This is a genomic window from Mesorhizobium sp. WSM4822 (assembly GCF_055811155.1).
Genome location: NZ_JBVVQM010000004.1, coordinates 404,396 through 459,645 on the forward strand (window position 1 = coordinate 404,396; position 55,250 = coordinate 459,645).

General features: G+C 63.4%; 57 protein-coding genes (2 of these 57 running past the window's edge). 22 read left to right on the forward strand and 35 right to left on the reverse strand.

Features of this window, described 5'->3' with window-relative positions:
- The 3 genes from AC0L3E_RS12590 to ygfZ all read right to left on the reverse strand — a co-directional run.
- Window positions 1-575, reverse strand: the 5' portion of a protein-coding gene (locus tag AC0L3E_RS12590) for a putative bifunctional diguanylate cyclase/phosphodiesterase (protein WP_128307434.1). 1,567 nt of this gene lie to the left of the window's left edge; the window shows 575 of its 2,142 coding nt (coding positions 1-575); the start codon lies at window positions 573-575; its stop codon lies off the left edge, out of view.
- A gap of 166 nt (window positions 576-741) precedes the next feature.
- Window positions 742-1,377 (reverse strand): HD domain-containing protein, encoded by a 636-nt coding sequence (locus tag AC0L3E_RS12595; RefSeq protein WP_127322742.1) that lies wholly within the window; start codon window positions 1,375-1,377, stop codon window positions 742-744.
- A complete protein-coding gene (ygfZ, locus tag AC0L3E_RS12600) occupies window positions 1,377-2,237 on the reverse strand; it encodes a CAF17-like 4Fe-4S cluster assembly/insertion protein YgfZ (RefSeq protein WP_128307433.1) in 861 nt (286 codons plus the stop codon). Before ygfZ ends, AC0L3E_RS12595 begins: the two co-directional genes overlap by 1 nt.
- Before the next feature lie 75 nt (window positions 2,238-2,312).
- On the opposite strand from ygfZ, the gene AC0L3E_RS12605 reads away from it, so the two are divergent.
- Window positions 2,313-3,644: a dihydroorotase gene (locus tag AC0L3E_RS12605; protein WP_164898498.1), complete on the forward strand. Its 1,332-nt coding sequence runs from the start codon at window positions 2,313-2,315 to the stop codon at window positions 3,642-3,644.
- Between the two features lie 35 nt (window positions 3,645-3,679).
- On the opposite strand, the gene AC0L3E_RS12610 is transcribed toward AC0L3E_RS12605, so the two are convergent.
- The 4 genes from AC0L3E_RS12610 to AC0L3E_RS12625 all read right to left on the reverse strand — a co-directional run bounded on the left by AC0L3E_RS12610 (window position 3,680) and on the right by AC0L3E_RS12625 (window position 6,048).
- Window positions 3,680-4,468: a hypothetical protein gene (locus AC0L3E_RS12610; RefSeq protein WP_164761968.1), complete on the reverse strand. Its 789-nt coding sequence runs from the start codon at window positions 4,466-4,468 to the stop codon at window positions 3,680-3,682.
- 70 nt (window positions 4,469-4,538) lie between these two features.
- Window positions 4,539-4,796, reverse strand: coding sequence for a hypothetical protein (locus AC0L3E_RS12615; protein WP_008874920.1), 258 nt, complete (start codon window positions 4,794-4,796; stop codon window positions 4,539-4,541).
- Between the two features lie 356 nt (window positions 4,797-5,152).
- Window positions 5,153-5,530, reverse strand: a complete 378-nt coding sequence (locus AC0L3E_RS12620; protein WP_127270900.1) for a TIGR02301 family protein — start codon at window positions 5,528-5,530, stop codon at window positions 5,153-5,155.
- 83 nt (window positions 5,531-5,613) lie between these two features.
- Window positions 5,614-6,048, reverse strand: a complete 435-nt coding sequence (locus tag AC0L3E_RS12625; protein ID WP_128307431.1) for an NUDIX hydrolase — start codon at window positions 6,046-6,048, stop codon at window positions 5,614-5,616.
- Between the two features lie 129 nt (window positions 6,049-6,177).
- Between AC0L3E_RS12625 and AC0L3E_RS12630 the strand changes: the two genes are divergently transcribed.
- Window positions 6,178-6,939, forward strand: a complete 762-nt coding sequence (locus AC0L3E_RS12630) for an SOS response-associated peptidase (protein WP_473604880.1) — start codon at window positions 6,178-6,180, stop codon at window positions 6,937-6,939.
- 71 nt (window positions 6,940-7,010) lie between these two features.
- Here the strand turns inward: AC0L3E_RS12630 and AC0L3E_RS12635 are convergent, their stop codons facing one another.
- Window positions 7,011-7,166 carry a hypothetical protein gene (locus tag AC0L3E_RS12635; protein WP_081738801.1) on the reverse strand — a complete coding sequence of 52 codons (156 nt, stop codon included), beginning with the start codon at window positions 7,164-7,166 and terminating at the stop codon, window positions 7,011-7,013.
- 391 nt (window positions 7,167-7,557) lie between these two features.
- Here AC0L3E_RS12635 and cysS point away from each other — a divergent pair, with 391 nt between their 5' ends.
- From cysS to AC0L3E_RS12675, 8 genes are all read left to right on the forward strand, one after another.
- The gene (gene cysS / locus AC0L3E_RS12640) at window positions 7,558-8,994 is read left to right on the forward strand and encodes a cysteine--tRNA ligase (protein WP_127810878.1); all 1,437 of its coding nucleotides are present in this window, start codon (window positions 7,558-7,560) and stop codon (window positions 8,992-8,994) included.
- Window positions 8,991-9,377, forward strand: coding sequence for a VOC family protein (locus AC0L3E_RS12645; protein WP_473604881.1), 387 nt, complete (start codon window positions 8,991-8,993; stop codon window positions 9,375-9,377). The genes cysS and AC0L3E_RS12645 overlap by 4 nt, the downstream gene beginning before the upstream one ends.
- A gap of 6 nt (window positions 9,378-9,383) precedes the next feature.
- The gene (locus tag AC0L3E_RS12650) at window positions 9,384-9,875 is read left to right on the forward strand and encodes a GFA family protein (RefSeq protein WP_127268543.1); all 492 of its coding nucleotides are present in this window, start codon (window positions 9,384-9,386) and stop codon (window positions 9,873-9,875) included.
- Window positions 9,872-10,348 (forward strand): GFA family protein, encoded by a 477-nt coding sequence (locus AC0L3E_RS12655; protein ID WP_473604882.1) that lies wholly within the window; start codon window positions 9,872-9,874, stop codon window positions 10,346-10,348. The genes AC0L3E_RS12650 and AC0L3E_RS12655 overlap by 4 nt, the downstream gene beginning before the upstream one ends.
- Window positions 10,345-11,301 carry a prolyl aminopeptidase gene (pip, locus tag AC0L3E_RS12660; RefSeq protein ID WP_473604883.1) on the forward strand — a complete coding sequence of 319 codons (957 nt, stop codon included), beginning with the start codon at window positions 10,345-10,347 and terminating at the stop codon, window positions 11,299-11,301. The genes AC0L3E_RS12655 and pip overlap by 4 nt, the downstream gene beginning before the upstream one ends.
- A complete protein-coding gene (gene cimA, locus AC0L3E_RS12665) occupies window positions 11,298-12,920 on the forward strand; it encodes a citramalate synthase (RefSeq protein ID WP_473604884.1) in 1,623 nt (540 codons plus the stop codon). The genes pip and cimA overlap by 4 nt, the downstream gene beginning before the upstream one ends.
- An 83-nt stretch (window positions 12,921-13,003) precedes the next feature.
- A complete protein-coding gene (rarD, locus tag AC0L3E_RS12670) occupies window positions 13,004-13,933 on the forward strand; it encodes an EamA family transporter RarD (protein WP_352584896.1) in 930 nt (309 codons plus the stop codon).
- A 9-nt stretch (window positions 13,934-13,942) separates the two neighbouring features.
- The gene (locus AC0L3E_RS12675) at window positions 13,943-14,629 is read left to right on the forward strand and encodes a glutathione S-transferase family protein (RefSeq protein ID WP_473604885.1); all 687 of its coding nucleotides are present in this window, start codon (window positions 13,943-13,945) and stop codon (window positions 14,627-14,629) included.
- A 17-nt stretch (window positions 14,630-14,646) separates the two neighbouring features.
- Here the strand turns inward: AC0L3E_RS12675 and AC0L3E_RS12680 are convergent, their stop codons facing one another.
- Both AC0L3E_RS12680 and AC0L3E_RS12685 read right to left on the reverse strand, forming a co-directional pair.
- The gene (locus tag AC0L3E_RS12680) at window positions 14,647-15,645 is read right to left on the reverse strand and encodes a transporter (RefSeq protein ID WP_128310068.1); all 999 of its coding nucleotides are present in this window, start codon (window positions 15,643-15,645) and stop codon (window positions 14,647-14,649) included.
- Window positions 15,646-15,823: 178 nt separating this feature from the next.
- Window positions 15,824-16,114 carry a muconolactone Delta-isomerase family protein gene (locus AC0L3E_RS12685; protein WP_128310069.1) on the reverse strand — a complete coding sequence of 97 codons (291 nt, stop codon included), beginning with the start codon at window positions 16,112-16,114 and terminating at the stop codon, window positions 15,824-15,826.
- A 108-nt stretch (window positions 16,115-16,222) separates the two neighbouring features.
- Here AC0L3E_RS12685 and AC0L3E_RS12690 point away from each other — a divergent pair, with 108 nt between their 5' ends.
- Entirely contained in the window at window positions 16,223-17,131 is a 909-nt protein-coding gene (locus AC0L3E_RS12690; protein ID WP_473604886.1) for a LysR substrate-binding domain-containing protein, read from the forward strand.
- Between the two features lie 104 nt (window positions 17,132-17,235).
- Here the strand turns inward: AC0L3E_RS12690 and AC0L3E_RS12695 are convergent, their stop codons facing one another.
- Window positions 17,236-17,847 (reverse strand): LOG family protein, encoded by a 612-nt coding sequence (locus AC0L3E_RS12695; RefSeq protein WP_127332138.1) that lies wholly within the window; start codon window positions 17,845-17,847, stop codon window positions 17,236-17,238.
- A 126-nt stretch (window positions 17,848-17,973) separates the two neighbouring features.
- Here AC0L3E_RS12695 and AC0L3E_RS12700 point away from each other — a divergent pair, with 126 nt between their 5' ends.
- From AC0L3E_RS12700 to AC0L3E_RS12725, 6 genes are all read left to right on the forward strand, one after another.
- On the forward strand, window positions 17,974-19,443 hold the full coding sequence (locus AC0L3E_RS12700) for a LysM peptidoglycan-binding domain-containing protein (RefSeq protein ID WP_473604887.1): 1,470 nt from the start codon (window positions 17,974-17,976) through the stop codon (window positions 19,441-19,443).
- Window positions 19,444-19,669: 226 nt separating this feature from the next.
- Window positions 19,670-20,002 (forward strand): ArsR/SmtB family transcription factor, encoded by a 333-nt coding sequence (locus AC0L3E_RS12705; RefSeq protein ID WP_127323175.1) that lies wholly within the window; start codon window positions 19,670-19,672, stop codon window positions 20,000-20,002.
- Window positions 20,003-20,024: 22 nt separating this feature from the next.
- Entirely contained in the window at window positions 20,025-21,905 is a 1,881-nt protein-coding gene (locus AC0L3E_RS12710; RefSeq protein ID WP_127268239.1) for an ABCB family ABC transporter ATP-binding protein/permease, read from the forward strand.
- A gap of 108 nt (window positions 21,906-22,013) precedes the next feature.
- Entirely contained in the window at window positions 22,014-22,361 is a 348-nt protein-coding gene (locus AC0L3E_RS12715; RefSeq protein ID WP_292457620.1) for an antibiotic biosynthesis monooxygenase family protein, read from the forward strand.
- 284 nt (window positions 22,362-22,645) lie between these two features.
- Window positions 22,646-23,344, forward strand: a complete 699-nt coding sequence (locus AC0L3E_RS12720; RefSeq protein WP_127268237.1) for a phosphatidylserine decarboxylase — start codon at window positions 22,646-22,648, stop codon at window positions 23,342-23,344.
- Window positions 23,345-23,347: 3 nt separating this feature from the next.
- Window positions 23,348-24,166: a CDP-alcohol phosphatidyltransferase family protein gene (locus tag AC0L3E_RS12725; protein ID WP_127268236.1), complete on the forward strand. Its 819-nt coding sequence runs from the start codon at window positions 23,348-23,350 to the stop codon at window positions 24,164-24,166.
- A 27-nt stretch (window positions 24,167-24,193) separates the two neighbouring features.
- On the opposite strand, the gene AC0L3E_RS12730 is transcribed toward AC0L3E_RS12725, so the two are convergent.
- Together AC0L3E_RS12730 and AC0L3E_RS12735 are read right to left on the reverse strand one after the other, a co-directional pair.
- Window positions 24,194-26,416 carry an AMP-binding protein gene (locus tag AC0L3E_RS12730; RefSeq protein ID WP_473604888.1) on the reverse strand — a complete coding sequence of 741 codons (2,223 nt, stop codon included), beginning with the start codon at window positions 26,414-26,416 and terminating at the stop codon, window positions 24,194-24,196.
- A gap of 124 nt (window positions 26,417-26,540) precedes the next feature.
- On the reverse strand, window positions 26,541-26,948 hold the full coding sequence (locus tag AC0L3E_RS12735; protein ID WP_127323288.1) for a tautomerase family protein: 408 nt from the start codon (window positions 26,946-26,948) through the stop codon (window positions 26,541-26,543).
- Between the two features lie 113 nt (window positions 26,949-27,061).
- Between AC0L3E_RS12735 and AC0L3E_RS12740 the strand changes: the two genes are divergently transcribed.
- Complete coding sequence (locus AC0L3E_RS12740; RefSeq protein WP_473604889.1) at window positions 27,062-27,916, forward strand: LysR substrate-binding domain-containing protein; 855 nt, start codon at window positions 27,062-27,064, stop codon at window positions 27,914-27,916.
- Window positions 27,917-28,049: 133 nt separating this feature from the next.
- Here AC0L3E_RS12740 and AC0L3E_RS12745 read toward each other — a convergent pair whose 3' ends face one another.
- The 3 genes from AC0L3E_RS12745 to AC0L3E_RS12755 all read right to left on the reverse strand — a co-directional run bounded on the left by AC0L3E_RS12745 (window position 28,050) and on the right by AC0L3E_RS12755 (window position 31,617).
- Window positions 28,050-28,976, reverse strand: coding sequence for a DMT family transporter (locus AC0L3E_RS12745; RefSeq protein ID WP_127272333.1), 927 nt, complete (start codon window positions 28,974-28,976; stop codon window positions 28,050-28,052).
- A gap of 60 nt (window positions 28,977-29,036) precedes the next feature.
- Complete coding sequence (locus AC0L3E_RS12750) at window positions 29,037-29,924, reverse strand: DMT family transporter (RefSeq protein ID WP_127321134.1); 888 nt, start codon at window positions 29,922-29,924, stop codon at window positions 29,037-29,039.
- A gap of 175 nt (window positions 29,925-30,099) precedes the next feature.
- A complete protein-coding gene (locus AC0L3E_RS12755; protein ID WP_128309058.1) occupies window positions 30,100-31,617 on the reverse strand; it encodes a S10 family peptidase in 1,518 nt (505 codons plus the stop codon).
- A 105-nt stretch (window positions 31,618-31,722) separates the two neighbouring features.
- Between AC0L3E_RS12755 and AC0L3E_RS12760 the strand changes: the two genes are divergently transcribed.
- Complete coding sequence (locus AC0L3E_RS12760) at window positions 31,723-32,472, forward strand: helix-turn-helix transcriptional regulator (RefSeq protein ID WP_128309059.1); 750 nt, start codon at window positions 31,723-31,725, stop codon at window positions 32,470-32,472.
- 21 nt (window positions 32,473-32,493) lie between these two features.
- On the opposite strand, the gene AC0L3E_RS12765 is transcribed toward AC0L3E_RS12760, so the two are convergent.
- On the reverse strand, window positions 32,494-33,588 hold the full coding sequence (locus tag AC0L3E_RS12765; RefSeq protein WP_473604890.1) for a polyamine ABC transporter substrate-binding protein: 1,095 nt from the start codon (window positions 33,586-33,588) through the stop codon (window positions 32,494-32,496).
- Between the two features lie 45 nt (window positions 33,589-33,633).
- Entirely contained in the window at window positions 33,634-34,740 is a 1,107-nt protein-coding gene (aguA, locus tag AC0L3E_RS12770) for an agmatine deiminase (protein WP_128309060.1), read from the reverse strand.
- A 204-nt stretch (window positions 34,741-34,944) separates the two neighbouring features.
- On the opposite strand from aguA, the gene AC0L3E_RS12775 reads away from it, so the two are divergent.
- A complete protein-coding gene (locus AC0L3E_RS12775) occupies window positions 34,945-35,451 on the forward strand; it encodes an OsmC family protein (RefSeq protein WP_127269953.1) in 507 nt (168 codons plus the stop codon).
- 3 nt (window positions 35,452-35,454) lie between these two features.
- Here AC0L3E_RS12775 and AC0L3E_RS12780 read toward each other — a convergent pair whose 3' ends face one another.
- From AC0L3E_RS12780 to rpsF, 16 genes are all read right to left on the reverse strand, one after another.
- On the reverse strand, window positions 35,455-35,676 hold the full coding sequence (locus AC0L3E_RS12780) for a hypothetical protein (RefSeq protein WP_013532531.1): 222 nt from the start codon (window positions 35,674-35,676) through the stop codon (window positions 35,455-35,457).
- Window positions 35,677-35,843: 167 nt separating this feature from the next.
- Window positions 35,844-36,473, reverse strand: a complete 630-nt coding sequence (locus AC0L3E_RS12785) for a hypothetical protein (RefSeq protein ID WP_128309061.1) — start codon at window positions 36,471-36,473, stop codon at window positions 35,844-35,846.
- A 136-nt stretch (window positions 36,474-36,609) separates the two neighbouring features.
- Window positions 36,610-37,350, reverse strand: a complete 741-nt coding sequence (locus AC0L3E_RS12790) for an SDR family NAD(P)-dependent oxidoreductase (protein ID WP_127397307.1) — start codon at window positions 37,348-37,350, stop codon at window positions 36,610-36,612.
- 44 nt (window positions 37,351-37,394) lie between these two features.
- Window positions 37,395-38,864 (reverse strand): amidophosphoribosyltransferase, encoded by a 1,470-nt coding sequence (purF, locus tag AC0L3E_RS12795; RefSeq protein WP_013532528.1) that lies wholly within the window; start codon window positions 38,862-38,864, stop codon window positions 37,395-37,397.
- A gap of 104 nt (window positions 38,865-38,968) precedes the next feature.
- Window positions 38,969-39,628 (reverse strand): CvpA family protein, encoded by a 660-nt coding sequence (locus AC0L3E_RS12800; protein ID WP_127332160.1) that lies wholly within the window; start codon window positions 39,626-39,628, stop codon window positions 38,969-38,971.
- Window positions 39,629-39,691: 63 nt separating this feature from the next.
- Window positions 39,692-41,095: a DNA repair protein RadA gene (gene radA, locus AC0L3E_RS12805; RefSeq protein ID WP_013532526.1), complete on the reverse strand. Its 1,404-nt coding sequence runs from the start codon at window positions 41,093-41,095 to the stop codon at window positions 39,692-39,694.
- Between the two features lie 222 nt (window positions 41,096-41,317).
- Entirely contained in the window at window positions 41,318-42,808 is a 1,491-nt protein-coding gene (locus AC0L3E_RS12810) for a replicative DNA helicase (protein WP_127261333.1), read from the reverse strand.
- Window positions 42,809-43,034: 226 nt separating this feature from the next.
- Entirely contained in the window at window positions 43,035-44,264 is a 1,230-nt protein-coding gene (locus tag AC0L3E_RS12815; protein WP_473604891.1) for an RNA polymerase sigma factor, read from the reverse strand.
- Window positions 44,261-44,626, reverse strand: a complete 366-nt coding sequence (locus tag AC0L3E_RS12820) for a YciI family protein (protein WP_027037981.1) — start codon at window positions 44,624-44,626, stop codon at window positions 44,261-44,263. Before AC0L3E_RS12820 ends, AC0L3E_RS12815 begins: the two co-directional genes overlap by 4 nt.
- 46 nt (window positions 44,627-44,672) lie before the next feature.
- Window positions 44,673-45,386, reverse strand: a complete 714-nt coding sequence (locus AC0L3E_RS12825) for a DUF1428 domain-containing protein (RefSeq protein WP_127267849.1) — start codon at window positions 45,384-45,386, stop codon at window positions 44,673-44,675.
- A gap of 141 nt (window positions 45,387-45,527) precedes the next feature.
- On the reverse strand, window positions 45,528-46,499 hold the full coding sequence (locus AC0L3E_RS12830) for a small ribosomal subunit Rsm22 family protein (protein ID WP_128308597.1): 972 nt from the start codon (window positions 46,497-46,499) through the stop codon (window positions 45,528-45,530).
- A 1-nt stretch (window position 46,500) separates the two neighbouring features.
- On the reverse strand, window positions 46,501-46,824 hold the full coding sequence (locus AC0L3E_RS12835; RefSeq protein WP_127322260.1) for a YnfA family protein: 324 nt from the start codon (window positions 46,822-46,824) through the stop codon (window positions 46,501-46,503).
- A 69-nt stretch (window positions 46,825-46,893) separates the two neighbouring features.
- Entirely contained in the window at window positions 46,894-48,198 is a 1,305-nt protein-coding gene (locus AC0L3E_RS12840) for an SAM-dependent methyltransferase (protein WP_127272489.1), read from the reverse strand.
- Between the two features lie 300 nt (window positions 48,199-48,498).
- On the reverse strand, window positions 48,499-49,083 hold the full coding sequence (gene rplI / locus AC0L3E_RS12845) for a 50S ribosomal protein L9 (protein ID WP_023813757.1): 585 nt from the start codon (window positions 49,081-49,083) through the stop codon (window positions 48,499-48,501).
- Between the two features lie 218 nt (window positions 49,084-49,301).
- Window positions 49,302-49,550: a 30S ribosomal protein S18 gene (rpsR, locus tag AC0L3E_RS12850; protein WP_006203718.1), complete on the reverse strand. Its 249-nt coding sequence runs from the start codon at window positions 49,548-49,550 to the stop codon at window positions 49,302-49,304.
- On the reverse strand, window positions 49,550-50,050 hold the full coding sequence (gene rpsF / locus AC0L3E_RS12855) for a 30S ribosomal protein S6 (RefSeq protein WP_013532520.1): 501 nt from the start codon (window positions 50,048-50,050) through the stop codon (window positions 49,550-49,552). The genes rpsR and rpsF overlap by 1 nt, the downstream gene beginning before the upstream one ends.
- Window positions 50,051-50,503: 453 nt before the next feature.
- Here rpsF and AC0L3E_RS12860 point away from each other — a divergent pair, with 453 nt between their 5' ends.
- Window positions 50,504-52,162: a pilus assembly protein TadG-related protein gene (locus AC0L3E_RS12860; protein WP_473604892.1), complete on the forward strand. Its 1,659-nt coding sequence runs from the start codon at window positions 50,504-50,506 to the stop codon at window positions 52,160-52,162.
- Between the two features lie 41 nt (window positions 52,163-52,203).
- Here AC0L3E_RS12860 and AC0L3E_RS12865 read toward each other — a convergent pair whose 3' ends face one another.
- Window positions 52,204-54,162, reverse strand: coding sequence for an LTA synthase family protein (locus tag AC0L3E_RS12865; RefSeq protein WP_127331793.1), 1,959 nt, complete (start codon window positions 54,160-54,162; stop codon window positions 52,204-52,206).
- A gap of 252 nt (window positions 54,163-54,414) precedes the next feature.
- Here AC0L3E_RS12865 and fabD point away from each other — a divergent pair, with 252 nt between their 5' ends.
- Window positions 54,415-55,250, forward strand: the 5' portion of a protein-coding gene (gene fabD, locus AC0L3E_RS12870; RefSeq protein ID WP_473604893.1) for an ACP S-malonyltransferase. Its footprint extends 106 nt past the window's final position; 836 of the gene's 942 nt are visible here — the first part of the coding sequence; the start codon lies at window positions 54,415-54,417; its stop codon lies off the right edge, out of view.

Sequence of the window (55,250 nt, forward strand, 5' to 3'; positions counted from 1 at the left end):
TCAAGAAAACGCCGGTTGCGCACGATCATCTTGCCGTCGGCGCCGTACATCAGCAGGCCTTGCGACATGTTGGCAAGCGCTGCGTCGAAGCGGCGGTGCTGCTCCTTGAGATCCTCTTGCGCGCGGCGCTGCTCGGTGATGTCCTCGTAGATCGAGACCCAGCCGCCCAGAGCCAGAGGGCGGTGCGAGATGCTGACGATGCGGCCGTCCGACAGTGTTTCTTCGTAGGTCGAGGGCTTTGCCTGATCGATATAGGGCTTGCGGATGGCGTAGAGTTCGTCGGCGGTTTGCGAGGCGATGCCGATATCGACGCTGTGGCGCAGAATGTCGAGGAACCGGATGCCGGGCCTTATGACGCTGGCTTCGAGGCAAAAGATGTTCAGGTAGTTGCCGTTGCAGATGATCATCCGCTCGTCGGCGTCGAACATGCACAGGCCGTGCGACATGTTCTCGACCGCAGCCGAAAAGCGTTGGTTCTGCTCGCGCAGTTCGTCTTCCATGTGGCGGGAGCGGTCCATGCCTTCGGCCTCCCGTTTCGGGATGGTCGGACCATCCTTGGCATCAGCGACGGGCATGAGCGCGCCTGCGGACCGTGATCGAACGCGCTATTGTGGCCGCCGCCGGTTAATTTAGCGTTTTAATGCATGTCGCCCAAAAGTGACCTCGGTTTTGGGGGAAACGACATGCATAAAAACAAAGACCTAAAGCGCGGCGCATGAATCCGTTTCAGCGCGACGCGCTTTAGCCGATTGCGGTTGCCGAAACCTGGTGCCGCGACGTCTCGATCGCGGAAAACCGCTTCAGGAACGCATTTTGCGCCCAGGTCACCGAGCGTGGCGTGAAATCGAAGCGGTCGGCATTGAAGCCGCGCGGACGGCCGAAGAACTCGGTCGCCTCGGCGGTCGAAAAGCCGGCAAGCAGCGTTGCCTCGAAATAGGCGGCGATCTGGTCGGCGCGCTTGATCTCTTTGCGCAGCGCAGCACTTGGCTCCGGCGGCAGCGAGAAGCGCAGATGGATGGCGCGCTGCAGCCGTAACTCACAATCCTTGTAGCTGCCGCCCATCACCGATTTGAACGGCGAGATCATGTCGCCGATGACATATTCGGGGGCGTCGTGCAGCAGGGCCGCCAACCGGGCGTCGGCCGAAGCCTCGGGTACCAGGTCGCGGAACAGCGCTTCGACCAGCAGCGAGTGCTGGGCAACCGAAAAAGCATGCTCGCCGCTGGTCTGGCCGTTCCAGCGGGCAACGCGGGCGAGCCCGTGCGCAATGTCTGAAATTTCGATGTCGAGCGGCGAGGGGTCGAGCAGGTCGAGCCGGCGGCCCGACAGCATGCGCTGCCAGGCGCGTGCCGGCGCGCCGACGCGGTCGGCCGCCATCAGGCCTCCTCCGCGCTGACGGCTTCCTGCGGGAAGGCGAATTTTGCCCAGCGGGGAATGGCTAGTGTAACCGGAATGTTCGCCGCCATGATCGGCAGGTCGGCGTCGAGCGCCGCCTTGATCCGGTCGATGCGCGCAATCGCCAGACCGATCGTGCCGGCGGTCGAGCCGAGCGTGCCAACCGGCCTGCCTTCGACGGTCAGTTCGGTGCCGGGCGCGGGCAGGGACCCGTCAGCCGACACAATCAGCACGCGCCGTCTGGCGGTGCCGCGATGCTGCATGCGCGAGACGACCTCCTGGCCGACATAGCAGCCCTTCTTGAAGCCGACGCCACCGGTTTCGTCCAGCAGCACGTCGTGAGGGAAGGCGTCTCCGAGTTGGTAGTCGCTGCCGCTTTCGGCAATGCCGCCGGCAATGCGGAAGGCTTGCCACGCGGCAAGATCGCTGCGCTCATCTGTTTCGCCGTAGGAACGCGTGACGGCACCCTTCGGAAAGCGCGTGTCGGCTGCCGCCGTTGAATCGAATTGCGAGGGTGTTGATTCATGTCCCCATGCGACGGTGACAAATGCCTGATCGGATTTGGCAATCTCGACCTTGGCGCGCAGTTTGTAGAGCGTCAGCCGGCGTATGAAATCGCCTGAGATGTCGGCACGGCATTCGAGCCGGAATGCATTCTCGCCGGTGCGGGAGATCAGGAAATCGAACAGGATCTTGCCTTGCGGCGTCAGCAGCGCACCGGGCCTGGCTTCGCCGGGAGCCAGGATGTCTAGATCGGTGGTCAGGATGTTCTGCAAAAAATGCTCGGCATCCGGACCTGAGACGGAAATGAGGGCGCGGTCTTTGAGCTGGGCAAAGGGCATGGGCGGAAAAGCAACCTGATCTTGCAAAACGGTCGGCCTTTACGTAAGCCGCTGGCACTCCCCCCGCAAGAGAGCATGGCCATGATCTACGACCTCATCCTGACAGGCGGCACCGTGGTCAACCACGACGGCGAAGGGGCTCGCGACATCGGCGTGAAGGGCGGGCGCATCGCCGCCATCGGCGATCTCCGCCAGGCCTCGGCGGGCGAGACGATCGATTGCCGCGGCCTGCATATCCTGCCGGGCGTCATCGACAGCCAGGTGCACTTTCGTGAGCCGGGATTGGAGCACAAGGAAGATTTGGAAACGGGTTCGCGCGCGGCCGTGCTTGGCGGCGTTACCGCCGTGTTCGAGATGCCCAACACCAATCCTTTGACCACCAGCGAGGCAGCGCTTGCCGACAAGGTTCGGCGCGGCACGGATCGCATGCATTGCGATTTTGCCTTCTGGGTCGGCGGCACCCGCGAAAACGCTGGGGATGTCGGAGAGCTGGAGCGGTTGCCGGGCGCTGCCGGGATCAAGGTGTTCATGGGTTCGTCCACCGGCGACCTGCTGGTCGAGGACGACGAAGGTGTCGCCTCGATCCTGAGAAACACGCGCCGCCGTGCCGCCTTTCATTCGGAAGACGAGTTCCGGCTGCGCGAGCGCCTTGGCGAACGCATCGAAGGCGACCCGGCATCGCACCCTGTCTGGCGCGATGAAATCGCCGCCTTGCGCTGCACCGAACGGCTTGTGCGCATCGCTCGGCAAGCGCGCGCCCGCATCCATGTCCTGCACATCTCGACGGCCGAGGAGATTGTGTTCCTCGAACAGCACAAGGATGTCGCGACCTGCGAGGCGACGCCGCATCATTTGACGCTGAGCGCCGACGACTATCTCAGGCTTGGCACGCTGATCCAGATGAACCCACCGGTGCGCGCCGCGCGCCACCGCGACGGCGTCTGGCATGGCATTGCGCAAGGCATTGTCGATGTGCTCGGCTCCGACCACGCGCCGCACACGCTGGCCGAGAAGGCAAAACCCTATCCGGCCTCACCGTCGGGGATGACCGGCGTGCAGACGCTGGTGCCGATCATGCTCGACCACGTCAATGCCGGCCGGCTGACCTTGCAGCGCTTCGTCGACCTGTCTAGTCATGGCCCGCAGCGGATCTTCGGCATGGCCAGGAAAGGCCGCATCGTCGCCGGCTATGACGCCGACTTCACCATCGTCGACATGATGCGGCGCGAGATAATCACCAATGCGCAGGCCGGCTCGAAAGCCGGCTGGACGCCTTATGATGGCAGGGAAGTGACGGGTTGGCCGGTCGGCACCGTCATTCGAGGCCGACGTGTCATGTGGGAGGGCGAAATCGTCACGCCAGGCCAGGGCAAAGCGGTGGAGTTTTCCGAGGCATTGCCCGTCTAGGCTCCCGGATCTTTGCAAGGGCAGAGGCAGAAAGCTCAATCCCCGGCGACGAAGAACGACCACTGTCCGGCAGGCGTGATGCCGACACGGTAGAAAATATAAGCGCCGAACTGCTTCATGTCATTGAAGTCGCCGGCGGTGACGATCTTGAAGAGCTCGACCCGCTGCTTGGCGTCCAGCTTGTCCAACGGCAGGGCGAAGAAATACGGCCACACATAGAGTTCTTGTGGCGTGCCGGCATCGAGGTGGACGTAGCCGGCATTAAGCACCTCCTCCAGGATGGCCAGAATCTCCTGACCGTCTGGGTCGCCGGAGAGGCCCTTGAGGAAGGCGATGGCGTCGCCGTCTATGTCGGTCAGCGATATCTGTGTCATGCTCTCGCCCGTGCCGATCAACGGCCGCAGCTTTTCGATATCGCCGCCCTTGCAGGCTTCGACGATCAGATCGTGCATGCGCCGCACCGGTTCCGGCAGCTTGCCGAGATCGTAGACGACCTCAGGCACCGGCGTTTCCGGATCGACACGCGGTCTGGTCACGCCGCCATCCGCCGGACTGTCCGGCTCGGCTTCGGCAGGAGCAGTCGGCTGGCTGGCCGGCGGCGGTGTTCCGACCGGATTGGGCATTGGCACGGCGCTTCCGGGGGGCGACATGTCGTCGTCGGCCGGCGGCGTGACTGTCGGGGGGAGCTCTTCGCGCTTGATTTCGCTCAGTGCATACACGGGGCTGCTCGCGAGACACACAAGCAGGGGAATCGCGGCACAGCAAGCGGCGAAGGAGATGCGAAGGACCAAGCCACACGGCTTGCCTGACATCGAAAAACTCACTGCCCGTTTCTCCCTGCTTCCGGGCATGACGCCCGAGCGGCATGTTGCCGTCAAAGAACCGGACGTCGGTTCAGTGCCGCAGCCGTTCAGGTTCGAAGGCGCCAGCAATCACCTTTTCACGCATACGGTCGAGCAGGGCAAGGGCCGAGGTCTCGCCATTGGCACGCAACATCTCGCCGAAGGCTGTTTCGAGCGCTGCTTCGGCAATGATCTCGGGCTCTATCCCGGCGGAGAGACCTTCCGCCCAGGCCTCGCTGTGGCTTTCCACGGCGGTCAGGCGTTTTTCTTCCCTGACCAGCGCGTCGATGTCGTTGACACCATGTTCCATAAGCGAATGTCCACCCTTTCAAGCTGCGATCCGTCGATGTGGATCAGGCCTGATCTGTTCATTTCACACGCAGGGACAATTAAGTATTTGTAAATACGACATTTTTTTGATCGTCTTTTACAAAGCCCAATTGCCTTGTGCGAAGCTGCGTTCAGTCCGAGTCAAACTTAGCCGATTGGGGCGGCCTGCGGGGCGAAAACCTTCAGTTTGAGTTAATTCCGCTTTCGTGCGGTAAGGTTTCGTTAATACTGTTGCAGAAGTGCAACATGAGGATTGCACCAAGAGATCGCCCGGCACAAGCCGATATATCGGCTAATGCCCAGCAATGATCCGGATAGTTGTTGATGAGCGAGTGCCTAGTTGCCGTAACGCGAGGCGATATCGCGAGACAGCGTCTCGCCTTCCTTCATGTAGCGGCTGATAGCTTCGGTCGCCGAGGACGTACACCTCGTATAGGTGCCGCCGAAGGAGCGGTAGCCGCGATTGAAGCTGGCAATGAAGCGGGCGCGCCGCTCGGCGTCCGGATTTTCCGAATCGAGCAGTTTTGTCATTTCGACACGCCACTGGTCGCCTTTCTCGCCGCACAGATTGCGCAGGAAATGCAGCGAGCCCAGAACCTCCGCCAGCCGCATCAACCCAGGCTCGAACGGCGATTCGGCGCTGAGCGCGGGCCGTATCGAAACGGTCGCGACGACCGCAAGACACGCGGCGAGGAGCATGGACGGACGGTTCATAAGCCTTCTCTACCCAACGGCGTGGCTCTGCCAAACAGGATAAGTCTTTGTGGCGAAACAATTTGTCGCCTGCAAGGCTGTTTTCAGGGCTTCGGCCCGTCGTCTCCGCGGGGGGCCAACAACTCCTCGGCCACGGCGAACACCGAGCCGGCGAGCGGCAATGCCGCCATCTCGCTGAGTGTATAGAAGGCCGCCGTCTCTGCGTCGTCGCTGGCTACCGCCTCGCCGCCGGCATAGGCCGCGCCGAAGACCGTGAGGAGGTAATCGACCGGGTGGCTGTCATCCCTGCCGTCAATGTGGATTTCCCGTAGCGGGCGATAATTTGTGGCGCGCAAACCGGTTTCTTCCTGAAGTTCGCGCTCTGCCGCTGCCTCCAGCGTCTCGCCGGGTTCGACCTTGCCGCCCGGAAAGGCATAGAGCCCTTGCGAGGGTTGCCGGGCTCGCTTGACCAGAAGCACGGTGTCTGCACGCACGACGGCGACCGAGACTGCCGGAAGTGTCTTGCGCGCTTCGTTCATGGGTTCCCGATCAGGCGTGTAGGCAGGTCTGTTGTGGACCGCCCAGCATGGGCAAGCTTTAGCGGTTGCGCAATGCCGGTTGCACCGGCACCTTCAGGAACCGAACCTTTCAAAGGGCGCCAATCGACCATGTGCGGACGTTTTGCCTTGACCGCGACGCCGGACCAGACTGCCGCCTTGCTAGGCTTGGCGGAACTGGAGGATTTCCAGGCGCGCTACAACATCGCACCAACCCAGCCGATCCTGATGGCGGTCGCCGGCCCCCCGCGGGCGCCGGGCTCCAATTTGCCCGACCGGCAGCCAATGCTGGTGCGCTGGGGGCTGATCCCGACCTGGGTCAAGGATACCAGGGAGTTTCCGCTGCTGTTCAACGCGCGCTCCGAGGGTGCCGCCGAAAAGGCGTCGTTCAAGGCCGCCATGCGCCATCGCCGCGCCTTGGTGCCGGCCTCCGGCTTTTATGAATGGCGGCAAACCGGCGGCAAGAAAGGCCAGCCTTACTGGATACGCCCAAGGCATGGCGGGCTGGTCGCCTTCGCCGGACTGATCGAGACCTATGCCGAGCCGGGCGGTTCGGAAATGGACACCGGTGCCATCCTGACTATCAACGCCAATGCCGATATCGCGCATATCCACGACCGCATGCCTGTGGTGATCGACCCCAGGGATTTCGCCCGTTGGCTGGATTGCCGCACGCTCGAACCGCGTGATGTCGCCGATCTGTTGCGGCCGGCTCAACTCGATTTCTTCGAGGCCATTCCCGTCTCCGGCCTGGTCAACAAGGTCGCCAACACCGGACCGGAGATTCAGGAGCGGGGCGAGATCGGGCCGGAGCCCGAAAAGGTCAAGCGCCAGAAGCCCGGCGCGGACGACAATCAGATGACGTTGTTCTAGCTGAACTGTTCTTCAGCGACGTATGTCTGCGCCATTTGCCAGGCGCCCTTGGCGCCGGGCCGCACACCACTTCAGGCGGCGCGGGGCGACACGATCTTCTGTACCGGCTTTTTCTTCTTCGCGGTGTGAAGGAGGGCGGCGACGATCGCGGCCGGGCCGATCGCGCGGTAGTGGTTGGCCAGTGCCGGCTGCTTGGCTCGGTTGGCTTCCTGCTTGGTTCGGGGCATGTCTCTCTTCCCAGGTAACATTTTCGTGTCTGCGTTTGATGGCCGATTCTGACCAAATCGTGACGCCTGCTGATCTAGCCGGCGAATGTTTCATGACTGTGCCGACATGTTTAATAAAATGTTTCAGTGCATCATTACCTGTGATCCAGCGACGTTTTTGCCGAAACTTGCGACTTGACGGCAACACATGCCAAGGCGATAAAGCCGCCCATGAAAACGTCTTTCGCCATTTGTGGCATTTGCATTATTGGCTAGCCTCGCGCTGGTCCGGACGTTTTCGCCTCATCTTTCCCCAGATTGGACAAACGCCCCGGCCAGCAGGCTGGAGCCTGATTTGCGTTTCGCGCAGGGCTGGCTTCGTCAAATTGAGTTCTGAACCGGGAAGGCACGAATGTCCGACGCATCGCAGGGCCTGCGCCTCTACAACACGCTGACGCGGACGAAAGAGGATTTCGTCCCGATCGATCCAGACAATGTGCGCATGTATGTCTGCGGCCCGACCGTCTACGACTTTGCCCATATCGGCAATGCCAGGCCGGTGATCGTCTTTGACGTGCTTTTCCGCTTGCTGCGTCACGTCTATGGGCAGGCGCACGTCACCTATGTGCGCAACATCACCGACGTCGACGACAAGATCAACGCGCGCGCTCTGCGCGACTTCGGCGGCGAGATCGCTTCCGGAACACTTTCGCTCAACGAGGCGATCAGGCGGGTCACCGAAAAGACCGCCGATCAGTTCCATCGGGACGTGGCGGTTCTCGGCTGCCTGGAGCCGACGGTCGAGCCGCGCGCCACCGAATTCGTCGAGCCCCGCGCCGACGGCAAAGTCGACATGATCACCTTGATTCAAAGCCTGATCGAACGCGGCCATGCCTATGTTGCCGCGGGCGAAGTCCTGTTCGACACCGCGTCGATGCCGGACTACGGCCAGCTGTCGAAGCGCAATCTCGACGAGCAACAGGCCGGTGCTCGCATCGCCGTCGACGCGCACAAGAAAAATCCCGGCGATTTTGTGCTGTGGAAGCTGTCGTCGCCGGAGGAGCCTGGCTGGAATTCGCCATGGGGCAGGGGTCGGCCGGGCTGGCACATCGAATGCTCGGCAATGTCGGCCGCCTATCTCGGCGAGGTGTTCGACATCCATGGCGGCGGCCTCGACCTGATCTTCCCACACCATGAGAACGAAATCGCCCAATCGCGCTGCGCCCATGGCACGGACGTGATGGCCAACATCTGGATGCACAACGGCTTCCTGCAGGTCGAAGGTCAGAAAATGTCGAAAAGCGTCGGCAATTTCTATTCGATCAACGAACTGCTCGAGACCGAGACGTTCGGCGGCCGCAAATGGCCGGGCGAGGTGCTGCGGCTGGCAATGCTGATGACGCACTATCGCGAACCGATCGACTTTTCCGTGCGCAAGCTGGAAGAGGCCGAGAACACGCTGCGCAAATGGAAGCGGGCGGCCGACCTTGCGCCGGCCGCCGCAGGACTGCTGCCCGTGCAGGTCATCGATGCCTTGTCGGACGATCTCGCAACCTATGCCGCCTTCCAGGTCTTGACGCAGCTGGCTGGCGAGGCAGCGGACGGCAACGATGCGGCGGCTGCGCTGAAGGCGTCGCTGCTGTTCCTCGGCTTCGATGTCGCGTCGGCGACGGTTGATGAAGACCACGTCGCCAAGGCAATCGCCAAGCGTCTCGCATTCATCGCCGCCAAGAACTGGGCCGAGGCCGACCGCATCCGCGACGAACTGCTGGCGCAAGGTGTACAGTTGAAGGACGGCAAGGATCCGGTCACTGGCGAGCGCATCACCACCTGGGAGGTAAAAAGATGATCGACCATCTCGGCATCACCGTTGCCGATTTCGACGCTTCGAAGGCTTTCTATGACAAGGCGATGGCCCCGCTTGGTGCGGCGCTGCTTTACATGGTGCCGCTGGAATATACCGGGGGTGCCAAGGTCGGCGGCTATGGCCGTGACCGGCCGGTGTTCTGGCTGAGTACCGGCAAGGACAAGCCCAGGGATCATCAGCACGTTGCCTTCACCGCGCGCAGCCGCGCCGAGGTCGAAGCCTTCCATGCCGCAGCCCTTGCCGCCGGCGGCAAGGACAATGGCGGGCCGGGTTTGCGCCCGCACTATCATCCGGACTACTACGCCGCCTTCGTCCTCGATCCCGACGGCAACAATGTCGAAGCCGTCTGCCATGCCCCGGAGTGAACAGCGATGAGCCTCGACAACCGGCCGGTCTATACCGGCGGCTGCCAGTGCGGCGCGGTGCGCTTTCGCGTTGAAGGCGCGCTCGGCGACGCTTCGGTCTGCCATTGCCGCATGTGCCAGAAGGCGTTCGGCTCGTTCTATGCGCCGCTGGTTTCGGTGCGTGGCGCCCGGCTCGACTGGACGCGCGGCGAGCCGAAATACTTCCGCTCCTCCAACCATGTCGATCGCGGTTTTTGCGCCGATTGCGGCACGCCGCTGACCTTCACCGCGCCGGACGGCGTTGGCCTCGCCATCGGCGCGTTCGACAACCCGGCGGAGATCGTGCCGCTGATCCAATGGGGCACCGAGGCAAAGCTGCCTTATGTCGATACGATCCCGCAATTGCCGGGCGAGGAGACGATGGCCGACGTGTCGTCGGCCTCTTATCTGGCGGATCTCGTCTCCTATCAGCATCCGGACCACGACACCGAACAATGGCCGCCAAAGGAAAGATCATGACCGATCAGGTAAGAACCGGCGGCTGCCAGTGTGGCGCCGTGCGTTTCCGCATTCATGGAGCGCTCGGCCGTCCATCGATCTGCCATTGCCGCATGTGCCAGAAGCAGTTCGGCTCGTTCTTCGGTGCACTGGTCACGGTGCCCAGGGAGGGCGTCGAATGGACCCATGAAGAGCCGAGCTATTTCCAGTCGTCGGTCAACATCGATCGCGGTTTCTGCGCCCGCTGCGGGACGCCGCTGACCTACCGGCAGCCCGGTGGACTTGAGATCGCTATCGGTGCCTTCGACGACCGCTCCGATCTTGCCCCGCAGATCCAGGTCAACTACGCCGCGCGGCTGCCCTGGGTGGAGACGATCTTCGATCAGCCCGTCCACCAGGATCCTGATTATTACAACAGGCAGGAATCCATCATCTCCTTCCAGCACCCAGACCATGAAACAGCGGACTGGCCGACCAAAGGTTTGCAGCTATGAGCAGTCAATTGCGTACGCTTTATCCCGAGATCGAGGCGTTCGATTCCGGCATGCTGGATGTCGGCGACGGCCATCAGGTCTACTGGGAGCGTTCGGGCACGAGGGGCGCCAAGCCGGCGGTGTTCCTGCATGGCGGGCCGGGCGGCACCATTTCGCCAAAACACCGGCGGCTGTTCGACCCGAAGCTCTACGATGTCATCCTGTTCGACCAGCGCGGCTGCGGAAAATCGACGCCCAACGCCTCGCTCGAAACCAATACGACCTGGCACCTGGTCGCCGACATCGAACGCCTGCGCGAAATGGCCGGCTTCGACAAATGGCTGGTGTTCGGCGGCTCCTGGGGGTCGACGCTGGCGCTCGCCTATGCCGAGACGCATCCCGATCGCGTCAGCGAGTTGGTGGTGCGCGGCATCTACACGCTGACGCGAGCCGAACTCGAATGGTACTATCAATTCGGCGTCTCGGAAATGTTCCCGGACAAATGGGAGCGCTTCCTGGCGCCGATCCCGGAGGCCGAGCGCGGCGACATGATGGCTGCCTACCGCAAGCGGCTGGTCGGCACGGATCGCAAGGCGCAGATCGAGGCGGCCCGCGCCTGGAGCCTGTGGGAAGGCGAAACGATCACGCTTTTGCCCGAGCCGGAGACCAGCGGACCATTTGGGCAGGACGACTATGCCATCGCCTTTGCCCGCATCGAGAACCACTATTTCGTCCATGCCGGCTGGCTTGAGGAAGGGCAGCTGCTGCGCGACGCGCACAGACTGAGCGACATTCCCGGCACCATCGTCCATGGCCGCTACGACATGCCGTGCCCGGCGCGCTATGCCTGGGCGCTGCACAAAGCCTGGCCGAAGGCGGATTTCCACCTGATCGAGGGCGCCGGTCACGCTTATTCGGAGCCGGGTATCCTCGATCGGCTGATCCGCGCGACGGACAAGTTTGCAGGCAAATGACCATGACCCGCGAGCGCCTCTATCTCTTCGACACCACATTGCGCGATGGCCAGCAGACGCCGGGCATCGACTTTTCCGTCGAGGACAAGATCGCCATCGCCAAACTGCTCGACGCTTTCGGCCTCGACTATGTCGAGGGCGGCTATCCCGGCGCCAACCCGACCGACACAGCCTTCTTCCAGGAGAAGCGCACGGAGCGCGCCAAATTCGTCGCCTTCGGCATGACCAAGCGGGCAGGGGTGTCGGCGTCCAACGATCCCGGCCTAGCGTCACTCGTGCAGTCGAAGTCGGATGCCATCTGCTTCGTCGCCAAGAGCTGGGACTACCATGTCCGTGTCGCGCTCGGCTGCACCAATGAGGAGAACCTCGACGCCATCAAGGCCTCCGTCGAGGCGGCGATCGCCGCCGGCAAGGAGGCATTGGTCGACTGCGAGCACTTCTTCGACGGCTTCAAGGCCAATCCCGATTATGCGCTGGCCTGCGCCAGGACCGCCTATGATGCCGGCGCGCGCTGGGTGGTGCTGTGCGACACCAATGGCGGCACGCAGCCCTCGGAAGTCCGCGCCATCGTCGAGAAGGTTATTTCATCAGGTATTTCAGGCAATCATCTCGGCATCCATGCCCATGACGACACCGGCCAGGCCGTGGCAAATTCCCTCGCCGCGATCCAGGCCGGCGTGCGCCAGATCCAGGGCACGCTCAACGGCATCGGCGAGCGCTGCGGCAACGCCAATTTGATCTCGATCGTGCCGACGCTGGCGCTGAAACCGGCCTTCGCCGATCGTTTCGACACCGGTATTTCGGCTGAGGCGCTGACAGGCATTTCCAGGTTGTCCCGCGCCTTCGACGAACTCTTGAACCGCGCCCCGGAAGCGCAGGCGCCCTATGTCGGCGCTTCGGCCTTCGCCACCAAGGCGGGAATCCATGCCTCCGCACTGGCCAAGGAGCCGGCAACCTATGAGCATGTGCCTCCGGAAACGGTCGGCAACCGCCGCCGTGTCATGGTCTCGGATCAGGGCGGCAAGGCCAATTTCCTCGCCGAGTTGAGGCGACGCGGCATCGAGGTGCCGAAGGACGACCACCGGCTCGACGCGCTGATATCGGTGGTCAAGGAGCGCGAGGCCGAGGGCTATGCCTATGAAGGCGCCGATGCCAGTTTCGAGCTCCTGGCGCGCAAGATGCTGCACGGCCTGCCGGAGTTCTTCAACGTCACCTCGTTCCGCTGCATGGTCGAGCGCCGCTTCGACGCCAACGGCCAGCTGAAGACGGTCTCCGAAGCGATCGTCAAGGTGGTGGTCGACGGCGAGGAGAAGATGTCGGTGGCCGAGGGGCATGGCCCGGTCAACGCACTCGACATCGCGCTGCGCAAGGACCTCGGCAAGTTCCAGGGCGAGATCGCCGACATGGAACTGGCGGACTTCAAGGTGCGTATCCTCAATGGCGGCACCGAGGCGATCACCCGCGTTCTGATCGAATCGCATGACGGCACCGGCGCGCGCTGGTGGACGGTCGGCGTTTCCGAAAACATCATCGACGCCTCGTTCCAGGCGTTGATGGATTCCATTGTCTACAAGCTGATGAAGAACCGCGAGATGGCCGGACTGGTGGCCGCCGAATAGGGTTGAACCATCAGCGAAAGTCCATTGATCCATCAGAACTTTGTGATGGTCTTGCCAAGGTGACTGGGCCATAGCGTTGACCCATGGCCACTGAAGCAATTACCCTGGACGCGGATTCCAAGGCCCGGCGCGGCTTTCTGTTGGCGCTTGGCGCCTATCTGCTATGGGGGCTGCTGCCCTTCTACATGAAGGCGGTCGCTCATCTGCCGCTCGCCGAAGTCATTGCCCATCGCATCGTCTGGTCGGTGCCGATCGCCGCCGCCGTTCTGATCTGGGCCGGCCGCATGGCGGATTTCAAGGCGGCACTGCGTTCGCCGCGCACCATCGCCATGGCCGCGCTGACGGCTGCGCTGATTTCGGTCAACTGGGGCATCTATGTCTGGGCGATTGCCGTCGACCGCACTGTCGAGACAGCGCTCGGCTACTACATCAATCCACTGGTCAACGTCGTCGTCGGCGCGCTGTTGCTGGGCGAGCGGCTCGACCGGCTGCAGATCGCGGCGGTGGTGCTGGCGGCCGTCGCCGTCACCGTGCTGACCGTCGAGGGCGGCAAGCTGCCCTGGGTGTCGCTGGCGCTGGCGTTTTCCTTCGCCGCCTACGCCTTCTTCCGCAAGACGTTGCCGATCGGACCGAGCCAGGGATTTTTGCTCGAAGTCCTTCTGCTGTCGGTGCCGGCACTTGGCTACATCGTCTATCTAATCGCGACCGAACAGGACCATATCGTATCCAGCAGTGGCACCGATACGGCATTGCTGATCGGCTGCGGTCCGGTCACATCGATCCCGCTGCTGCTGTTTGCGTTCGGCGCGAGGCTGCTGCGGCTGTCCACCATCGGCATCATGCAGTACATCGCGCCGACCATTGTGTTTCTGATCGCCGTGCTGATCTTCGACGAGCCTTTCGGCACCACCCAGGCGATTGCCTTTGGCCTGATCTGGACAGCGCTCGCGATGTATTCCTGGTCGATGTTCCGTGGCCGCGAGATCCGGCCGGCGGTGCCGGCTGCAAGGTAAGGATCCCCTATGTACCTGCTGCATATCGCCAACAAGAATTATTCCTCATGGTCGCTGCGGCCTTGGGTGTTGATGCGAGAGCTGAACATCCCGTTCGAGGAACGGCTGACGCCATTCCCGACCGCATCGAGTTGGGATCTGTACCGGCCCTTCTCGCCGAGCGGCCGCGTGCCGTGCCTGATCGACGATGGCTGGGCGGTCTGGGATTCGCTGGCCATCGTCGAATATCTGGCCGAACGCCACCATGGCGTGTGGCCTGTCGAAGCCAAGGCGCGCGCCTGGGCGCGCTCGGCCGCCGCCGAGATGCATTCGAGCTTCACCGCACTGCGCGGCGCCTGTCCGATGAGTTGCGGCGTGCGGGTAAAGCCGTTTCCGATGTCCGACGCGCTGAAGCAGGACATCTTTCGCCTCGGCGATCTCTGGAACGATGGCCTTGCCCGTTTCGGCGGGCCGTTTCTGGCCGGCGCTCATTTCACCGCCGTCGACGCTTTCTTTGCCCCGGTGGCGTTCCGCGCCCAGTCCTATGGGCTCTCCTTCGAGGGTGCGGCTGCAGCCTATCCAGCGCAATTGCTTGCCCTGCCGGCGATGCGCGAATGGTATGCGGCTGGCTTGGCCGAGACCTGGCGCGAGCCCGACCACGAAGCGGAAGCCGCCGCCGCCGGCACCATCATCGAGGATCTTCGCGCCTCGGCGTGAAAGTCGCCGGGCGGGCGTTACATCTGTCCGAGCCGCCTGACAAAGAGATAGGTCGCGCCCGCGATCACCATCGCTACCGCCGTCACCACCCAGAAGCCCATTGGCGTGTCGACCAGCGGCAGGCCGCCGACATTCATGCCGAACAGGCCCGAGATGATGGTCATCGGCAACAGCACCGCCGTCATCACCGACAGTACGTACAGCAGCCGGTTCGACTGCGTCGTCAGCTTGGCCATAAGCTCGTCCTGCAACAGCCGGGCGCGTGCCTGCAATTGTTCGCCATCATAGTGCAGCGTCTGCGCCCTGTGTGAAAGACGCGCGGCCATGTCGTTGATGCTGTCGGGCAGGTCGTTACGGTGCGAGTGGTCGAGATGGCGAAACAGATTGGTCAACGTCGCCATCTGCCTGTGGATCACTACCAGATGCCGGCGCGCGTCGACGAGGGATTGCCGTTCATTGTGCCATGCGTCGCAGACGATGCGATCCTCGATCCCGTCGAGGCTGTCGCCGAGTGCCGCAAGTTCAGCCACCATGCCGTCAAAAGACTGGCCGACAACCGCCTCGATCAACTCGGCCGGCGAGCGGAACTTGCGCGATCCATTCTCGATCGCCTTGCGGATGTTGTCGACCGACTGCAGCGGTTGCTTGCGGGCGCCGACCAGCATCGTGTCGTTGAGCGCGAAGCGGAAATGGCCAAGCCCGCCCGCTTCCGCCGAATAGTCATGGCGCAGGTCCGGCAGATCGCCATAGAGCCAGTCGTCCTCGAGGTCGATATGGCAGCCATGGCTGGCGGACAGGAAAGCTTCGCGCACAGGTGCCGGCAAAGCCTGGTCGGCGCCGATCTCATGGCGGGCCCGCATGTCGGAAAGCTGGTAGCTGCGCCATGTCCAGTGCGCGGCGGTGGCGTCCCTGGTTCGCACGCCCTCAGCGGTGAAATGATAGATGAAGAACAATCCGTGCTCGTCGGGCAGGTAGGGCGACAGGTCGGTGCCTTCCGGGGCGAGAGTGATATCCATGGGCGCGGTGCCAGATGTAGGTTTCGGACATGGGACCGCACGGCGGCTGCCTGGCCTTGATTTCTAGCACGAGCGAACCCGGTTCGGTGTGACGGTTTCTTGACAGCCGATCACGGTCTGTCGATCACCTGCGTCAATCCGGTGGTGACGCCTTCGCCACCCCCGGATTGTGCCCTAGTCAGTGCTTCGGGCCGAAACCCGGATAGGGCTTGAGGGGCACGATTGCGGCAATGTCCATCATGCCGGCCTTGACCAACGGCAAGGTGGCGAGATGGCCGCGAACCTCTGCATCGTCAGCAGCCTCGAACATCATGCCGCTGCCCGGGATGTCGCCTCGGTTCCACACCTGGCGTACCGCGCCTTCGGCATAGAGCGTGCGCCGCTGTTCGGCTTCGCCGGGCAGAAGCGGAGCGAAATCGGCATCGGCAAATTTTTCGGTGTTGCGGGTGAGAAGGGCAAAGAACTGCATGGCGGTCTCCTTTGGTTGGATGGCCGAACTATCGCTCCCGCTGGTCAGACTGTCCAAGACTGGTTAGGCTAAAGTTGAGACCTCGGGGGACTGGAGCCTGGAGAAAAAATGTTCGACCTGCGCCAGATCAGGTATTTCGTCACCGTCGCCGAAACCGGCAATGTCGGGCGCGCCGCCGAAATGCTGCATATTTCTCAGTCGCCACTCAGCCGGCAGATCATCCAGTTCGAGGAGCAGTTGGGTGTTTCCCTCTTTGAAAGGTCGAAGCAGCGGGTCCATCTCAACGCCGAGGGGCGCGCCTTCCTCACCGAGGCCCGCGCCCTGCTGTCCAGTGCGCGACGTTTGGAGGAGTTCGGCCGAAACCTGGCCAGCGGCGCCGTCGGTCGGCTCGCCATCGGCTATGTCGAAGGCGCCGTTCATGCCGGGCTTGTCGCCGGGATGCTGCGCCAGTTCCGTCGCGACCGGCCGGATTTCCACCTGCAGCTGAGAAGCCTGCGTTCTGCGGCGCAGTTGGAAGGGCTACGGCAGCGGTCGCTGGATCTGGGCTTTGTCTACTCGCCGCCAGCCGATGATGACCCGGATGTCGCCGCCATGGCGCTGCGGCATGAGCCGCTGGTGCTGGCGATCCCCGAAGATGATCCGCTTGTTCAATTACCAGAGGTTGGGCCGCATCACCTTGACGGTCGCACCTGGATCACCGTCGTGCGCCAGCCGGACGACACCAATCGCGGCCAGTTCCTTGCCGCCTGCGCCAAAGCCGGCTTTTTGCCCGACATCGCCTATGAAACGGCGGATCCGCTAACCTCGCTCGGCCTTGTCAGCGCCGGCCTTGGTCTGGCGACGGTGCAAGCCAGCCTGCGCGCCGCTGCGCCGCCGCGGATCGTATTTCGCGACCTGCCGTGGTTCGACCGCATGGTTTCACTCCATCTCGCCTGGCGGCGTCATGACCGCCGCGCGGTGATTGCCGATTTGCGGCAGGCTGCGGAGGAAGAGGGGAGTAGGGCAGTAGGGCAGTAGGGCAGTAGGGCAGTAGGGCAGTAGGGCAGTAGGGCAGTAGGGCAGTAGGGCAGGACACTCCAGGCAATTCACATACTGCCTTACTGCCCTATTCCCTTACTCCCCTACATTTTGTCGATCACCGACTGCACGCCCTCGGTCGGAGCATCGACGGAGGACCCTGCCACCATGATGGCGGCGACGATCGCTTCGGGGTCGTCGACAACCAGCGGCTTGACCCGCTGTGCGGTGTGGATGAAGCCTTCGGCGGCCATGTGATCGAGCAACGCCAGCATCGGATCCCAAAATCCTTTGACATTGGCGAAGACGATCGGCTTGCGATGATGGCCAAGCTGCCCCCAGGTCATGATCTCGACGATCTCCTCGACCGTGCCGATCCCGCCCGGCAGTGCCACAAAGGCGTCGGATTTCTCGAACATCCTGTGCTTGCGCTCGTGCATGTTGTCGGTGATCAAGAGTTCATCGAGCCGGTCAAGCGCGGTTTCGCTCGCTTCCTTGTTGATCAGGAAGCGCGGAATGATGCCCGTTACCTTGCCGCCGGCCTTGAGCGCGCCTTCGGCGACAGCACCCATAATGCCCTTGGTGCCGCCGCCATAGACCAGCCGCAGTCCCGCTTTGGCAATCGAGCGTCCGAGCAGGTGTCCGGCCTTGATATAGGTTTCATCGCGGCCCGGAGACGAGCCGCAATAGACGCAGACGGATCGAATCGTGTTCATGCCGATGATTGGTGATTGGGTCTGAAAGCCGGGTCAAGCCCCAAGAGTTAACAAGTCCGGGCTTTTTCTTGTCGGTATTGGTAAAACAGGCTAGACCGGCGTTAGGTGGCTAAGGGGTAGGGAAGTATGGCGATTAATCCACTGAAGGCGTTCCTGTTCGCGGCGGGTGGGACCGTTGCGGCCGCGGGAACCGCCTATGTATCGGGCGCACTCGACCCGTATCTCAATCCCATGCCGCCGGCGCAAGTGGCGGCGCAGACGCCGCCCGCAGCGCCAAAATCGGCCGATCCCGGCACCGAAGCGCGGCTGCCCGCCGCGGAAGCCCCTGCGGCTCCCGCCGCGGTGCCCCAGGCAACGGCACCGGCCGCACCGGCCGCGGACGCGGCGGCGCCGGCTGCGGCCGGTCCGGTCGCACCGTCCTTCGATGTCGTGCGCGTCGAAAGCAATGGCTCGATTGTCGTCGCCGGCAATGCGGCGCCCAACGCCAAGGTCGAGATCCTCAACGGCTCGACGGTGCTTGGCTCGACGGTCGCTGGTCCCGATGGCGCCTTCGTTATCATTCTCGACGATCCGCTGAAGCCCGGTGATTATACGATCGCGCTGCGCGCGACCACGGGCGATGTCGTAACGCCCTCGGTGCAGACCGCCGTGGTTTCGGTTCCCAAGGATGCGGCCGGCCAGGTGCTGGCCATGGTCGAGGAGCCGGGCAAGCCGGCCGAATTGCTGACCGTTCCCGCGCCCGCGGCAAAGCCGGCTGCTCAGGCCACCGCGCCGGCTGCTCCCGCAGCCGAAGCGCCCGCAACTGCTCCGGCACCAGCCGCCCCAGCACCTGCCGTGGTGGAAGCAGCACCGGCTCCTGCGCCGGCGACGCCGCCCGTTGCAGGCGTGACCGAGCCCAAGATCGTCGTCGAGGCGGTCGAGATCGACGGCAGCAAGATCTTTGTCGCCGGTCTCGCCGATGCCGGCCGCAAGGTGCGCGCCTATGCCAACGACATCCTGCTCGGTGATGCGCAAACGTCGACGGATGGTCATTTCCTGGTCGAGGCGACGCGCGACATTCCGGTCGGCAGCTACACAATACGTGTCGACGGCCTCGATACCGACGGTGTGACAGTTGTGGCCCGCGCAGCCGTGCCGTTCGAGCGCGAGCCGGGCGAAGCGGTCGCCGCCGTGGCACCCTCGGCGCCGAAGCCCGTTCAGCCCAAGCCGGCCGCACCTGCCGCCGCCGAGGCGCCGGCCGCGGCCGGGACGGCTCCGGCCACGACGCCTGCTCCCGCCACCGACGCTCCGGCCGTTGTGGCGGAGGCGACGCCGCCGAGCGATGTGCCCGAGACCGTGGCGCCCAAGCTTGAACATGCCGACGGCGCCGTCATCATCCGCCGCAACGACACGCTGTGGCGGATCTCGCGGCGCGTCTATGGCCACGGCGTACGATTCTCGACCATCTACCTCGCCAACCAGGACCAGATCAGCGATCCCGACCGCATCTGGCCGGGGCAGGTGTTCAAGGTCCCGGAAAAGTCGAAGGAAGGCGAAGCCGCCGACCTCAAGGCGATGGGCGAGCAGGCAACGACAGCGCCGGCCAAGACGCAGTAGGGTTGGCGATTGGCCAATCTCCCTCCTTGAGGGGGAGGTGGCAGGCCAGAGGGGCGTCGCGCGTGAAGCGCCGACCTTCTCTTTTCTCCAAACGACGTCGCGTCAGGACGCACCGACCCCCTCTGTCACCTTTGGTGACATCTCCCCCTCAAGGGGGGAGATTAGGTCGCTCTACCCATCGGGGTAGCTTGCCGCAGACCTGCTCATCGTCTATCGCCGATGGACGATGACTGAATCCCTTATGGAAACAAACGCACCTGGCTGCACCCCGGACAGCCGAGCCGTTGCCACCCGGCTGGCAGCACTTTCGCACCCGGCTCGGATCGAAATCCTGAAATACTTGTCCGCAAGCAACTCCTGCTACTGCCGCGAAGTCGTCGATCGGTTCGATCTGGCGCAGTCCACCGTGTCACAACACCTGAAGATACTGGTCGAAGCCGGGCTGGTTCGCTTCGAGCCCGATCGCCAGCGTTCGCGCTATGCGATCGACCGTGCCGCGCTCGCCGATGTTTCTGCATCGGTGGCCGCCCTCGTCAATTCCTGCTGCTCCGGCCGCTGAAAATAAGAAGAAGGCGCCAAAAATGGCCGAAAAAACCGTCTCCGACTCCTCGACCTTCAAGACGCTGCTCAATCTGTGGCCCTATATGTGGCCGGCGGACCGCGCCGATCTGAGAGCCCGGGTCACCTGGGCGACGCTGTTGCTCGTCGTCGCCAAGCTGACGCTGGTCGCCGGTCCTTATTTCTTCAAATGGGCAACGGACGCGCTGGCCGGCGACTCCAAATCGGTACCACCGCTGCCGACATTTCTGCTGGCGCCGGTCATGCTGGTCGTCGCCTACAATGTCGTGCGCCTGGTGCAGCTTGGCTTCAATCAGCTGCGCGACGCGCTGTTTGCCCGCGTCGGCCAGTATGCCGTGCGCCAGCTTGCCTTCCGCACCTTCGTTCACATGCACCAACTGTCGCTGCGCTTCCACTTGGAGCGCCGCACCGGCGGCCTGTCGCGCATCATCGAGCGCGGCACCAAGGGCATCGAGACGATCGTGCGCTTCATCATGCTCAACACCGCGCCGACCATCCTCGAATTCGCGCTGACCACCGGCATCTTCGCCTACACCTATGGCTGGAAATATGTGGTCGTCGTCGCGGTCACCGTCTGGGTCTATGTCTGGTTCACGGTGCGCGCCAGCGACTGGCGCATCTCGATCCGCCGCGACATGAACGACAGCGACACCGACGCCAACACCAAGGCGATCGACTCGCTGCTCAATTACGAGACGGTCAAATATTTCAACAACGAAAGCATGGAAGCCGAGCGCTTCGACCGCTCCATGGCACGCTACGAGGTCGCCGCGACGCGCATCTGGACCTCGCTCGGCTGGCTGAATTTCGGCCAGGGCATTATCTTCGGCCTCGGCACCGTCATCGTCATGTGCATGTCGGCGCTTGAAGTGCAGGCCGGCACGCAGACGGTCGGTGACTTCGTCTTCATCAACGCCATGCTGATGCAGCTGTCGGTGCCGCTCAATTTCATCGGCTTCATCTACCGCGAAATCCGCCAGGGGCTGACCGACATCGAGCAGATGTTCGACCTTCTGGATGTGCCGCAGGAGATCGTCGACAAGCCGGATGCCAGGCCGCTCGCCGTGAGCGCCGGCAAGGTCGAGTTCCGCGACGTGCATTTTTCCTATGACCCGAACCGCAAGATCCTGAAGGGCATCAGCTTCGAGGTGCCGGCCGGCAAGACCGTCGCCATTGTCGGGCCTTCGGGTGCCGGCAAATCGACCATCTCGCGGCTTCTGTTCCGCTTTTACGACGTTCAGTCCGGCCAGGTGTTGATCGACGGCCAGGATATCAGGGACGTGACGCAGGAGAGCCTGCGTGGCGCGATCGGCATGGTGCCGCAGGACACCGTGCTGTTCAACGACACCATCGCCTACAACATCCGCTACGGCCGCATCGGAGCCAGCGAGGAGGACATGCAGAAAGCCGCTGAACTAGCCCAGATCGGTCCGTTCATCGAGCGATTGCCTGACGGCTACAAGTCGATGGTCGGCGAACGCGGGCTGAAGCTTTCGGGCGGCGAAAAGCAGCGCGTGGCGATCGCCCGCACCATCCTGAAGGCGCCGCCGATCCTGATGCTCGACGAAGCGACCTCGGCGCTCGACAGTCACACCGAGCAGGAGATCCAGGCCGCGCTCGATCTGGTCAGCCGTGGCCGCACCACCATCGTCATCGCCCACCGCCTGTCGACGGTCATCACGGCCGATGAGATCATCGTGCTGCAGGACGGCCAGATCGCCGAGCGCGGCACCCATGCCGAGCTGATGCGCAAGCATGGCCTCTACGCCTCGATGTGGGACCGCCAGCGCGAGGCGACCGAGGCCGAGGAGCGCCTACGCATCGCCCGCGAGGGCGACGAGCTTGGCGTTGTCGTTCGTCGGCGAACGTCGGAGGTGAATTGAAAGTTCGGCGCGTGACCTGATTTTTGCGCTTGACCTCAACATAAGTTGAGATTGTAGGCCGTTCCTGGAGCCCAAAAAACACCATGATTCAGGAACGGAGCAATCGAAATGAGCAAGACAAATCAGAGCGTTGACGGTGGCAGCGTGTTCAGGGTGGACAAATTCGTTGTGCCTGCTGCCGCCCGCGAGGAGATACTCGCCAAGGTCAGGACAACGCATGAGTTGCTGCGCCTGCAACAGGGCTTCGTCCAGGACTTCCTGCTCGAGCAATTCTCCGGGCCGGGCGAATTCAACCTCGTCACCATCGTCGAATGGGAAAGCCAGGCAGCCATCGACAACGTCGTGCCGATCGTCAAGGCCGCGCACGAGCGCATCGCTTTCAACCCGCACGAGATGATCGCCCGGCTCGGCGTGCGCGCCGACATCGCCAACTATCAGCGGGTTCCGGGGCTTTAGAAAAGCCGTTACGGCCAACCGATGCCAGGTGCCGGCGCTTCGACTTTGAGCACCTGGCCGGTACGGGCTTCAGAACGTCTTGGGATTTGGGATCATGGACGGGCAACCTTTTCCCGCGCCTTGAACCGTCGGTATCCCGAATTCTGCCGACAACGATACTGACCGGGCAAGCGGATCGCGACCCCTGCCGGCGCACCCAATACGGCCTTCCCTATTGTTGCGTTGCGGCGAGGGGGGCTTTCGGCTATTGAGGCCCCACCTGAAACGGAGCCCGTTTACACCCGATGAGCCTTGTCGATACGGTCAAGAACGCGTTCGTACCGATCCATCGCGAAGGCTATCCCTTCATCGCGGCCTTTGGCGCGGCGACGCTTTTCCTCGGCTATTTCTCCTCGATCCTGTTCTGGATCGGTCTGATCCTGACGGCCTGGTGCGTTTATTTCTTCCGCGATCCCGAGCGCGTCACGCCGGTCGATGACCGCTTGGTGGTCAGCCCCGCCGACGGCATCATCTCGGCGGTAGGACCCGCCGTGCCGCCGCGCGAACTCGGCCTCGGCAATGCCGAGATGACCCGCATTTCGGTGTTCATGAACGTCTTCTCCTGCCACGTGAACCGCGCCCCGGTGCGCGGCCGTATTGCGAAAATCGAGCACCGGCCGGGCAAATTCCTCAATGCCGAACTCGACAAGGCCAGCACCGAGAACGAGCGCAACGGCCTGGTCATCGAGAGCCCCAACGGCACGGTCGCGGCCGTCCAGATCGCCGGCCTGGTGGCGCGCCGCATCGTCTGCTGGGCCGAGGCCGGCGGCTCAATCGGCACTGGCGAGCGTTTTGGCCTGATCCGCTTCGGCTCGCGTGTCGATGTGTTCCTGCCCCTGACCGCCACGCCGCGCGTTGCCGTCGGCCAGACGGCGGTTGGCGGCGAAACCGTGCTGGCTGAATTCGGCGGTGTTGCCGGCACGCCTCTTGTTCGGGTTTCCTGACCGGTGGGCACGCAATACAAAAAGTTCGAGGCCCATGCCAGCGGCGGTCCGCGCATCCGCGAAATCCCGATGCGCATGGTGCTGCCCAATCTGGTCACCGTGCTCGCCATCTGCGCCGGCCTGTCCGGCATCCGCTTCGGCTTCGAAGGCCGCTTCGAGCCGGCGGTGGTGATGGTGCTGCTTGCCGCCTTCCTCGACGGCATCGACGGCCGCCTGGCGCGGATGTTGAAGGCGACCTCCAAATTCGGCGCTCAGATGGATTCGCTGGCCGACATCGTCAATTTCGGCGTTGCCCCGGCTCTGGTGCTCTATGCCTTCCTGCTCGACCGCGCCGGCTCGCCGGGCTGGATCGCGGCACTGCTGTTCGCCATCGCCTGCGGGTTGCGCCTCGCCCGTTTCAACGTGCTCGACGACGAGAAGGGCGATCGCCCCATATGGCAGTCCGAATATTTCGTCGGCGTGCCGGCGCCGGCGGGCGCCGTGCTGGTGATGCTGCCGCTCTATCTCTATTTCCTGCGCACAGGGCTGGAGCCCAGTCGCCCCGCCGCCTTCGTCGCCACCGGCTTCACCATCCTGGTCGCCTTCCTGCTGGTCAGCCGGCTGCCGGTCTATTCCGGCAAGAGCCTAAGGATCCCGGGCGACAGGGTGTTGCCGATCATCCTCGGTGTCGTACTCTACGTGCTCCTGCTGATGACCTATCCCTGGTACACGCTGACCGCCTCGGTCGCCGGCTACCTGATCTTCCTGCCATTCAGCGTGCGCGCCTATTCGAAGCGCGCCAAGCGCGAGGGCGAGAAAGTGCCGCCCTCCGATATAGGTTAGAAAATTCGCAGAAGTGCTTGATCTGACTCAGGCCGCGACGCCGAGCCCCAGCCTGTCGATTGCCAATTTCCTCGTCGACACATAGTCGGTCTTGCCGGAACCCAGCACCGGGATTTCCTCCACCTTGACGATGTCGTTCGGCACCATCAGTTCGGCTGCGCCCGCCTGTTTGCCGAATTTGCGCAGCTCGTCGGGATTGGCATCGTCGGCGGTAGTGACCAGCACGATGCGCTCGCCGCGTCTCTTGTCGGGCACCGCCACAGCCGCGTGGCGCTCCTCCGGCCACAGCGACTGCACCAGCATCTCGACCGCCCCCAGCGACACCATCTCGCCGGCGATCTTGGCGAAGCGCTTGGCGCGGCCGCGAATGGTGATGAAGCCCTCGCGGTCGACGGCGACGATGTCGCCGGTATCGTGCCAGCCGGTCAGCGGCTGCAACTCACCGGGGCGGTCCGACGTCATGTAGCCCATCATCAGGTTCGGTCCGTCGAGCCACAATTGGCCGGCGTCGGAGATGCCCTCGACCGGCTCCAGCTTCATGCGCATGGCCGGCAGCAGCCGGCCGACCGTACCATCGCGGCCATGGATTGCCGTGTTGACGGCAACCACCGGTGCCGCCTCGGTCAGCCCGAAACCTTCGATGATCTCGGCCTGGAAGCGCTCGCGATAGACGCGGCGGGTTTCCGGCTTCACCGCCTCGGCGCCGGCGACGACGAAGCGCAGGCTGGAAAAATCGCCGTCCTTGGCGGTGCGCGCATAGTTGGCGAGGAACGTGTCGGTGCCGAACATAATGGTCGGCTTCACCTTGCGCGCCACCTCGGGGATGATCTTGTAGTGCAGCGGCGAGGGGTAGAGGAACAGCTTTACCCCGGTGACCAGCGGCAGGATGGTGCCGCCCGTCAGGCCGAAGGAGTGGAACACCGGCAGCACGTTGAGCAGGATGTCGGCCGGCGAGATGGTGATCCGCGCCTCGGCCTGCATGGCGTTGGCGTACAGGTTCTTGTGCGACAGCACGACCGCCTTCGGCGTGCCTTCCGAGCCCGAGGTAAACAGAATCACGGCCGGCTTGGCCGCATCCTGCCGCTGCAGCGGCCAGCGCCACAGCAGAGCGGCGGCAAGCTTGTCCAGCGCGGTAACGCTCTCCCGCACATCCTCCAGCCACAGCAGCCTGGCACCACCCTTTTCGACCGCCGCGACGATATCGGCCAGATCGGCCTTCTCGACGAAGGCGCGGGAGGAAATCACGGTCCTTATCACCGCCGTGCGCACGGCAGCGGTGACGCTCGCCGGTCCGGCCGTATAGTTGATCATCGCCGCCACCCGGCCGGACGACAGAAGCCCAGTGAGCGACAGCACGACCCCATTGGCATTGGGCAGCATCACGCCGACCGCCTCGCCCGGAGCCGTCACCGCCTCAAAGCGCCTGCCCAGGACGCGGGCGCCGATGAACAGCTTGCGGTAGGTCAGCGCCCCGGAGATCACGTCCTCGATGATGGTATGCGAAGCGCCGACGCGGTCGGCGGCATCGCGCATGGCCAGGAACAGGCCACGATCGAGGTTGGTGCCGAAGAGCCGCGCCTCGGCGACACGGTCGAACAGCGCGTTGGTGTTCGAGGCCTGATCGGGGTTCCGCGCCACCAGTTCGGCGATGGTCATCGGCTCCAGCACGCTAATCGACAGCTGCGGAAACCAGTGTCGTGGCGCCCTGTCCGCGGGTGTCAGCGACACCGGCAGGCCGCGCGCGCCGCCGACGAAGATCGGCACGATCTTGGCATCGGCCTGCATGGCGATGCGGGTGACGGCACGAAACAACCGAAACGTCTTGACGTCAGGCTCGACCGCATCCGGCAGATAGACGGCGAGCCGGCCCTTGCCCCTCAGCACCCGCACCAGCCGGCGGCTGACGAAGAGATGTTCGGCGTTGAAAGCGATGGTACGGCCAAGCTCGCGCCAAGGTTCAAGCCACGGCGAGCGCGCCGAGGCCTCGTCGAGTATGTGCAGTGTGTCTTCCGGCAGCAGCGACAGCATCAGCGCCGGTTCGAAGCGCGATTGATGCGAGATGACGTAGATGACTGGAGTCTGCGCCTTGCGGGCGATCCTGATACGGCTGTCGGCGATCCGGTAGGCGAGCTTGAACGGCACATAGAGCAGCGCCTGGGTAAAGCGCAGGCCGAGGCGGAATTTTTCCACCACTCCGATCAGCAGCCAGGCCAGAACAAGACCCGCAAGCAGCGCCAGTGTCAGGACCATGCCGCGTCTCTCCCAACATTCTTAGCATCTCGGCTCTTTTGCGGCCGCTTCGGCCAGAACCTAGACGATGTGGGAGCAAGGTCAATGCGGAGCTTTTGCTTCCCTTGGTGCGGGAAGCTGCTTGTCATGCCGCCTGCAGCCGTCCACTGATGAAACGAAATTCCTGCGTCTTGCCGCCATAGCCGTAAGCGGCTGCCGGCACTTCATGTACGAAGGCGTAGCTCTCCTCGTGCACGCCGCCCAGCAGACGGCCGAAGGCCGCGAAGATCGCCTTCAGATAGGCCTCCAGCTCAAGCTTGGTGTTGGTGCCGTCGACCACCTTGATATCAAGCCAGAACGTGCTGGTGCCGTGCTCGGCCAGCGACTTGCCGCCGGCGAACCAGTGCTGCGGATCGACATAGGACACGGCAACTGCCGTGATCGTCGGGTCCTTGCGCAGCTGCGTCGCGGTGATTTCAGTGATCTCCTTTGCGATGCTGGCTGAAAGAGCCGCGTCGGGCTTGCCGGTGACGCTGATGTTGATGATGGGCATTTTTCTTCTCCTTGGCTTGAGCGGCGTCCGATTGCCGTTGAAACAGCCATGCCACCATCTTTAGATCAAAAAAATCAAATTGTTTTTAATTGAAGATTCGATAACATCGAAGTGTGAAAACGCTCGATCCCGATCTGCTCCGAACCTTCCTCGCTTTCGTCGACAGCGGCTCGCTGGCCCAGGCGGCTGCAAGCATCGGCCGTTCGCCCTCGGCGGTGACCGCCCAGATGCAGCGGCTGGAGGAAATCCTCGGCGAGCCGCTGCTGGCGCCGCAAGGGCGAGGGCGCGGCTTGACCCCTGCAGGCGAAGACCTCGTCGGCCATGCCAGGCGAATCCTTGCCACCCATCGCGAGGCCTGGCTGGCGCTCAAGGGGGCGCGCGCTGCCGGACGCGTCGCCATCGGCACGACACAGGATTTCGCCGACAGCGGCTTGCCGGACCTGCTGCGTGCCTTCGCCGGCAGCCATCCACGCGTCAGGATCGAACTGCGGGTCGGCCGTTCCGCCGAACTGGCGCAGGCGCTGCAGTCTGGCGGCCTCGATCTGGCGATCGTCATGCGCCAGGCAGCGGCGTTGGACGAGGTCGGCGTGCTGCGCGAGCCGATGATATGGCTGTGTTCGCAAAAAGGGCTGGCTTCGCGGCAGGAGGAATTGCCGCTGGCGCTGCTCGATCCGTATTGCGGTTTTCGCGAGGCAGCACTTGCCGCACTCGATGCTGCCGGCCGCCGCTACCGCATCGCTGCCGGCAGCGCCAGTCTGGCCGGCCTGCGCACGGCGGTGAACGCCGGTGTCGCGCTGACGCTGCGAACGGCTCGCTTTGCCCATTCCGGCATTGTCGAGGCGCCGCGCGAGCTTGGCCTGCCGCAGGTTCCAATGGCTGAGTTCGCCATCCGGTTGCGCGCTGGCTCCGATGGTCCGGCGGGCGATCTGGCGGCCCTTCTCAGCGGCAACCTTGCCTTGTCGGGCTGAATGCCCAAAGAAAAAGCCGACCTTACGGTCGGCTTGGAGTAGGACGGGCCGAGGGGTTTGGGGGGACTTGGGGATGGCCCGTCGCACCCATAATGCCTGACCCGGATGATGGTTCCGTGACTGTGTCACTTTTTTAAGAAATATTTGACGCCACGCGTTGCGGGCCGGCCATGCGTTGCGAGCGGGCCCTCAGCCAATCCCGCCCCGCATGGGCGAACACCGCGCACAACACGATGACGCCGCCGATCATGCTGGCGGCTGGTGCAATCTCGCCCAGGAACAGGAAGGCAAACAGGATCGCGAACGGCACTTCGGCCGAGCCGAGCAGTCCGGATTCGGCCGGCGGGATGAGCCGCGCGCCCTCCGTCCACAGGATCGAGGACAACGCAAAGGACGCGCCGAACGTGGCGAGCAGAACGGCATCCCTTTGCGAAACCGCCAGCGGATCGGTGACGAACCAGCCGAGCAGGAACAGCAGGAACGCCGAAACCGCGCCGGCCCACACAACCGGCGTGTCGCGGAACGCGCGCACCATGATCATGTAGAGGCCGCTGCCGATGGTCATCAGCAGTGCCAGTCCGTCGCCGAACAGATTGCCGGTGCCGAAGCCGGACCAGACCATGATCGCCACGCCGCACAGCGACACGGCGGCGGCGACCATTGTCTGCAACCGGAAGGGTTCGCGCGTCAGAACCCAAGCCAGCAGCGCGGTGACGAAAGGTGCTGTGGCATAGATGACCGCGACATTGGCGACGAAGGTGAACTTGAACGCCGAGATGAAGGCGATGCTGGCCAGAGCTCCCTCTACCGCCAGCAGCCAGCCGCGCCAGCCAAGCCGCAGCGTTTCGCGGTTACCGGAACGGTGACGCCGCCACAGCACATAGAAGCTGATCAGGATGGCGCCGACAAAGCCGCGCCAGCAGATGATGGTCAACGGGTCGGCATGGATCGACTTTGTCAGAACACCGGTCAGGCCGAAAACGGCAGCTGAGGACGATACCAGGATGATGCCGAGTGTGCGCTCTGCGGCGGTGTCGGTGGCGGCTGCAATGTCAGTCATGCAACCAGCCTACGCCGCTTGGTCCTGACATCGTAGTGTCAGCAATCATGGCCATGCACATCATAGCCGTTTGCGGAAATGCTCGGTGCCGACGATCAACAGGCCGGCGGCGACGATCAGCGCAGCGCCCAGGAACACCTCGCGACGCGGCACGTCGCCCCAGATGGCAAAGCCGAGTGCGAATGCCCACAACAGCGAAGTGTATTCCAGCGGCGCGAGGACTGAAGCCGGCGTGCGCTTCATGCCTTCGAACAGAAGATATTGTGCCAGGCCGCCGAGTGCGCCGACGCTGGCAAGGAGCAGTAACTGAGCCCCGTCCGGTGTCCGCCACAACAACAATGCCGGCACCGCCGAAAACAGCAGGAAATAGAAATTGTTGAGCAGGAGCTGGATCATCGAGCGCTCGGCAAGGGCGGTCTTGCGCAAGAGCACGATGGCGATGCCCCACAAGAAGGCCGCCGCCAGCACCAGCAGCACCGGCACGGACAGGCCGAGATGGGTCGGATCGCAAGCGACGAACACGCCGGCAAAGCCGATCAGCACCGCCAGCCAGCGCAGCATCGGCACCTTTTCGCCGAGCAGGAACACTGAAAGCACTGTGACGATGATCGGGGCCGCATAATAGACGGTGGTCAGCTCGGCGAGCTGCAGGCTGCGCGCGGCGTTGTAGTAACACAGCCACGCAGCAAGCGTGAAGGCACTGCGCACCAGCATCGGCCGCACGATCGGCGAGCGCATCGTGTCGGCAAACAACTGTCGTCCGCCGATCGCCGCGCACGCGCCCAGAATGGCAATGCTGCGGAAGAACATGATCTGCCAGACGCTCATGCCGACGACCAACAGCTTGATCGAGGCATCCTGTGTCGAAAACAGCAAATAGGCCGCACCGGTCAGCAGGATGCCTGCAAGCACCCGCTCGCGTGTTTCGAGAATGGCGATATCGGCCATAAGGCGCGTGGGACCAAATTGCCGGAGCGGCAGAATGCTGTGAGGAGCGACACGAGGAGCTGTGAATTCAGTTCCCTCGGCACCAAGCTATAAGGGCGAAAATCGCTGCGGCGCTACGCCAGCCCGCTGGTTATGTTGGGGCAGGGGGCCATGCCGAGCTGCACTGTCGCCAAGCCTACTGCGTCGCCTGGTAGAGCTCCGAAGCGGCTTCTTTCAGCGCGCGTCGGCCGTCGGACCTGAAATACATCATGTGCCCGCCCTCGACGACATCGAGACGGATAGGCTTGGCATCGGCGAGCGATGGGATTTGGTTCACCAGGTAGCGCGAGGCGAGGTAAGGCGTGACCAGGTCGGTGTAGCCGTTGACGATCACGACACCAAGCGAAGGGTTCAGTGAGCGTGCGCGCTGCAGATCGTCCATCACTCCGGCATAGCCTTGCCGCGAGGCGCTGGTCCCGTAATCCCATTTGTGGCTGATTTCGCCATTGAGCAGCCGATAGCTGACATCGGTGCGGAAATTCAATTCGTCACGGATGTAGCCGACGAAAGCCGACGTCAGCGCCGGCACGCTGCGGTCGAGCACCGGATCCGGGCCGGCGATGCGGGCGCTCTCAGGCGCGATATCGGCTGTGCCGATCGTGGCGTCATAGGGGCTGAGCACCTTGCCGCTGGCACGGGCGAACTCCCTTGCGAACAGGCTGGTGGGGATGCGAGCGGAGTTCCGTTGCACCAAATCGAGTGGCAGGCCGGTCATCTCAGCGACGCGCTGGCTCGCCAGCCGCCTGCCTTGCTCCAGTCCGCTGGTGATTGCCGTAAGGTAATCGCCCATCGCATAATGTTCGACTTCGGCCAGCTTCTCCCGCAATGCATCGCCGCTGACGCCTTCGGTGCGTAGCCGCACCGCCGCCAGTGACGGCAGTTCGAGCGCCCAATGCAGCGGCTCGAATTCGTCGGGCTGCACCAGCGTGAACTCCAGCGCTGGCGAGATCAGCACGATGCCGTTCGGACTGATGCCGATATCTTCCTGCAATGTCCTGGCGAGCAGCGCCGCGCGGAACCCGCCATAGCTTTCGCCGGCGAGGAACAGCGGCGACCCGGTGCGACCGTTCTGCGCGAGATAGAGCCGGATGAAGGCGCCAATCGAGCTGGCATCCTGGTTGACGCCCCAGAAATCGCGCGTGTCCTGCCCCGGTGCCTCGCGGCTGTAGCCGGTCCCCACCGGATCGACGAAGACGAGATCCGTCATGTCGAGCCAGCTGTCCGGATTGTCGATCAGTCTTTGCGGTGAGGGCAGGAGTTCGCCATCGGCTCCCGTCGCGATTATCCGTGGACCGAGTGCGCCGAGATGCAGATAGGCGGACGCTGCTCCAGGGCCGCCATTGAACACGAAGGTGATCGGCCGCTGCGGGTCTTTGGCCACGCTCGCCAGCGGCTCCAGCGTGTAGGCGACGTAGAAGATCTCCGCCGTGACGTCGCCGTTGCCCGACAGCAGCGACAGGGTCGCTGCCTTTGCCTGGTAATCCAGCTTGCGCCCGGCCAGTGTGATCGAATGGTTGGTGGTCTGCGGCGGCGGCAGCAGGGACAGCACACCGCCCGCAGGTGCCGGCCGCTCCGCCGTTTCAGCCAGGACGGGCTGCGCCAGGACGGCAAGCATCGGCAGGATGAGGAAGATCAGTTTCAGCTTGACCAGCATGATGGCTCCGCGAGAACGACTCCCGCATAGGTATGGCCGAGAGGATCGAAGTCAAAGGAAATGGCTGTCTTGAACCTGCAACGGCTTGCGCTAATGTGAGCCGGAATGCAGTCGAACATCTCTCTCGATCGGTTTGGACACTGGAGCGGTGGTGTCGCCGCCGCGGCCATGGCTGCAACGCCCGAAGAATTGTCCGCTCGCTTCACAGCGGCGGCGAGCGGACTGCTTGGCTCCGACCGCGCCTATGTCGGCTTCTACCGTCGAGACATCACATCCCTGACCATCGACGATGCCGGCCCCGATCGCTGGAACCGCGACTACGATGCACGACTGTATCGCCAGGATCCCTTCTTCCAGAGGTTCGCCAGCACAAGACAGGATTTCCTGTTGCCGCTGTCGGCACTCCGCAATGGCGACTTCCAGCGTACCCCCTACTATCGCGAATTCTTCGGCCCTTCCGACAGTTTCGACGAGATCACCGGCGTGTTCAATCTCGACGGGCTGACCGCTGGCTATGTCACCTTCCTGCGGCGAAACGGGGCACCGGCCTTTGGCGATCAGGATCTGGAGATGGCTTACGCGGCAAGCAGCGCGACGAGGCTCATTCTGCAAAGATTGCTTCATCTGTGCCACTCCCGGGACAAGGGCGCCGCAATCGGTGACGGACGCTCGCGGCTGAGCAGGCGCGAGGCCGAGGTTGCGCGGCATCTGGTCGAGGGTGGCAACGCCAAGACGATTTCGCGAAGCCTCGCCGTCTCGCCCGGCACCGTCCGCAACCACATCAAGCAGATCTACCGCAAGCTCAGCGTGCACTCCCAGGTCGAGCTGCTGGCGGCCTTCCGCGAAGCCGCTTGAGCCTGACGGCTTACGCCGGCGCTATTGCCCCGTCACGATGCGCGTCCACATGCGGTTTTGTGATCGCAGCAGCTTTGGGTCGTTGTTGTCGACCACGAACAGCTTGGCCTTCACGGCATCAGGCGGAAAGACGCCGGGATCGCTGGCTATCGCCTTGTCCATCAGCGGCAGGGATTCCGGTATCGCATTGGCATAGGAGACATAGCTGGAATTGGCCGCGGCGATATCGGGCCGCAGATTGAAGTTGATCCAGGCCTGGGCGTTGTCGGGATGCGGCGCATCTTTCGGCACCACCATCGTATCGAAGTTGATGAGCGTGCCTTCTCTGGGGATGGAATAGGCGATCTCCAGCTTCTTCACGGATTCCGCCGCACGGGTCCTTGCCTGAAGTATGTCGCCCGACCAGCCCAACACCACGCAGATGTCGCCGTTGGCGAGGTCGTTGATGTATTTCGACGAATGGAAATAGCGGATGTAGGGCCGCACCTTGCCCATCAGGTTCTCGACCTTGGCGAGGTCGTCGGGACTGGTCGATTTGGGGTCGATGTGAAGATAGTTCATCGCCATCGGGATGACTTCAGCCGGCGCATCGATCATGGCCACGCCGCAATCGGAGAGCTTCTTGACCACGTCCACGTCGAAGACCATGGCGAAGGAATCCGTCGGCGCGTCCGGCAGCCTCTGTTTCACGGCGGCGACGTTGTAGCCAATGCCGTCGGTGACGGCCATATAGGGCACGGCATGCAGGTTCTGCGGGTCGGCGCCTGCGATCAGCGCCAGGGCCTGCGGATCGATCTTCGAATGGTTGGCAAGCTTCGATTTGTCGAGTTCCAGGAACGCCCCCGCCTTCACCTGGTTCTTCAGGAACGGATAGGCTGACGGGTAGACCACGTCATATCCCGAGCCGCCGGTGAGCAGCTTGGTTTCAAGTACCTCGTTGCCGTCATAGACATCGTAGCGAACCTTGATGCCCGTTTCCTTCTCGAATTTCTCGGCGGTGTCCGGCGCGATGTAGTCGGACCAGTTGTAGACGTTGACGATCTTTTCCTCGTCAGCCGAAGCCGCATTTGCGCAGACGCCGCAGGCAAGCAGGGTTGAGAAGATCAGAGCGCGCATAAATGTCCTCCGTTTTCGCTATCTGTTTTCGGCATGCGTCGTCCCTCAGCGTCGCTGCGGGGCATAGACCGGCAAGGTGATGCAGGCGACATTGCCGCCGCCCAGCAGGATCTCGCGTGAGTTTTCGATGCCGACTATCTTGTGGTCGGGAAACAGCTCGGCCAGCGTCTGCTTGGCCTTCACATCGAGATCGCAGCCGAACTGCGGTACCACCACGACGCTGTTGCCCGGATAGTAGTTGATGTAGCTCGCCGCGATCCGGTTTCCGGCCGGTCGCGCCCAGGTCGAATCCAGCCGGTCCACGCTCTCGCTTTCTTCCGGCGTCATCTCGATCGGCAGGGGATGCGGCAGCCGGTGGATCTCCAGTGCGCGGCCACGCGCATCACGGGCCGAACGCAGCACCTCTTCGGCTTCTCGCACAATCTCGTATTGCGGGTCCTCCCGATTGTCGGTCCAGCTCAGCACGACCACGCCGGGACGCACGAAGCAGCAGACGTCATCGACATGGCCGTCGGTTTCGTCGAAGGCAAGGCCACGCGGCAGCCAGATGACGGTGTCGACGCCGAGATAGTCACCAAGCTGCGGTTCCACCTCGGCCTTGCCGAGATGAGCGTTGCGATTTCGGTTGAGCAGGCATTGCTCCGTCGTGATGAGGGTGCCCTGGCCGTCGCATTGCAACCCGCCGCCCTCGGCGATCAGCGGTGCGCGGTAGCGATCCATGTTCTCGATTTCGAGCACTTTTTGCGCTGCCAGATCATCGAGGTCCCATGGCGCGTAGAGGCCGCCGTCAAAACCGCCATAGGCGTTGAAGATCCAATCGACGCCACGCACGCCGCCTTGATCGTTGACGACGAAATTGGGACCGCTGTCGCGCAACCAGGAATCGTTGGTGGACATCTCCACGACACGCACATGGCCGGGCAATCGCGCTCGGGCATTCTGCCACTGGCGAGCGGAGGCCGCCACCGTCACTGGCTCGCTTTGCGCGATCGCCGCGGCGACATCCACGAACAGCTTTTGCGCGGGCTTGGCGCCGAGGCGCCAGGTGTCCGGCCGCTCCGGCCAGATCAGCCAGCAGCCTGACTTTGGTTCGAATTCGCCGGGCGCGCGAAACCCATCCTGTTTCGGCCTTGTCGAGAGGGTACGGGGCATCTTGGGACCGCCGGGAAATGGAGTGATGACTTGCCCGGATCAGACGTTTTTGGGACCTTGTCCGTCAATGTCCCATTTGGGATATCGGTGTTGACCGCTGTCTCCTGTTGCGGAACGGCATTGCCTTGCCACGGTGATCGGCGCAAATCTCGACCGGACGGCGTATGCCGGTGACGCAAGCAGTCGACGAAAGGGGAAAAGCGGATGGATGCGACCGAACTGAAGGCCATGCAGGCGCCGCTGAAGCAGGCCTACCGTGACGATGCTTCGCAGGCTCTGATCACGCTTCGCGCCAAGGGCTCGATCGATGACCAGTCGGTTGCCTGCAAGGTGGAGACGGGCAGGGCGCTCGCCATCGCCGGCTTGCATCCGGCAACAGGCGGCTCAGGGCTTGAACTCTGCTCGGGCGACATGCTGCTGGAGGCGTTGGTCGCCTGCGCCGGGGTGACGCTCAAGGCGGTGGCGACGGCGCTCGAGTTCAAGCTCGGCGCCGCCACGGTGGAGGCCGAAGGCGATCTCGATTTTCGCGGCACGCTCGGTGTCGCCAAGGATGCACCGGTCGGCTTTCGCGCCATCCGGCTCAATTTCAACCTCGACACCGCTGAGCCGCAGGAGCGGGTAGACTCGCTGCTGAAGCTGACCGAGCGTTATTGCGTGGTGTTCCAGACCATCAGCCAGAAGCCGGAGCTGACGGTGAGCGCACGCCGCTGATGCTTACTGCGCCGACGGTTCTTCGGCGTCTCCCTCGTCAGTGAAGGGCGAGGCGCTCGGCACGCATTGCACTGACCAGCCGGCCGGTGTCGGCTGCTTCTGATATTCGGTGATGGCGGCGGTGCACTGTTCGCGTTTGTCGAAGGTGCTGGGCAGCACGACCATGCCGCCTTGCGGGCCGGCGATTACCAGATACCAGACCAACGCTGCTGCGGTCGTAGCCATGGGGATTTCCTTGTTCTGCCAGTTGGGCGCTTGTTGTGGGAGTCGCTGTGACCCTACCAACTCCATGGAAATGACGAAAGCATGACCGCCGCACAGCTTCCCGCCGTCACATCACAGCCGCGTGATGTGACGGGGGTTTCCCAGCCCGATTTGGAAGCGCAATCGGCTCAGTTGGTGGCAAAACAATAGAACAAGCCATCGCCCCCTGTGCCCTTCAGCGCCTCCTGGCTGCAGCCGCCGCGCGAGGCGTGCGAGGAATTCCAGGATTTGGCCGCTGCCGAATCGTCGAGGCCCGTGCGGTCATGATGGCCCATCATCGCGGCGCCTTCCGCCCCGCTCATCGTCCAGTCGCCGCAGGTCTGGTCGGCGATTTTGGTGCCGTCGGGCTTGGAGCCGGTCAGCACGTCGTGGCGGTTCGGCGTGTCGCCGCGGCCGTTGACCGCTTCGCCTTTCTCGTTGAGCGCCGTCTGCTTGGTGATGCCGTTGGCATCGCTGTGCAACGAGGCAACATCGTCGGCGATCTTGACGCCCTTTGCGTTCATCCATGGCCCCTTGCCGATGCGGTCACGGGCGTCGGTGTCGCTGGTCGACAGATAGGCGGCCCAACTCTTGCCGGTGACGCCGGCGGCTTCCGCCAGCGACGCGCAATGCGCGTCGGCGCCCTTGAGGCCGCCGAGGTCGGCACCCTTGCTGGAACCGACACTGGTGACGAAGAAGCTCATCTTGGCATCTTGCGAGTAAGCGGCGCCCGCGGCTGCGATCAGGGTGGCGGCGGTGGCGAGAAGCAGTTTACGCATGTCGGTCCTCCGGTTGGTCTTCGACGGGTTACATCAGAAGAAACGTTGCCGGAGGCCTGTTTAATCCCTACGCATGTCGCCTAAAAGTGTGCAGCGGTTTTTGGAAAACCGACATGCGTCAAAAAAGGCTCAAGTTTTATTCCGGCTGGCGATAGGCGACGAACCGATTGTGCTTGGCCTGAAAGATCAATCCGGTCTCTTTCAGGTCCGGGCTGGCCAGCGGCACGATGCGTTTGGCGATCTCGGAGGGATGCGGCAACGTCTCGGGATCTTCGCCCGGCACTGCTTGGGCACGCATGGCGGTGCGGGTGGCGCCGGGGTCGGCGGCATTGACCCGGAGCGGCAGGCTCTGCGTCTCATGCGCCCAGGAGCGCATCATCGTCTCCACCGCGGCCTTGGACGCCGCGTAGGGTGCCCAGAAGGCACGCGCCGAGTGCGCTGCGTTGGAAGACAGGATGATCGCTCGTCCAGCGTCGGAGAGCCGCAGCAGGGGGTCGACGGAGCGGATCAGCCGCCAGGTCGAGGTGACGTTGATGGTCATCACCTTCTCGAAGGTTTTTGCTTCGACATGACCGATCGGCGAGATGACGCCGAGCACGCCGGCATTGGCGACGAGAATGTCGAGCTTGCCCCAGCGTTCGTGGATGGCGCCGCCCAGGCGGTCGATGCCGGCCATGTCGGCGAGGTCGAGCGGCACCAGTGTCGCCTGGCCGCCGGCCGCTTTGATCTGGTCGTCGAGCTCTTCCAGTCCTCCGACAGTGCGCGCCACCGCAATGACATGCGCGCCGGCGGCAGCCAATTCCTTGGCAATGAAATAGCCGATGCCGCGCGAGGCGCCGGTGACGACCGCAACGCGGTCGGAAAGGTCGAGGGTCATGCGATGGATTCCGGGAATTTGACTAACGCTGATGGCGGTCCGGCCTACGTCCCGCTCGTCGCCAGCAGCGACAGCGTGCGCACATTGTCGTGGCCTTCGAAGTCGAGCAGGCGGGTTGGATACTGGCCGGTGAAGCAGGCATCGCAGAATTGCGGCTGGTCGTTATCGCGGCTGGCCTCGCCGACCGCGCGGTAGAGCCCGTCAATGGTGAGGAAGCCGAGCGAATCGACGCGAATGAACTCGGCCATCTCCTCGATCGACATGCGCGATGCCAGGAGCTTCGATTTCTCCGGCGTGTCGACACCGTAGAAACAGGAGGCGCGTGTCGGCGGTGAGGCGATGCGCATATGCACCTCCTTGGCGCCGGCGTCGCGCACCATCTGCACGATCTTCTGGCTGGTGGTGCCGCGCACGATGCTGTCGTCGACCAGCACCACGCGCTTGCCCTCGATCATGCGGCGGTTGGCATTGTGCTTCAGCTTGACGCCCATGTGGCGGATCGAATCGCCCGGCTGTATGAAGGTGCGGCCGACATAATGATTGCGGATGATGCCGAGCTCGAAGGGAATGCCTGCGGCCTGGCTGAAGCCGATCGCCGCCGGCGTGCCCGAATCCGGCACCGGCACGACGATGTCCGCCTCGACCGGGCTTTCGACCGCCAACTCGGCGCCGATGCGCTTGCGCACCTCATAGACGTTGCGGCCTTCGACCGAGGAATCCGGCCGCGCGAAATAGACATATTCGAAGATGCAGAAGCGGGTCTTCTGCGGTTCGAAGGGGAACAGGCTCTCGATGCCTTTGGAGGTGACGACGACCATCTCGCCGGGCTTCAGGTCGCGAACGAAACGCGCGCCGATGATGTCGAGCGCGCAGGTTTCGGAGGCCAGGATCCAGGCGCCGTCGAGATCGCCGAGCACCAGCGGACGGATGCCGAGCGGATCGCGGCAACCGATCATCTTCTTGGCCGTCATCGCCACCAGCGAGAAAGCGCCCTCGACCTGCCGCACCGCATCGATGAAACGCGAGTTCAAATCGCGCTCCTTGCTGGTGGCGACGAGGTGCAAAAGCGTCTCGGTATCGGAGGTGGAGGAGAAGATCGCGCCTTGCTTCTGCAGCGCGCGCTGCACGGTCATGGCGTTGGTCAGATTGCCGTTGTGGGCGACGGCGAAGCCGCCATCGGCCAATTCGGCGAAAAAGGGCTGGATGTTGCGCATGCCGGCGCCGCCGGTGGTGGCGTAGCGCGTATGGCCGATGGCGCGGTTGCCTTGCAGGCTGTCGATGACGCGCTGCTTCGTGAAGGTGTCGCCGATCAGGCCGACATGGCGTTCGACATGGAACTGGCTGCCGTCATAGGAAACGATGCCGGCCGCTTCCTGGCCGCGATGCTGCAGCGCATGCAGGCCCAATGTAACGATGGCCGCCGCGTCCTGCCGGCCGAAAATGCCGAACACACCGCATTCGTCGTGGAAATGGTCGTCGGCCTCGGCGGAAAGCACGTCGTCTGCGTCTGCCATCTTAAGCTCCGCTAAAATCGCCATATAATGCGGGTTCGCGCCGAAAGCAACGCGGGCCGTGCGGTCGTTCACACCATCGTCAGATCCTGACGCCGTTTTCGGCGTCAGTTTGCCGGTGCCGCCGGTGCCGGAGCGTTGTTGGCCGGAGGTGTTGCGTCATTGTCGTCAGGCGCTGGTGTGTTGGCATCGTCGCCGCCTGCCGGAGCATCCGCAGCCGGTGCGTCCGGAGCAGCTGGCGTCTCGGCGGCCGGCTGATTCGGATTGAGCTTCTTGAGAATCGCGTTTTCCGGATCCTCGGGCAGCAGGCTTTCGAGCTTGGCGCCGATCTGCTCCAGCAGCGGTCGCGACTTGGCCTCCGTGACCCAGGCCGGTGCCTTGGCGCCAGCCAGCCAGTTGAAGAACAGCAGTGCGACGGCGACGACCAGGATGCCGCGCGCGGCGCCGTAGAGGAAACCGAGCGTACGGTCGAGCGCGCCGATCCGGGAATCGATGATCCAGTCGGCCAGCTTCATGGTGATGACCGAGACGACGATCAGCGCGATGATGAAGACGACGCCGGCGGCGGCCGCCATGGCGATCTTTTCATTCTCAATGTAGGGCGCGAGGTAAGGCACAACCGGCTTGTAGAAGAAGAACGCCGCCGCTGCCGCCGCTGCCCAGGAGACGACGGACAGGACTTCACGCGAAAAGCCGCGAACCATGGCGAGCATCGCCGAGACCAGAGTGAAGCCGACGAGAATTCCGTCAAGCAGCGTAATCGGCATGTCTTTCGCCCCACTCCATGAGCCGCATTATAGCGCGGAACATCGGGCTCTAGGTCCGATGCTCTAATCTTCTTCGTCCACGCGGCTTCGGCGTGAGCCGGCTATGCGTGCCACGAGGTCGGCAAGCTCGGTCGGCTGGAAAGAACCGGCCCCGATCCCCCCGGCCAGTTCCCCGCTGCCCGAGGGCAGAACCGCACTTCCAAAACCCAGCTTTTCGGCTTCCTTGAGGCGCTGTTGCGCATGCGCAACCGGCCTCACGGCGCCCGAAAGGCTGATTTCGCCGAAATAGACGCAATCGGCGGGAAGGGCAAGACCGGTGAGCGAGGAAACCAGGGCGGCCGCCACTGCCAGATCGGCCGCGGGCTCCGAAATCCGGTAGCCTCCGGCGACGTTGAGATAGACATCGTGGCTGCCGAAGCGCACCCCGCAATGGGCTTCGAGAACTGCCAGGATCATAGACAGCCGGGCGCCGTCCCAGCCGACGACGGCGCGGCGCGGCGTGCCGAGCGAGGAGGGTGCGACCAGTGCCTGGATCTCGACCAGCACCGGCCTTGTCCCCTCCATGCCGGCGAAAACCGCGGCCCCGGGCGATTTTGCATGGCGCTCGCCAAGGAAAAGCTCGGACGGATTGGCAACCTCGCGCAGGCCCTTGTCCGACATTTCGAAGACGCCGATCTCGTCGGTCGGTCCAAAACGGTTCTTCACCGTACGCAGGATGCGGTAGTGGTGGCCGCCTTCGCCTTCGAAGTAGAGCACGGCGTCGACCATATGCTCGACGACGCGCGGCCCGGCGATCTGGCCTTCCTTCGTGACATGGCCGACCAGCACGATCGCAGCACCCGTGGATTTCGCATAGCGGATCATCGCCTGGGCGGCGGCGCGCACCTGTGTGACGGTGCCCGGTGCCGAATCGGCAAGGTCGGTCCACAGCGTCTGGATCGAATCCAGGATGACGAGATCAGGCCGCTTGCCGTCGGCGATCGTCGCCAGGATGTCCTCGACATTGGTCTCGGCGGCAAGTTCCACCGGAGAAGAGGCGACGCCAAGCCGCTGCGCCCGCAGCCTGATCTGCGCGACCGCCTCTTCGCCCGAGACATAGACGATGCGGTGGCCCTTTGACGCCAGTGCCGCGGCCGCCTGGGTGAGCAGCGTCGATTTGCCGATGCCGGGATCGCCGCCGACCAGCAGCGCGGAGCCGCGCACGAACCCGCCGCCGGTGGCGCGGTCGAGTTCGCCGATGCCCGAAATGATGCGCGGCGCATCCTCGATGTCGCCGGACAGCGTGGTCAGCACCACCGCGCGGCCCTTGCGGGCGTTGCGCGTGTTGGCTGGTCCTGAGCCGATGCCGCCGGACGTGCCTTCCTCGACCAGCGTGTTCCACTCGCCGCAGGCATCGCATTTGCCGGCCCAGCGCTGATGCACCGATCCGCAACTCTGGCAGATGAATTGGACCCGGGATTTGGCCATCAGAGAGATGCCACGCGGTGACAGGCTGGCGGGGCAGCGCCCCCCTCTGGCCTGCCGGCCATCTCCCCCTCGAGGGGGGAGATTTGCAGCTTCAGCCCTTGCGCCTTCTTTTCAACGCCAAAAATTGGCGAAAGGATCGATGACATCCAATCTCCCCCCTGGAGGGGGAGATGTCCGGCAGGACAGAGGGGGGCGCCAAGGAACGAGACCTGTCTCAATAGGTCACTCGAACCTTTCCGGCAGATGATGCTCCTCGGCGAGGTCGGAGAAGCGGGTGAACTCGCCCTGGAAGGCAAGGCTGACGGTGCCGGTCGGTCCGTGGCGCTGCTTGGCGATGATCACTTCGGCCTTGCCCTGGACCTCGATCATCTTCGTCTCCCAGGCGAGATGCTCGGGCGTGCCTTTCTCCGGCTCCTTGTTCTTGATGTAATATTCCTCGCGGTACACGAACAGCACCACGTCGGCGTCCTGCTCGATCGAGCCCGATTCGCGCAGATCGGACAGCTGCGGATGCTTGTCGTCGCGGCTTTCGACCTGACGCGAGAGCTGCGAGAGCGCGATGATCGGCACGCCCAGCTCCTTGCCGAGCGCCTTCAATCCGGTGGTGATCTCGGTGATTTCCTGGACGCGGTTCTGCGACGCCTTGGCGGATGAACCCTGCATCAGCTGGATATAGTCGATGACCATCAGGTCCAGCCCGCGCTGGCGCTTGAGGCGGCGGGCGCGCGCCGCGAGCTGGGCGATCGAGATACCACCCGTCTGGTCGATGTAGAGCGGGCGCTTGTGGTTCTCCTGCGTGTAGGCGACGAGCTTGCCGAAATCGGCTTCGGTCAGGTCGCCACGCCTAATTTTGGAGGATGGGATCTCGGTCTGCTCGGAGATGATACGGGTGGCCAGCTGCTCCGACGACATTTCGAGCGAGAAGAAGCCGACGACACCGCCATTGGCCGCCTTGACCGAGCCGTCGGCTTGCTGGGCGGGCTCATAGGCGGCAGCGATGTTGTAGGCGATGTTGGTGGCCAGCGAGGTCTTGCCCATGCCCGGGCGGCCGGCGATGATGATCAAATCCGACGGCTGCAGGCCGCCCATGCGGTGGTCGAGATCGCGCAGGCCGGTGGCAATGCCGGACAGGTGGCCATCGCGCATATAGGCCGCACTGGCCATGTCGACGGCGTTCTTCAACGCATCGGAAAAACTTTCGAAACCGCCATCGTAGCGGCCGTTTTCGGCCAGCTCGAACAGCCGCCGCTCGGCATCCTCGATCTGCTCGCCGGGCGCCATGTCGACCGGCGCGTCATAGGCGATGTTGACCATGTCCTCGCCGACGGTGATCAGCGCGCGGCGCGTGGCAAGGTCATAGATGGCGCGGCCATAATCGGTGGCGTTGACGACGGTAACGGCCTCCACCGCCAGCCGCACGACATATTGCGCCATTGTCATGTCGCCGACCTTCTCGTCGGCCGGCAGGAAGGTTTTCAGCGTGATCGGCGTCGCGACCTTGCCCATACGGATGAACTCGGACGCCACCTCGAAGATCTTGCGGTGCAGCGGCTCGTAGAAATGGCTGGCCTTGAGGAAGTCCGAGACGCGGTAGAAGGCATCGTTGTTGACGAGGATGGCGCCGAGCAGCGCCTGCTCGGCCTCGATGTTGTTTGGCGCTTCACGATAAAGCGGTGTTTCCGCCACGCCGAATTTACGCGCTGCTTCTGCCATGATGTCCCCGATTGCGATCCCGGCTTCTCGATATCAGAACGCGACAAGTCCATGCTGACTTATCTGCACCAGTGCCTGTCCAATCAGCTTTGATACCCGCGATTCACAGCCACGTTTTTTCGGTGGAAAGAATCACAATTGACTCGAATCGAAAGGACGATTGTAGCCCATCTAGAGGGAGAACAAAACGGGAAAACAAGAATAGTGCCCTGTGCGGCCATCCCGCTCAAAGCTGACCGAGTCGCCTCTCGATGAACCGACGTTCCGCTGGTTGCCGGGTCAACTCGAGCGCCCGCCGGTAGGAGGTCTTTGCCGCTTCGGTCAAGCCAAGCCTGCGTTGCATGTCTGCCCGCGCGGCATGAGCCAGATGGTAGCCGTCCAGCCCGCCTTGTCCCATGACCGCCTCGATTGCCGCCAGTCCGGCCAGCGGGCCGTCGCGCATGCCTATGGCCGCTGCGCGGTTGAGTGCCACGACCGGCGAGGGGTCGACGCGGCCGAGCACATCGTAAAGCGCGACGATCTGTACCCAGTCGGTCTCCGCCGTGCCTGCCGCCTCGGCGTGGACGGAAGCAATGGCCGCCTGCAGGATATACGGTCCGATGCGGCGCGAGGCGATCGCCCGACCGATCAGGCCGTCGGCCTCGGCGATCAGCGAACGGTCCCACAGCGTGCGGTCCTGATCCTCCAGCAGGACAAGGTCGCCGCTGGCATTGACCCGCGTCGCGCGCCGCGCCTCGTGCAGCAGCATCAGGGCAAGCAGCCCTTGCGCCTCCGGCTGGTCGAGCAGTTCGACCATCAGCCGGCCGAGCCGGATCGCCTCGGCGCACAGGTCGGCCCGCGTCAGGTTCGGCCCCTCGGTGGCCGCGTAACCCTCGTTGAAGATCAGGTATATGACCTGCAGCGCGCTCTCGAGACGCACCGGCAGGTCGGCGCGGTCGGGCACCTCGTAGGGGATCGCCTCGTCCCGGATCTTCGCCTTGGCCCGCACGATGCGTTGCGCAATGGTCGGTGCCGGCGTCAGATAGGCGCGGGCAATCTCCTCGGTGGTCAAACCACCCACTTCGCGCAGGGTCAGGGCAATGCGTGCATCCGGCGTCAGCGCCGGGTGGCAGCAGACGAAAATGAGCCGCAATTCGTCGTCCTCGATGTCTTCCGGCATGGCTGGTTCCCGTGTCGGCTCGGCCAAAGCCGTGAGCTCGGGAAAGGCCCCGGTCAGCCGCGCTTCCCGGCGCCAGCGGTCGATGGTCCTGAAGCGGCCGGCCGAGACCAGCCAGGAATAGGGGTTGGCCGGCACACCCTGGCGCGGCCATTGCTCGGCGGCAGCAGTGAAGGCCTCATGCAAGGCCTCCTCCGCCGCGTCGAAACCGCCGAGCAGGCGGATCAAGGTCGCCAGCACGCGCCGCGCCTCGGTGCGGTAGGCCGCCTCCAGGGCATCGCGGGGGCTGGTGGTGCTCACAGGACCGGCGGCGGCTGGCTGAAGTCGACGACCGGGCGAACTTCGACAAAGCCGATCGTTGCCAGCGGATGACCGCTCGCCACTCGCACCGCCTCGTTGAGATCGCGGGCCTCGATGACGATGATGCCGCCCAGGATCTCCTTGGTCTCCATGAACGGGCCGTCGACGGTCGACATCTTGCCGTCGCGGACCTGCACGGTCATTGCCTCCTCGGGCAGCACCAGGGCCTCGGCGGTTACGAAGTGGCCGCTGGCTTTGAGCACCTCGTCATATCCGGAGCACTCGGCCAGCACGGCATTGGCCTCCGGGCTGCCGCCGAACAATGTTTTGGGGTGGTAATAGATGAGACAGGCGTAACGCATGGTGGGTTTCCTTTTCCAGGATTGTCGAAAACTAGGGTTCTTGGGATCAGGCGTCGAGGATCGGCGCAAAGCCGCCATGGACCCGGCGCTGGTTGTCGTAGGGCATGGTGTCGGCATACATGCGCGGATCGGCAATCACCTTTTTCCAGGCGTCATCGCGCACCTGCTTCGACGGCCATTCGACCCAGGCATAGACGACGACCTCGTCGCCCGTCGCTTTCACGGCGCCACGGTAGTCGGTGACCTCGCCGTCGGGAACATCGTCGCCCCACGCTTCGACAACGCGGGTTGCGCCGTGTTCCTTGATCACCGCGGCCTGCTTCGTCGCTACGGCAAGGTAGGCCTGCTTGTTGGCGGCCGGCACCGGCACCAGCGAGCCATCGATATAGCCCGTCTTGCCGGTCGTGTTCAGGTCGATGAAGGGCGTGAAGCCACCGATGATCATGCGCTTGCCGTCAAAGGGCATGGAAGCGCCGATCTCCGCCATGCGCGGGTCGCTCATCATCGTCTGATAGGCCGCGTCCGCCGCCGCCTTGTCCGCGTATTCGTGCCATGAAAAGGTGATGACTTCATCCGGCTTTGCCTTCACGGCTCCCTTGAAGTCGGTGATCTTGCCGCCGGGCACGTCGTCGCCCCATCCTTCGACCATGCGGGTGGTGCCGAACTCCTTCAGCACCGATGCCACCTCGGCGACATGCCTGCGGTAAGCTTCCTTGTTGGCGGCGGGCACCGCGGCGACAAATCCTGCAATATAGCTCATTGCGTTTCTCCTATTGGCTGATGCCGTTTGACACCCTTGGCGTCTCGAAAGGTCCGAGAACGCCAATGGTCGAACGGCACGGCCTGGATTCGACATCGCTTCGAAATTTTTCTTCGAGGCGGTCGCAAACGCTGCTGCTGTCTATTCGGAAGCCAGCCTGTCGCCCCAGTCCAGCCGCCGGGCCAGCTTGAAGTCGGCGCCGTCGCGCTTGGTGAACAAGCGCTCGGCGGCGGTGCCGTCGTCCCGGCAAAGTTTGAGCAGAACCTTGCCGGAACCGGATTTCGGCGGCGCAAGAACCCGCGCCTGGTGCGATGTGAGTCCGTCGCGAGAAGCCGCGACATAGATGAATTTCTCATCTTCCCACGGCACGTCGGCGTCCTTGGCCAGCCGGTGCAGGCGCGAGCGGGCGACGCGGCGGGAAAAGTGGCACCAGTCGGGCGCGGTGAGCGGGCAGGGCGCCTGATGCGGGCAAGGCGCAAGCACATGCGCGCCCGCCTCGATCAACTGCCGGCGCACGGCAAGGATGCGCTGCCAGCCGGCGGGGGTGCCCGGCTCGACCACAAGCAGCGTGTCGGCGGTGAGTTGCCAGAGGCGGTCGATGAGCTTCGGCAGTGATGCGGGAGCGATTTCGTCGAGCACATAGGCGCACGTGACCAGATCGGCCGGCTCGATGTCGGCAAGGTCGATGGTGGCATCACCGGCCAGCCATCTGGTCTGGGCGACAATTGTGTCGCCGGCAAGCGTCTCGCCGACCTTGCGCACCGCGGCACTGGCTTCGAACAACACTGCCTGTTCGAGATCGGGCCACAGGTCGGTCGTGGCCCAAAGCACCGTGCCAGGGCCGGCGCCGACATCGAGCAGGCTCCTGGGTTGAAAGCCGGGCTTTGCGTCGCTCAGCGCGTCGAGGCTGGCGCGGATCGCGGCATAGGTCGCCGGCAGCCGCGTCGCCAAATAGGCTTTCACGGCCAGATCCTCGGCCATGTGCAAACGGCCGTCGCGCAACTCGGCACGGTAACGGTCGGACAGCGTTTTTGCCGCTTGCTTGATTACCGCCAGCGGAACGTTTTCGAGCAGGCGCTCGACACCTTGGCGAAGGGAGGCCGGCAACTCCATCTCACGCGCCCCGCGGGACGAGAAGGATCACCGAAGCGCCGGCAATGCAGAGCGCGGCACCGGCAAGATCCCAGCGGTCGGGGCGAACGCCCTCCACCAGCCACAGCCAGCCAAGCGACGCCGCGATGTAGATGCCGCCATAGGCGGCGTAGGCGCGGCCGGCGGCTGACATGTCCACCAACGCCAGCAGGAAGCCGAACAGGGCAAGCGAGGCGAGGCCGGGAAGAAGCCAAAGCGGCGACTTATCCAGCCGCCACCAGGCCCAGAACGAAAAGCAGCCGGCGATCTCGGCCAGAGCGGCGGCGGCATAGAGGACGTAGGTCATGAAAAAAAGGTCCCGCGACAGTCACGGGACCTTTTTCAGTGCAGGCGCCGGCAATGGCAAGCGGCAATGCTATTCCTGGTCGGCAACCTTGCGGCGGCGAGCCGGCTTGGCGGCCGGGCTCTTTTTGACGGGAGCCGTTTCACGATGCCCCATGTCGCGCATCTCAAGCGCTTTTTCGCATTTGGCCATGTAGTCGCGTGTCATCGGCAGCGTGTCGTTCTTCTTGGCGATCTGGATCTGGAAGATCACCAGATCCTGCCAGCGGAAGGCAGCTTCCGAGGCCGCCAGATAGAATTCCCACATGCGGCAGAAACGCTCGTCATAGATCGCCTTGGCCTTGTCGCGATTGGCGGCGAAGCGCACGCCCCAGTGCTTCAGCGTATCGGCATAGTGGAGCCGCAGGATCTCGACGTCGGTGACGACCAGGCCCGACTTTTCGATCGCCGGCATGACTTCCGAGAGCGAAGGGATATAGCCGCCCGGGAAGATGTATTTGCGGATGAAGGCGCTGGTCGCCCACGGCACGCCGGAACGACCGATCGTGTGCAACAGCATCACGCCATCGGGCTTGAGCAGCGTCGCGCTCTTGTCGAAGAACGTACGGTAGTGGTTGACGCCGACATGCTCGAACATACCGACCGAGACGATGCGGTCGAAACGCTCGTTGAGTTCGCGGTAGTCCTTCAGCTCGAAATGCACGCGGCTTTCCAGCCCTTGTGCGTGCGCCCGGTCGGTGGCTACGCCATGCTGCTCGGTCGACAGAGTCACGCCCTGCACGTCGACGTCGAACGCCTTGGCGAGGTAGAGGCCAAGCCCGCCCCAGCCGGAGCCGATGTCGAGCACGGTCTGGCCGGCCTTCAGCCGGAGCTTGGCGGCGATGTGGCGTTTCTTGGCGGCCTGCGCTTCGTCGAGCGTCATGTCCGGCTGCTCGAAATAGGCGCAGGAATATTGCATGTCCTCGTCGAGGAAGAGCCGGTAGAGGTCGCCCGACAAATCGTAGTGTCGCTGCACGTTGCGCCGCGAGCGCGAGGCGGTGTTGATCTGCTGCAGCCGGCGGAAGGCGTGGCGCAAGCCTTCGATGGCCTTCGACCAGGTGGCGTCGATGCCGCCGCTGCCCATGTTCTGGAAGGCGATGCGCATCACGCCCAGCACGCCGCCTTCGAGAATGTCGAGTTCGCCGTCCATGTAGGCTTCAGGCACCGCCAACATCGGATCGAAGGTGATGGCGCGCTCGGCATGCGCGGTCTTGATGTGCATGTGCACCGGTTCGCCGCTGCCGTCGCCGAAAACCACAGCCGAGCCCTTGGGACCGGTCACCTTGAGATTGCCGGTACGTACCAGGCGGTCGAGAACGCGCTTCAACAGGATATTCATGACCAAATGTCCCCTCTCGGCCAGACAGGCTGCCTTGGCGCGTGACCGCGAAAATCGGTTCCGATTTCGCCGAAGATCTTGCGCCGAACCAAAGTTGCACAGCGTTGCTTTGCGCGGCCAAACGACGCGCGACGCCATAGTCTGCAACAATATATAGGGGTTCGAAAAGTTCCATTTGGCACAAAAATGCCCGGGCGAGAGGCCCGGGCATTGGTCCAGCATGGCTGGATGACGGCAAAGTGATCGAAGCACGCTTCAATCGAGATCGGAGCGCAGCTTCAACCTCTTTGCTATGGATGATCAGGCGTTGTCTTCGCCGCCTTCAAACTCGGTGTTCGGATCGAAGAAGTTCTCCGGCCGGGCGTTGTCGTTGATGTCGTCGCCATAGATGGCTTCGGCGGTGGTCAGAGTCTCGCCCTTGGCCTGGCGCTCGGCTTCGTCGGCCGTGCGGGCGATGTTGAGCGTGACGGTGACCTCGACTTCCGGATGCAGCGCGATCGCCACATTGGTGACACCGATGGTCTTGATCGGCTGGTTGAGCAGGATCTGGTTGCGATTGATCGAGAAACCTTCCGCCGTCAGCAGATCGGCGATGTCGCGGGTCGAAACGGAACCGTAAAGCTGTCCGGTTTCGCCGGCGGAGCGAACGGCGATGAAGCTCTTGCCGTCGAGCTTTTCGGCGACCTGGGCCGCTTCCGATTTGCGCTCGAGGTTGCGGGCTTCGAGCTGGGCGCGCTGACCTTCGAACTTCTTCTTGTTGGCTTCGTTGGCGCGCAGCGCCTTACCCTGCGGCAGCAGGAAGTTACGGGCGAAGCCGTCCTTGACCTTGACGGTATCGCCCATCTGGCCGAGGCGGGAAACGCGTTCGAGAAGAATGACGTCCATGGTTTTGTTCCTTCGGTTGGGCGCCAATCGATCGATGAGATCGACGCCGAATGTCTTGGGAACAGGTCAGGAAGCTTGAGCGCCTTTGGCGCTGGTGTCGCTGTCCTGCCTGTTGCGGCAGTTAGAGGTTTTGACCTCAACCTGGGATTTGATGTTCGGCCCTGCGGCGCCCGTCGCCGTGGGAAAGAGCGGGCGGCGAACCGCCCGCATTTGAGATATTAGCGAACCACGTAGGGCAGCAGGCCGAGGAAGCGGGCGCGCTTGATCGCCTTGGCGAGTTCGCGCTGCTTCTTCTGGCTGACGGCGGTGATGCGCGACGGCACGATCTTGCCGCGCTCAGAAATGTAGCGCTGCAGCAGACGCACGTCCTTGTAGTCGATCTTGGGCGCGTTGGCGCCGGAGAACGGGCAGGTCTTGCGGCGGCGATGGAACGGGCGCCGGGTCGGGATCTGATTGATGTCGACCATTATTCTGCACCCCCTTCAAAGCCTTCGCGCGGACGGCGCGGACCACGATCGGCACCAGCGTCGCCGAACGAGCGCGGCGGACGATCGCCGCGGTCGCCGCGATCACGATCGCCGAACGAACGCGGACCACGATCGCCACGGTCACGGTCGCCGAAGCCGCCGCGTTCCGAGCGCTCTTCGCGCTTCTGCATCATGGCCGACGGGCCTTCCTCATGCGCCTCGACCTTGATGGTCAGGAAACGCAGCACGTCCTCGGACAGGCCCATCTGGCGCTCCATCTCGTTGAGCGCGGCCGCCGGGCAATTCAGGTCCATCAGCGTGTAGTAAGCCTTCCGGTTCTTGTTGACCCGGTAGGTGAGGGACTTCAGTCCCCAGTTCTCGACCCGGCCGACGGACCCGCCATTAGCGGAGATGACACCCTTGTACTGTTCGACAAGCGCATCGACCTGCTGCTGCGAGAGGTCCTGCCGGGCAAGAAACACATGTTCGTAAAGAGCCATTATGTCCTATGCCTTTCTTCGTTTCTCTCCCGGTTCCCGGCGGCAAAAGCCTCTGCAACTTCTCTGACCCGCAAACCCTCGAAGGGGCAGGGGGAAGAAAGGAGCATGACGAGACGGTCGAGAGCGGAGACACGGGAGGCGGAAGCACTTCCGGCTTCACACGAAGGTTCTGAAAAACCTCCGGCCCTCCGTTCAGCCCCCAGCAAGGACCGGCAGATTGCTGGCGTCTATACAGCAATCCGGCCGCAAAGCAAGCGCAAGCGGCATTCCCGTGTGTCATAGCCGATGATCGGGGAGCAGCAACGGTCGGAGTTGTGGTTTCCGGCAACCACGTCTTAACCACACCAGCAGGTTGTGTAGAGTTGAAGCCTGGCCATCAACGGTCGATTCATCATGGAAGGCGCAAAAGCCCGGACAACCGCGCAAAAGCGGCAAGCATTTCCGGGGGTAAGGATGCTTTTCAACAAATTCTGGCGCTCGAAGAGCGGCAATTTCACGCTTGTGCTGGGACTGGGTTTGCCGGTCATCCTGACAGCAGTCGCTTTCGCAACCGATGTCTCGACCCTTATGCGGGCCAAGAGCAATCTGCAGAACGCTCTCGATTCGGCAAATCTTGCTTCTTCGCACCTTGGCGATCTCGACATCACCCGCAATGACGCTTTCAACCGCTATTTCCAGGCCAACATCGTCGGTCATGGCGAGCTCGGCAATGCGCAGGCGACGCTGACTGTCGACAAGGGCGTCAACTTCGTCAAGACAAAGGCGGTTGCCTCGGCGGACGTCAATCTCAACTTCGCCTTCCTGTTCGGCGACAGCAAGCACATCGTGGTCGATGCCTCGGCGGTCGAATCGAACAATCAGCTCGAAGTCGTGCTGGTACTGGACAACACCGGCTCGATGGCCGGCGCGCGCATGACGGCGCTGAGGACGGCGACAAAATCGTTGCTCGACACGCTCGAAGCGGCGAAATCGCCGACGCGCAAGATCCGCGCCTCGCTGGTTCCTTTCGTGACGGCCGTCAACGTCAATGGCGACGGCTTCGACCCGTCCTGGATCGACATGGACGGCAAGTCCTCAACCAACGGCGTCAATTTTCCCGTCATCGACGGCAAGCGGCCGAACCACATGGCGCTTTTCAAACAGCTCAAGAAGACCGGATGGACCGATGCCGGATGGAATGGCACCGGATGGAAGGGTTGTGTCGAGGCGCGGCCAGGCGCTTACAATATCTCCGACACGCCACCCGACACGGCCAAGCCCGACACGCTGTTCGTGCCGTACTTTGCGCCGGACGATCCCGAAGACGCCCAAAAGCCGTCTGGCTCCTATGGCAATTCGGATAAATACTACAACAACTCCTATCTCAACGATGTCAGCGACAAAACCAGGCTTGCCCAGTCGGGCATCAACATCCTGGGCATCGATCTCAGCAACCTGCTCGGCAATCTCATCGAACTTCTGTCGCCCGATGACAGGGCTGCCAGGGAAAAGATCGCCAAATATGTTGCGCCCGCCAAGGAACTCATCACCGAGATCGGCTCTCCCATCACTATCGGCCCGAACCGTGCGTGTCCGACTCCGGTGGTCCCCCTGACCGACGATTTCGACAAGCTGCGCAAGGCAGCCAGTCAGATGACCGAGTGGAACGGTTCGGGCACCAATGTCTCCGAGGGCCTGTCATGGGGTATGCGGGTGCTGTCGCCCGCCGCGCCCTACACCGATGGAGCGCCGTGGAAGACGCCAGGCATCAGCAAGATCGTGCTGTTGCTCACCGACGGCGAGAACGTCGTCTATGGCGCCAGCCAACAGCCGACGAAATCTGACTACACATCATATGGCTATCTGGCCGGCGGCCGTTTCGGATCAGATAACCAGACGACGGCGGCACGCAATGTCGACGGCTGGACCAAAAGCGTCTGCACGCAATTGAAGAACGAGGGCGTGCAAATCTACACCATGGTGCTGCAATCCGACACCGCAGCCAACCGCGCGCTTTACAGCGCCTGCGCTTCTGATCCGAGCGGCTATTATGCAGTTAACGATCCGACCAAATTGCCGGACGTTTTCCAGCAGATCGCCAACAAGTTCTCGAAGCTGCAATTGACGAACTGAACGCGCGATCCGGGACGGACGAGCCTGAGGGATCGTTGGGCTCAACTCGTATGGGCGACAACCTTGTCCTTGTCGACCGTTTCGGGGAAGAAGTCAGGCGCTGCCTGACGCTTGCCGAACATCATATCGTACTGCAGCAGGCGGAAATCGCGGATCGCCGGATCGATCTCCTTCTGCCGCGCCCAATCGGGGGTGGCTTCGCCAGCCGGCGTCAGCAGAAGATTGCGGTCGACGACACGGTAGCGTTCGCTCATCTCGCCCAGGAAGCCGGTGTAGTAGGGATGGCTGATTCCGGCCGTTTTCAGGATATGATAGGGCAGGAAGGCTGGGCTGACGGCACCCATCTGCTCAGCCGGCCCGGTGCGGTTCGACCAGATGACCAGCGGCGTCTCGTGATGCTCGAGAGCAGCCTCGGGCGACGCTTCCTTGCGCGGCGCGACATTGTCCTTGAGGAAGCCGGTTTCGACATAGACCGGCCCCAGCGGCGGCAGATGGTCGCCGAAGAAGGCGATTACGGTGGGGCGGGAGCGTTTCTTGGCCCATTCGACGAGGCGTTCGAGGCCGCGATCGGCATCGGCTGAGCCCTCGGCGTAGCTGAGTAGCGATTCGCGCGCCCACTGGCTGATCGGCGCCTGCACCCTATGCGTGGGATTGTAATAGCGGTTCGGCTCGTAGGGACCGTGGTTTTGCAGGCTGACCGCAAAGAAGAACACCGGCTCGTCGCTGGCGTCGGCCTCGCTGATGATCTCGTCGGTCATCGCCGCATCCGATGCCAGTGGCCCGCGCTTTTGCATTGGCGGCAGCGTCTCTTCCGACTTGAAATCGTTGAAGCCGAAATCGGCATAGACCGCGCCACGGTTCCAGAACCAGTTGGTGCCGGGATGGATGGCGCGCGCCCGGTAACCCTGGCTCTTCAGGAAGGTCGCGAGCGAAGGCGTCGGCGTGCGCACATATTGCTGATAGGGGATGCTGCCTGCCGGCAGGAACGCGTTGGAGAAGCCGGTCAGCGCCTCGAACTCGATATTGGCGGTCATGCCGCCGAACTCCGGCGAGAACATCGAGCCCGAGCGCAGCGCCCGCACATTGGGGATTGGATCTGGCGTGATGGTGACGCCAGGCAACTTGGTCGGATCCCAGAAGGATTCGCTCATGACGATGATGATGTCCGGCTTCTCGGCCGGCACCGAGGCGGTCACATCAGGCCTGGCTATCGCTGCGATTGCCTTGTCGGAATAGCCCGGCGGCGCCGAGACATGCGCCATCGGCACGTTGAGGGCAAAGGCCAGCGCAAAGCCGTTGGAGGCATAGTTTTCCTTCTGGTCCCACATGATCGGGATGATCTGCAGCCGATCCCTGGTCCAGGAGAAGGTGGCGTAGTCCATGATCGAAACGAAGAAGGCGAGCAGCGGCACTGCCAGCGTCAGCCGCGCAAGGCGCCCCTTGCGGCTGAGTGCGGGAACCTTGCGGCGCCATAGCCGCCAGCCGTAGACGAGCAGCGACAGGCCGGCGACGATGCCGACGACCATGGCAAGCGCGGTCATCGGCCGTTCGCGTACCAAAAGCGGCAGCAGCGCGAAGATCTGGCGGGCATAGAGGAAATCGGTCGGATAGAGCGGATCGCCGAGATAGTGCGACTTCTGGTGACCGACGAAAGCAAGCGACAAGGTCAGCGGCGCGACGATCATCAGGCTCTGGTGGCTGCGGCCGAGCACCGCATCGAAGCCGATCAGGAGCAGCGCAAACACGACGATGGTGGTCCAGCCCGGCTTGAACGGCTGCAGGAAGAAGGAGATGGTTCCGGCAAAGTCGCCGCGCACGATCAGTTCGATGGCAAACACCAGGATAGCGGCGATCGCCAGGCTGATCAGCCCATAGCGCACGACCGGCCATCTCCTGCCCGGCAGATAGCCGGTGGAGGGGTCGTCTTCCAGGAACTGTGGCGCGGCCTTGCCGGTGCGTTTGTAACTCTTTGCCACTTTAACTTCCCCACCCAGCGACAAGCGCGTCACTCGATTGTCATGGAATTGTCACGCAAAGCTAGCGCCTGTAACGGAAATAAGAAGAGCCAGCAAACGAATCGTGAGCGGTTTTCATCAGGAGTGATCGCCAAAAACCCTTTCGCAACAGGCACTCGGCGGACGAGGCTGCCCTCGGGCAGGGTCGAACCGGGCTTGACTTGGCGCCCCGCCATGCGTCACAGGCAAGAAAAACCCGTCTTCAGGCAAGCAAAACCAGCCCTTGGGAGCCCTCGCATGGCCGTTGCATTCACCTTTCCCGGACAAGGCAGCCAGGCGGTCGGCATGGGCAAGGATCTCGCCGACGCCTTCCCCGAAGCGCGCAGGGTCTTCCAGGAAGTCGACGATGCGCTCGGCGAAAACCTGTCGAAGCTGATCTGGGAAGGGCCGGAAGAGACGTTGACGCTGACCGCCAACGCGCAGCCGGCGCTGATGGCGGTGTCGCTGGCCGCGATCCGGGCGCTGGAATCGCGCGGCTTCTCGCTGAAAGGCAAGATCGCCTATGTCGCCGGTCATTCGCTGGGCGAATATTCGGCGTTGGCCGCTGCCGGCTTCGTTTCGGTTGCCGATGCCGCCCGGTTGCTGCGCATACGCGGCAATGCCATGCAGGCGGCGGTGCCGGCCGGCGAGGGCGCCATGGCGGCGATCATCGGATTGGAACATGCCGATGTCGAAGCCGCTTGCGCGGAAGCCGCCAAAGGCTCTGTCTGCCAGATCGCCAACGACAATGGCGGTGGCCAACTGGTCATCTCCGGCGCCAAGGCCGCGGTCGAACTGGCCGCGAAACTGTGCACCGAGAAAGGCGCCAAACGCGCGCTGATGCTGCAGGTGTCCGCGCCCTTCCATTCCGCGCTGATGGCGCCGGCCGCGAACGTCATGCGCGAAGCCCTGGCCGGCGTGGCAAAGAACGCGCCGGTGGTTCCCGTCCTCTCCAATGTTACGGTCAGCCCGACCAGCGATCCAGACGAGATCGCCCGCCGCCTGGTCGAACAGATAACCGGCCGCGTGCGTTGGCGCGAGACGGTGGAATGGTTCGGCGCAAACGGCGTCACCACGCTTTACGAGATCGGCGC

Excerpts from the sequence above, each read along its gene's own strand:
- AC0L3E_RS12595 (WP_127322742.1), bottom strand. The coding sequence starts at position 1,377 with ATGGCGGCCGACCGCGTCGGCGCGCCGGCACGCGCCTGGCAGCGCATG.
- ygfZ (WP_128307433.1), bottom strand. The coding sequence starts at position 2,237 with ATGCCCTTTGCCCAGCTCAAAGACCGCGCCCTCATTTCCGTCTCAGGT.
- AC0L3E_RS12605 (WP_164898498.1), top strand. The coding sequence starts at position 2,313 with ATGGCCATGATCTACGACCTCATCCTGACAGGCGGCACCGTGGTCAAC.
- AC0L3E_RS12615 (WP_008874920.1), bottom strand. The coding sequence starts at position 4,796 with ATGGAACATGGTGTCAACGACATCGACGCGCTGGTCAGGGAAGAAAAA.
- AC0L3E_RS12620 (WP_127270900.1), bottom strand. The coding sequence starts at position 5,530 with ATGAACCGTCCGTCCATGCTCCTCGCCGCGTGTCTTGCGGTCGTCGCG.
- AC0L3E_RS12625 (WP_128307431.1), bottom strand. The coding sequence starts at position 6,048 with ATGAACGAAGCGCGCAAGACACTTCCGGCAGTCTCGGTCGCCGTCGTG.
- AC0L3E_RS12630 (WP_473604880.1), top strand. The coding sequence starts at position 6,178 with ATGTGCGGACGTTTTGCCTTGACCGCGACGCCGGACCAGACTGCCGCC.
- AC0L3E_RS12635 (WP_081738801.1), bottom strand. The coding sequence starts at position 7,166 with ATGCCCCGAACCAAGCAGGAAGCCAACCGAGCCAAGCAGCCGGCACTG.
- cysS (WP_127810878.1), top strand. The coding sequence starts at position 7,558 with ATGTCCGACGCATCGCAGGGCCTGCGCCTCTACAACACGCTGACGCGG.
- AC0L3E_RS12645 (WP_473604881.1), top strand. The coding sequence starts at position 8,991 with ATGATCGACCATCTCGGCATCACCGTTGCCGATTTCGACGCTTCGAAG.
- AC0L3E_RS12650 (WP_127268543.1), top strand. The coding sequence starts at position 9,384 with ATGAGCCTCGACAACCGGCCGGTCTATACCGGCGGCTGCCAGTGCGGC.
- AC0L3E_RS12655 (WP_473604882.1), top strand. The coding sequence starts at position 9,872 with ATGACCGATCAGGTAAGAACCGGCGGCTGCCAGTGTGGCGCCGTGCGT.
- pip (WP_473604883.1), top strand. The coding sequence starts at position 10,345 with ATGAGCAGTCAATTGCGTACGCTTTATCCCGAGATCGAGGCGTTCGAT.
- cimA (WP_473604884.1), top strand. The coding sequence starts at position 11,298 with ATGACCATGACCCGCGAGCGCCTCTATCTCTTCGACACCACATTGCGC.
- rarD (WP_352584896.1), top strand. The coding sequence starts at position 13,004 with ATGGCCACTGAAGCAATTACCCTGGACGCGGATTCCAAGGCCCGGCGC.
- AC0L3E_RS12675 (WP_473604885.1), top strand. The coding sequence starts at position 13,943 with ATGTACCTGCTGCATATCGCCAACAAGAATTATTCCTCATGGTCGCTG.
- AC0L3E_RS12680 (WP_128310068.1), bottom strand. The coding sequence starts at position 15,645 with ATGGATATCACTCTCGCCCCGGAAGGCACCGACCTGTCGCCCTACCTG.
- AC0L3E_RS12685 (WP_128310069.1), bottom strand. The coding sequence starts at position 16,114 with ATGCAGTTCTTTGCCCTTCTCACCCGCAACACCGAAAAATTTGCCGAT.
- AC0L3E_RS12690 (WP_473604886.1), top strand. The coding sequence starts at position 16,223 with ATGTTCGACCTGCGCCAGATCAGGTATTTCGTCACCGTCGCCGAAACC.
- AC0L3E_RS12695 (WP_127332138.1), bottom strand. The coding sequence starts at position 17,847 with ATGAACACGATTCGATCCGTCTGCGTCTATTGCGGCTCGTCTCCGGGC.
- AC0L3E_RS12700 (WP_473604887.1), top strand. The coding sequence starts at position 17,974 with ATGGCGATTAATCCACTGAAGGCGTTCCTGTTCGCGGCGGGTGGGACC.
- AC0L3E_RS12705 (WP_127323175.1), top strand. The coding sequence starts at position 19,670 with ATGACTGAATCCCTTATGGAAACAAACGCACCTGGCTGCACCCCGGAC.
- AC0L3E_RS12710 (WP_127268239.1), top strand. The coding sequence starts at position 20,025 with ATGGCCGAAAAAACCGTCTCCGACTCCTCGACCTTCAAGACGCTGCTC.
- AC0L3E_RS12715 (WP_292457620.1), top strand. The coding sequence starts at position 22,014 with ATGAGCAAGACAAATCAGAGCGTTGACGGTGGCAGCGTGTTCAGGGTG.
- AC0L3E_RS12720 (WP_127268237.1), top strand. The coding sequence starts at position 22,646 with ATGAGCCTTGTCGATACGGTCAAGAACGCGTTCGTACCGATCCATCGC.
- AC0L3E_RS12730 (WP_473604888.1), bottom strand. The coding sequence starts at position 26,416 with ATGGTCCTGACACTGGCGCTGCTTGCGGGTCTTGTTCTGGCCTGGCTG.
- AC0L3E_RS12735 (WP_127323288.1), bottom strand. The coding sequence starts at position 26,948 with ATGCCCATCATCAACATCAGCGTCACCGGCAAGCCCGACGCGGCTCTT.
- AC0L3E_RS12745 (WP_127272333.1), bottom strand. The coding sequence starts at position 28,976 with ATGACTGACATTGCAGCCGCCACCGACACCGCCGCAGAGCGCACACTC.
- AC0L3E_RS12750 (WP_127321134.1), bottom strand. The coding sequence starts at position 29,924 with ATGGCCGATATCGCCATTCTCGAAACACGCGAGCGGGTGCTTGCAGGC.
- AC0L3E_RS12755 (WP_128309058.1), bottom strand. The coding sequence starts at position 31,617 with ATGCTGGTCAAGCTGAAACTGATCTTCCTCATCCTGCCGATGCTTGCC.
- AC0L3E_RS12760 (WP_128309059.1), top strand. The coding sequence starts at position 31,723 with ATGCAGTCGAACATCTCTCTCGATCGGTTTGGACACTGGAGCGGTGGT.
- AC0L3E_RS12765 (WP_473604890.1), bottom strand. The coding sequence starts at position 33,588 with ATGCGCGCTCTGATCTTCTCAACCCTGCTTGCCTGCGGCGTCTGCGCA.
- aguA (WP_128309060.1), bottom strand. The coding sequence starts at position 34,740 with ATGCCCCGTACCCTCTCGACAAGGCCGAAACAGGATGGGTTTCGCGCG.
- AC0L3E_RS12775 (WP_127269953.1), top strand. The coding sequence starts at position 34,945 with ATGGATGCGACCGAACTGAAGGCCATGCAGGCGCCGCTGAAGCAGGCC.
- AC0L3E_RS12780 (WP_013532531.1), bottom strand. The coding sequence starts at position 35,676 with ATGGCTACGACCGCAGCAGCGTTGGTCTGGTATCTGGTAATCGCCGGC.
- AC0L3E_RS12785 (WP_128309061.1), bottom strand. The coding sequence starts at position 36,473 with ATGCGTAAACTGCTTCTCGCCACCGCCGCCACCCTGATCGCAGCCGCG.
- AC0L3E_RS12790 (WP_127397307.1), bottom strand. The coding sequence starts at position 37,350 with ATGACCCTCGACCTTTCCGACCGCGTTGCGGTCGTCACCGGCGCCTCG.
- purF (WP_013532528.1), bottom strand. The coding sequence starts at position 38,864 with ATGGCAGACGCAGACGACGTGCTTTCCGCCGAGGCCGACGACCATTTC.
- AC0L3E_RS12800 (WP_127332160.1), bottom strand. The coding sequence starts at position 39,628 with ATGCCGATTACGCTGCTTGACGGAATTCTCGTCGGCTTCACTCTGGTC.
- radA (WP_013532526.1), bottom strand. The coding sequence starts at position 41,095 with ATGGCCAAATCCCGGGTCCAATTCATCTGCCAGAGTTGCGGATCGGTG.
- AC0L3E_RS12810 (WP_127261333.1), bottom strand. The coding sequence starts at position 42,808 with ATGGCAGAAGCAGCGCGTAAATTCGGCGTGGCGGAAACACCGCTTTAT.
- AC0L3E_RS12820 (WP_027037981.1), bottom strand. The coding sequence starts at position 44,626 with ATGCGTTACGCCTGTCTCATCTATTACCACCCCAAAACATTGTTCGGC.
- AC0L3E_RS12825 (WP_127267849.1), bottom strand. The coding sequence starts at position 45,386 with ATGAGCTATATTGCAGGATTTGTCGCCGCGGTGCCCGCCGCCAACAAG.
- AC0L3E_RS12830 (WP_128308597.1), bottom strand. The coding sequence starts at position 46,499 with ATGGAGTTGCCGGCCTCCCTTCGCCAAGGTGTCGAGCGCCTGCTCGAA.
- AC0L3E_RS12835 (WP_127322260.1), bottom strand. The coding sequence starts at position 46,824 with ATGACCTACGTCCTCTATGCCGCCGCCGCTCTGGCCGAGATCGCCGGC.
- AC0L3E_RS12840 (WP_127272489.1), bottom strand. The coding sequence starts at position 48,198 with ATGAATATCCTGTTGAAGCGCGTTCTCGACCGCCTGGTACGTACCGGC.
- rplI (WP_023813757.1), bottom strand. The coding sequence starts at position 49,083 with ATGGACGTCATTCTTCTCGAACGCGTTTCCCGCCTCGGCCAGATGGGC.
- rpsR (WP_006203718.1), bottom strand. The coding sequence starts at position 49,550 with ATGGTCGACATCAATCAGATCCCGACCCGGCGCCCGTTCCATCGCCGC.
- rpsF (WP_013532520.1), bottom strand. The coding sequence starts at position 50,050 with ATGGCTCTTTACGAACATGTGTTTCTTGCCCGGCAGGACCTCTCGCAG.
- AC0L3E_RS12860 (WP_473604892.1), top strand. The coding sequence starts at position 50,504 with ATGCTTTTCAACAAATTCTGGCGCTCGAAGAGCGGCAATTTCACGCTT.